55 protein-coding genes and 1 tRNA gene (2 of these 56 running past the window's edge) are annotated in these 57,671 nt (G+C 40.6%); 50 read left to right on the top strand and 6 right to left on the bottom strand.

All coding sequences use genetic code 11. The annotated features are described in order from the left end of the window. From KJR31_RS05645 to KJR31_RS05530, 22 genes are all read left to right on the top strand, one after another. On the top strand, positions 1-921 hold the 3' portion of the coding sequence (locus KJR31_RS05645) for a hypothetical protein (RefSeq protein ID WP_214262452.1). The gene continues 279 nt to the left of window position 1, outside the view; 921 of the gene's 1,200 nt are visible here — the last part of the coding sequence; its start codon lies off the left edge, out of view; its stop codon occupies positions 919-921. After that, positions 890-1,093, top strand: coding sequence for a CPCC family cysteine-rich protein (locus KJR31_RS05640; RefSeq protein WP_117303994.1), 204 nt, complete (start codon positions 890-892; stop codon positions 1,091-1,093). The genes KJR31_RS05645 and KJR31_RS05640 overlap by 32 nt, the downstream gene beginning before the upstream one ends. A gap of 113 nt (positions 1,094-1,206) precedes the next feature. After that, positions 1,207-2,622 carry a terminase gene (locus KJR31_RS05635; protein WP_214262451.1) on the top strand — a complete coding sequence of 472 codons (1,416 nt, stop codon included), beginning with the start codon at positions 1,207-1,209 and terminating at the stop codon, positions 2,620-2,622. Positions 2,623-2,704: 82 nt separating this feature from the next. Next, on the top strand, positions 2,705-3,166 hold the full coding sequence (locus KJR31_RS05630) for a DUF4355 domain-containing protein (RefSeq protein WP_214262450.1): 462 nt from the start codon (positions 2,705-2,707) through the stop codon (positions 3,164-3,166). Positions 3,167-3,178: 12 nt separating this feature from the next. After that, a complete protein-coding gene (locus tag KJR31_RS05625; RefSeq protein WP_214262449.1) occupies positions 3,179-4,075 on the top strand; it encodes a phage major capsid family protein in 897 nt (298 codons plus the stop codon). A gap of 3 nt (positions 4,076-4,078) precedes the next feature. Continuing rightward, positions 4,079-4,297: a HeH/LEM domain-containing protein gene (locus KJR31_RS05620; protein ID WP_214262448.1), complete on the top strand. Its 219-nt coding sequence runs from the start codon at positions 4,079-4,081 to the stop codon at positions 4,295-4,297. Positions 4,298-4,317: 20 nt separating this feature from the next. Then, the gene (locus tag KJR31_RS05615; protein WP_214262447.1) at positions 4,318-4,713 is read left to right on the top strand and encodes a phage Gp19/Gp15/Gp42 family protein; all 396 of its coding nucleotides are present in this window, start codon (positions 4,318-4,320) and stop codon (positions 4,711-4,713) included. Next, on the top strand, positions 4,700-5,038 hold the full coding sequence (locus KJR31_RS05610) for a hypothetical protein (protein ID WP_214262446.1): 339 nt from the start codon (positions 4,700-4,702) through the stop codon (positions 5,036-5,038). Before KJR31_RS05615 ends, KJR31_RS05610 begins: the two co-directional genes overlap by 14 nt. Beyond that, entirely contained in the window at positions 5,031-5,267 is a 237-nt protein-coding gene (locus KJR31_RS05605) for a hypothetical protein (protein ID WP_117304011.1), read from the top strand. The genes KJR31_RS05610 and KJR31_RS05605 overlap by 8 nt, the downstream gene beginning before the upstream one ends. After that, positions 5,268-5,603: a hypothetical protein gene (locus KJR31_RS05600; RefSeq protein WP_214262445.1), complete on the top strand. Its 336-nt coding sequence runs from the start codon at positions 5,268-5,270 to the stop codon at positions 5,601-5,603. A 13-nt stretch (positions 5,604-5,616) separates the two neighbouring features. Next, positions 5,617-6,168, top strand: a complete 552-nt coding sequence (locus tag KJR31_RS05595; RefSeq protein WP_214262444.1) for a phage tail protein — start codon at positions 5,617-5,619, stop codon at positions 6,166-6,168. 2 nt (positions 6,169-6,170) lie between these two features. After that, positions 6,171-6,482 carry a hypothetical protein gene (locus tag KJR31_RS05590; RefSeq protein WP_250319680.1) on the top strand — a complete coding sequence of 104 codons (312 nt, stop codon included), beginning with the start codon at positions 6,171-6,173 and terminating at the stop codon, positions 6,480-6,482. 14 nt (positions 6,483-6,496) lie between these two features. Continuing rightward, positions 6,497-6,877 (top strand): DUF5361 domain-containing protein, encoded by a 381-nt coding sequence (locus KJR31_RS05585; RefSeq protein WP_214262443.1) that lies wholly within the window; start codon positions 6,497-6,499, stop codon positions 6,875-6,877. Then, positions 6,877-9,900 (top strand): PblA, encoded by a 3,024-nt coding sequence (locus tag KJR31_RS05580; RefSeq protein WP_214262442.1) that lies wholly within the window; start codon positions 6,877-6,879, stop codon positions 9,898-9,900. Before KJR31_RS05585 ends, KJR31_RS05580 begins: the two co-directional genes overlap by 1 nt. Next, positions 9,900-10,595 (top strand): phage tail protein, encoded by a 696-nt coding sequence (locus KJR31_RS05575; RefSeq protein ID WP_214262441.1) that lies wholly within the window; start codon positions 9,900-9,902, stop codon positions 10,593-10,595. Before KJR31_RS05580 ends, KJR31_RS05575 begins: the two co-directional genes overlap by 1 nt. Next, positions 10,592-14,434 carry a phage tail spike protein gene (locus KJR31_RS08560; protein ID WP_250319679.1) on the top strand — a complete coding sequence of 1,281 codons (3,843 nt, stop codon included), beginning with the start codon at positions 10,592-10,594 and terminating at the stop codon, positions 14,432-14,434. Before KJR31_RS05575 ends, KJR31_RS08560 begins: the two co-directional genes overlap by 4 nt. After that, complete coding sequence (locus KJR31_RS05555) at positions 14,431-14,637, top strand: hypothetical protein (RefSeq protein WP_214262440.1); 207 nt, start codon at positions 14,431-14,433, stop codon at positions 14,635-14,637. Before KJR31_RS08560 ends, KJR31_RS05555 begins: the two co-directional genes overlap by 4 nt. After that, a complete protein-coding gene (locus KJR31_RS05550) occupies positions 14,637-15,287 on the top strand; it encodes a hypothetical protein (protein WP_214262439.1) in 651 nt (216 codons plus the stop codon). The genes KJR31_RS05555 and KJR31_RS05550 overlap by 1 nt, the downstream gene beginning before the upstream one ends. Positions 15,288-15,317: 30 nt before the next feature. Further along, positions 15,318-15,719, top strand: coding sequence for a hypothetical protein (locus tag KJR31_RS05545; protein WP_214262438.1), 402 nt, complete (start codon positions 15,318-15,320; stop codon positions 15,717-15,719). Position 15,720: 1 nt separating this feature from the next. Next, positions 15,721-16,053 (top strand): phage holin, encoded by a 333-nt coding sequence (locus KJR31_RS05540; RefSeq protein WP_214262437.1) that lies wholly within the window; start codon positions 15,721-15,723, stop codon positions 16,051-16,053. Positions 16,054-16,107: 54 nt separating this feature from the next. Continuing rightward, the gene (locus KJR31_RS05535; protein ID WP_250319678.1) at positions 16,108-17,736 is read left to right on the top strand and encodes a collagen-like protein; all 1,629 of its coding nucleotides are present in this window, start codon (positions 16,108-16,110) and stop codon (positions 17,734-17,736) included. Positions 17,737-17,750: 14 nt separating this feature from the next. Continuing rightward, the gene (locus KJR31_RS05530) at positions 17,751-18,716 is read left to right on the top strand and encodes an N-acetylmuramoyl-L-alanine amidase family protein (protein ID WP_214262436.1); all 966 of its coding nucleotides are present in this window, start codon (positions 17,751-17,753) and stop codon (positions 18,714-18,716) included. Between the two features lie 323 nt (positions 18,717-19,039). Here KJR31_RS05530 and KJR31_RS05525 read toward each other — a convergent pair. Further along, positions 19,040-19,110, bottom strand: a tRNA-Cys gene (locus KJR31_RS05525). A gap of 178 nt (positions 19,111-19,288) precedes the next feature. Here KJR31_RS05525 and KJR31_RS05520 point away from each other — a divergent pair. The 6 genes from KJR31_RS05520 to KJR31_RS05495 all read left to right on the top strand — a co-directional run bounded on the left by KJR31_RS05520 (position 19,289) and on the right by KJR31_RS05495 (position 26,124). After that, complete coding sequence (locus tag KJR31_RS05520) at positions 19,289-21,268, top strand: peptide ABC transporter substrate-binding protein (protein ID WP_214262435.1); 1,980 nt, start codon at positions 19,289-19,291, stop codon at positions 21,266-21,268. A 65-nt stretch (positions 21,269-21,333) separates the two neighbouring features. Continuing rightward, entirely contained in the window at positions 21,334-22,830 is a 1,497-nt protein-coding gene (locus tag KJR31_RS05515) for an ABC transporter permease (RefSeq protein WP_214262434.1), read from the top strand. After that, on the top strand, positions 22,830-23,756 hold the full coding sequence (gene oppC / locus KJR31_RS05510) for an oligopeptide ABC transporter permease OppC (protein WP_006150281.1): 927 nt from the start codon (positions 22,830-22,832) through the stop codon (positions 23,754-23,756). The genes KJR31_RS05515 and oppC overlap by 1 nt, the downstream gene beginning before the upstream one ends. A gap of 8 nt (positions 23,757-23,764) precedes the next feature. Then, a complete protein-coding gene (locus KJR31_RS05505; protein ID WP_006150205.1) occupies positions 23,765-24,832 on the top strand; it encodes an ABC transporter ATP-binding protein in 1,068 nt (355 codons plus the stop codon). A gap of 10 nt (positions 24,833-24,842) precedes the next feature. Continuing rightward, a complete protein-coding gene (locus KJR31_RS05500) occupies positions 24,843-25,769 on the top strand; it encodes an ATP-binding cassette domain-containing protein (RefSeq protein ID WP_006150242.1) in 927 nt (308 codons plus the stop codon). A 154-nt stretch (positions 25,770-25,923) separates the two neighbouring features. Continuing rightward, entirely contained in the window at positions 25,924-26,124 is a 201-nt protein-coding gene (locus tag KJR31_RS05495) for a mechanosensitive ion channel protein MscL (protein ID WP_214262433.1), read from the top strand. Between the two features lie 242 nt (positions 26,125-26,366). On the opposite strand, the gene KJR31_RS05490 is transcribed toward KJR31_RS05495, so the two are convergent. Beyond that, positions 26,367-31,583: an SIALI-17 repeat-containing surface protein gene (locus KJR31_RS05490; RefSeq protein ID WP_214262432.1), complete on the bottom strand. Its 5,217-nt coding sequence runs from the start codon at positions 31,581-31,583 to the stop codon at positions 26,367-26,369. 312 nt (positions 31,584-31,895) lie between these two features. Here KJR31_RS05490 and KJR31_RS05485 point away from each other — a divergent pair, with 312 nt between their 5' ends. The 12 genes from KJR31_RS05485 (at position 31,896) to KJR31_RS05430 (ending at position 39,568) form a co-directional block, all read left to right on the top strand. Continuing rightward, positions 31,896-32,141, top strand: a complete 246-nt coding sequence (locus KJR31_RS05485) for a YneF family protein (protein WP_004251708.1) — start codon at positions 31,896-31,898, stop codon at positions 32,139-32,141. 208 nt (positions 32,142-32,349) lie between these two features. Further along, complete coding sequence (gene racE, locus KJR31_RS05480) at positions 32,350-33,144, top strand: glutamate racemase (RefSeq protein ID WP_214262431.1); 795 nt, start codon at positions 32,350-32,352, stop codon at positions 33,142-33,144. Beyond that, positions 33,102-34,112 carry a nucleoside-triphosphate diphosphatase gene (locus KJR31_RS05475; RefSeq protein WP_434223047.1) on the top strand — a complete coding sequence of 337 codons (1,011 nt, stop codon included), beginning with the start codon at positions 33,102-33,104 and terminating at the stop codon, positions 34,110-34,112. Before racE ends, KJR31_RS05475 begins: the two co-directional genes overlap by 43 nt. Next, positions 34,088-34,609, top strand: coding sequence for a metallophosphoesterase (locus KJR31_RS05470; RefSeq protein ID WP_214262429.1), 522 nt, complete (start codon positions 34,088-34,090; stop codon positions 34,607-34,609). The genes KJR31_RS05475 and KJR31_RS05470 overlap by 25 nt, the downstream gene beginning before the upstream one ends. Further along, positions 34,606-35,067, top strand: a complete 462-nt coding sequence (gene cbpB, locus KJR31_RS05465) for a cyclic-di-AMP-binding protein CbpB (RefSeq protein WP_214262428.1) — start codon at positions 34,606-34,608, stop codon at positions 35,065-35,067. The genes KJR31_RS05470 and cbpB overlap by 4 nt, the downstream gene beginning before the upstream one ends. Continuing rightward, positions 35,064-35,798 (top strand): site-specific tyrosine recombinase XerD, encoded by a 735-nt coding sequence (gene xerD, locus KJR31_RS05460; RefSeq protein WP_214262427.1) that lies wholly within the window; start codon positions 35,064-35,066, stop codon positions 35,796-35,798. Before cbpB ends, xerD begins: the two co-directional genes overlap by 4 nt. Then, positions 35,798-36,532: a segregation/condensation protein A gene (locus KJR31_RS05455; RefSeq protein ID WP_214262426.1), complete on the top strand. Its 735-nt coding sequence runs from the start codon at positions 35,798-35,800 to the stop codon at positions 36,530-36,532. Before xerD ends, KJR31_RS05455 begins: the two co-directional genes overlap by 1 nt. Positions 36,533-36,544: 12 nt before the next feature. Then, the gene (gene scpB, locus KJR31_RS05450) at positions 36,545-37,114 is read left to right on the top strand and encodes an SMC-Scp complex subunit ScpB (protein ID WP_214262425.1); all 570 of its coding nucleotides are present in this window, start codon (positions 36,545-36,547) and stop codon (positions 37,112-37,114) included. Beyond that, entirely contained in the window at positions 37,101-37,826 is a 726-nt protein-coding gene (locus KJR31_RS05445; RefSeq protein WP_214262424.1) for a pseudouridine synthase, read from the top strand. The genes scpB and KJR31_RS05445 overlap by 14 nt, the downstream gene beginning before the upstream one ends. Further along, positions 37,826-38,062 (top strand): membrane protein insertion efficiency factor YidD, encoded by a 237-nt coding sequence (gene yidD / locus KJR31_RS05440; protein ID WP_214262423.1) that lies wholly within the window; start codon positions 37,826-37,828, stop codon positions 38,060-38,062. Before KJR31_RS05445 ends, yidD begins: the two co-directional genes overlap by 1 nt. Positions 38,063-38,182: 120 nt before the next feature. Continuing rightward, positions 38,183-39,247 carry a glutamyl aminopeptidase gene (gene pepA / locus KJR31_RS05435; protein WP_214262422.1) on the top strand — a complete coding sequence of 355 codons (1,065 nt, stop codon included), beginning with the start codon at positions 38,183-38,185 and terminating at the stop codon, positions 39,245-39,247. A 24-nt stretch (positions 39,248-39,271) separates the two neighbouring features. Next, positions 39,272-39,568, top strand: a complete 297-nt coding sequence (locus KJR31_RS05430) for a bacteriocin immunity protein (RefSeq protein WP_214262421.1) — start codon at positions 39,272-39,274, stop codon at positions 39,566-39,568. A 28-nt stretch (positions 39,569-39,596) separates the two neighbouring features. Here the strand turns inward: KJR31_RS05430 and KJR31_RS05425 are convergent, their stop codons facing one another. Continuing rightward, complete coding sequence (locus KJR31_RS05425) at positions 39,597-41,228, bottom strand: Na/Pi cotransporter family protein (RefSeq protein WP_214262420.1); 1,632 nt, start codon at positions 41,226-41,228, stop codon at positions 39,597-39,599. A 299-nt stretch (positions 41,229-41,527) separates the two neighbouring features. On the opposite strand from KJR31_RS05425, the gene KJR31_RS05420 reads away from it, so the two are divergent. The 7 genes from KJR31_RS05420 to KJR31_RS05390 all read left to right on the top strand — a co-directional run bounded on the left by KJR31_RS05420 (position 41,528) and on the right by KJR31_RS05390 (position 52,791). Further along, positions 41,528-46,261, top strand: a complete 4,734-nt coding sequence (locus KJR31_RS05420) for an endo-beta-N-acetylglucosaminidase (protein ID WP_214262419.1) — start codon at positions 41,528-41,530, stop codon at positions 46,259-46,261. Between the two features lie 235 nt (positions 46,262-46,496). Further along, on the top strand, positions 46,497-47,696 hold the full coding sequence (locus KJR31_RS05415) for a phosphoglycerate kinase (protein WP_045614609.1): 1,200 nt from the start codon (positions 46,497-46,499) through the stop codon (positions 47,694-47,696). A 150-nt stretch (positions 47,697-47,846) separates the two neighbouring features. Further along, on the top strand, positions 47,847-48,797 hold the full coding sequence (folP, locus tag KJR31_RS05410) for a dihydropteroate synthase (RefSeq protein WP_214262418.1): 951 nt from the start codon (positions 47,847-47,849) through the stop codon (positions 48,795-48,797). A 1-nt stretch (position 48,798) separates the two neighbouring features. Next, complete coding sequence (locus KJR31_RS05405; RefSeq protein ID WP_214262417.1) at positions 48,799-50,097, top strand: bifunctional folylpolyglutamate synthase/dihydrofolate synthase; 1,299 nt, start codon at positions 48,799-48,801, stop codon at positions 50,095-50,097. 3 nt (positions 50,098-50,100) lie between these two features. Continuing rightward, entirely contained in the window at positions 50,101-50,655 is a 555-nt protein-coding gene (folE, locus tag KJR31_RS05400) for a GTP cyclohydrolase I FolE (RefSeq protein WP_214262416.1), read from the top strand. Positions 50,656-50,693: 38 nt separating this feature from the next. Further along, a complete protein-coding gene (folK, locus tag KJR31_RS05395; RefSeq protein ID WP_214262415.1) occupies positions 50,694-51,515 on the top strand; it encodes a 2-amino-4-hydroxy-6-hydroxymethyldihydropteridine diphosphokinase in 822 nt (273 codons plus the stop codon). After that, the gene (locus KJR31_RS05390) at positions 51,508-52,791 is read left to right on the top strand and encodes a DUF308 domain-containing protein (protein WP_214262414.1); all 1,284 of its coding nucleotides are present in this window, start codon (positions 51,508-51,510) and stop codon (positions 52,789-52,791) included. Before folK ends, KJR31_RS05390 begins: the two co-directional genes overlap by 8 nt. A 35-nt stretch (positions 52,792-52,826) precedes the next feature. Here the strand turns inward: KJR31_RS05390 and KJR31_RS05385 are convergent, their stop codons facing one another. Continuing rightward, positions 52,827-53,144 carry a DUF960 domain-containing protein gene (locus KJR31_RS05385; RefSeq protein ID WP_004251754.1) on the bottom strand — a complete coding sequence of 106 codons (318 nt, stop codon included), beginning with the start codon at positions 53,142-53,144 and terminating at the stop codon, positions 52,827-52,829. Positions 53,145-53,347: 203 nt separating this feature from the next. On the opposite strand from KJR31_RS05385, the gene ccpA reads away from it, so the two are divergent. Continuing rightward, the gene (gene ccpA, locus KJR31_RS05380) at positions 53,348-54,355 is read left to right on the top strand and encodes a catabolite control protein A (RefSeq protein WP_178895456.1); all 1,008 of its coding nucleotides are present in this window, start codon (positions 53,348-53,350) and stop codon (positions 54,353-54,355) included. 40 nt (positions 54,356-54,395) lie between these two features. Here ccpA and KJR31_RS05375 read toward each other — a convergent pair whose 3' ends face one another. Next, on the bottom strand, positions 54,396-55,358 hold the full coding sequence (locus tag KJR31_RS05375) for an asparaginase (protein ID WP_214262413.1): 963 nt from the start codon (positions 55,356-55,358) through the stop codon (positions 54,396-54,398). 65 nt (positions 55,359-55,423) lie between these two features. Between KJR31_RS05375 and KJR31_RS05370 the strand changes: the two genes are divergently transcribed. Next, complete coding sequence (locus KJR31_RS05370) at positions 55,424-56,815, top strand: Cof-type HAD-IIB family hydrolase (RefSeq protein ID WP_214262412.1); 1,392 nt, start codon at positions 55,424-55,426, stop codon at positions 56,813-56,815. A 29-nt stretch (positions 56,816-56,844) separates the two neighbouring features. Here the strand turns inward: KJR31_RS05370 and KJR31_RS05365 are convergent, their stop codons facing one another. Further along, positions 56,845-57,297 carry a universal stress protein gene (locus tag KJR31_RS05365; RefSeq protein ID WP_214262411.1) on the bottom strand — a complete coding sequence of 151 codons (453 nt, stop codon included), beginning with the start codon at positions 57,295-57,297 and terminating at the stop codon, positions 56,845-56,847. Positions 57,298-57,439: 142 nt separating this feature from the next. Between KJR31_RS05365 and KJR31_RS05360 the strand changes: the two genes are divergently transcribed. Beyond that, positions 57,440-57,671 carry the 5' end (the start) of a metallophosphoesterase family protein gene (locus tag KJR31_RS05360; RefSeq protein ID WP_214262410.1) on the top strand. Its footprint extends 608 nt past the window's final position, so only the first 232 of its 840 coding nucleotides appear in the window; it begins with the start codon at positions 57,440-57,442; its stop codon lies off the right edge, out of view.

Raw genomic sequence — 57,671 nt, 5'->3', positions numbered from 1 at the left:
AGTGGTTATGCTAGCGATGTTCAGAAGAATTTGAATGATAAAGCGAAAATCGGTCTGAAAGTTCAAGTTCCTGAATTAAATCTAGATCGAATAGCTGGCATTGTCAATCGCTTTTCGTCTGAGGAGAACTTTGAAGATGTCAGTTGGTTGCTCGGTGAACCTATTGTGAACTTCACTCAATCAATCATTGATGATAGTATCCAGAAAAATGCAGAGTTTCATCATCGGTCTGGATTGCAACCCGAGATTGTCCGAAAATCGTATTTTCATTGTTGTGAGTGGTGTCAGGAAGTTCAAGGGAATTATAAATATCCAAGAGTTCCGAAGGATGTTTATAGAAGGCATCAGCATTGTCGTTGTATTTTAGACTATGATCCTAAAAACGGAAAAACTCAAAATGTCTGGACGAAAAAAATCAGCAATAAGAGTTCAGATGAATTAGAAAATCGTAAGAGAGTAAATATTGATGTGCGAGATAATAATCGTAAAGCAGATACTCAAGAGTACAAGAAAATAGTTGATGCTTTAGGAGCTCAAAATGCGCCTATTTCACTAGCAAAATTTCAGGATTTGAAGTATAATGATGTTAAGGGATACAAGGAACTAAAAGACCGTATAAAATGGACTAAAGCAAAGTTCCCTACTGAAAAATCTTTAAATGGTCATTTCAAAGATCATGGAAAAGAATTTGGCGATATAACCATTGAAGAATACCAAAAAATGGCGTCTGATTTGTTATCAAAACAGACATCGGACAAGATATTAGGTTATCAGACGGAACATAGACGAGTTCGTTATGATGTTGAGAACAACGTATATGTTTTAGGAAATCCTAAAGTACATAAAATAAATACGATGTTTAAACCAGACTTAGGAAAGGAGTACTATGATGGAGAATTCAAAAAAGACATGGGAGATTGATGGTTATCTATGGCTTCATTGCCCTGTTTGTGGAACTGAAGTTATGGACTATGATATCTGTGACGTCTGTCATTGGCAAAATACAGGTATTATAAATACCGATGGCGGTCCAAATAAAATGACACTTGCGGAGGCTAAAGAAGCTTTTGCTAAGGGAGAACCGATTAAATAAAAGCACTTAACTAGAGTTGAAGTTAGGTGCTTTTATTATGTTTTTGTTTAGGAGGTGATCAATATCTCCCAGCGATAGGGTTATCATGCGATGACGATTGAAAGGAAATTAGAATGGCGAGGAAGAAGAAACTTGGCAATCAGAATCCTACTCAATCGGTGATTTTAAAATACGTCAAGAAAAATTCAAAAGCTAAAGAAGCGATTGAACTTTACGAACGGACTGGCCTTTCTTGCTATGCTTGGCAGAAAAACCTGCTATTGCCTTTAATGGCAGTAGATAAAAACGGACTATGGGTGCATCAGAAGTTTGGTTATTCTATCCCTCGTCGTAACGGTAAATCTGAAATCCTATATATTAGTGAAATTTGGGGGCTACATGAAGGATTAAATATCCTTCACACGGCTCACCGAATTTCTACCTCTCATGCCTCTTTTGAGAAAGTTAAACGATACCTTGAGAAAATGGGGTATGTAGATGGTGAGGATTTTAACTCCATTCGAGCTAAGGGACAAGAAAGAATTGAGCTATATTCAACAGGTGGTGTTGTCCAATTCCGTACCAGAACATCAAATGGTGGTCTTGGTGAAGGATTTGATATGCTGATCATTGACGAGGCTCAAGAGTACACAACCGAGCAAGAATCTGCTTTGAAATATACGGTTACGGATAGTGAAAATCCTATCACAATTATGTGTGGAACACCTCCGACACCAGTTTCAAGTGGTACGGTCTTTACTAAGTACCGTGAGACTTGTCTTTTCGGGAAAGGGAAGTATTCTGGCTGGGCTGAGTGGTCGGTTTCTGATGAAAAGGAAATTGACGATGTGGAAGCCTGGTACAATTCAAATCCATCTATGGGTTACCATTTAAATGAGCGTAAGATTGAAGCAGAGCTTGGTGAGGATAAGTTGGACCATAATATCCAGCGTTTGGGATTCTGGCCAACATACAATCAGAAATCTGCTATTTCTGAAACTGAGTGGAATGAACTCAAGGTGGATGATGTCCCCGAGTTATCTGGGAAGTTATCTGTTGGTATTAAGTACGGCCAAGATGGAACGAATGTAGCGATGAGTATTGCTGCACGGACCAAAGATGGTCGTTTCTTTATTGAAACTGTCGATTGTCAATCCGTTCGTAATGGGAATGAGTGGATAGTTGCTTTCTTGCGTCAAGCCGACGTGGCTCAAATTGTCATCGATGGCGCAAGTGGTCAGAAGATCCTGGATGAAGAGTTGAAGGACTATAGAATCAAGAATGTAATTCTGCCGACGGTGAAAGAAATCATCGTGGCCAACGCTCTTTGGGAACAGGGAATTTACCAGAAGACCATCTGTCACGCTGGCCAACCATCTCTATCAAAGGTAGCTACTAACTGTGATAAGCGGAATATTGGCTCAAATGGTGGCTTTGGTTATCGATCGCACTTTGACGACATGGATATTTCTTTGATGGATAGTGCTTTGCTTGCGCACTGGGCTTGTTCTACGACTAAGCCTAAGAAAAAGCAAAAAATTAGTTATTAAAATAAGCGGTCAGGTGACTGCTTTTTTTGATGCCAAAAAAATTACCGAACTGCCGGGGAAGCAGGAGAAAGGAGACATGAGAATGTCAGAATTTAAACCAATCACTACACAAGAAGAATTTGATGCTGCTATTAAGGCTCGCTTATCTCGAGAGAAAGAGAAATATGCCGACTATGACCAGCTCAAATCTCGTGTTGAAGAGTTGGAAAAAGAAAATGGTGGCTTGAAGTCAACCATCGAAGCTAATAATCAAAGTAAGGCCGATTCAGACAAGCAACTTGAAGTTTTACAGAATCAAATCGCGGGTTATGAGACAGCTAGTCTGCGAACTCGAGTGGCTTTGCAACATGGACTGCCTTACGACCTTGCAGATCGTTTGCAGGGAACTGATGAAGAAAGCTTGAAAGCTGATGCAGAGCGCTTAGCTGGTTTTATGAAGAAAACTCAACCAGTTGCGCCTATTAGAGATTCAGAGCCTGTTTTAGAAAAAACAGAAAACACATTGTATAAAAACCTAATTCAAGGTTTAGAGATTGAAGAATAAAGGAGAAATCATATGACAGATCAACTATCAAAAGGTACATTATTTGACCCAATGCTTGTAACAGACCTTATCAACAAAGTTAAGGGTCACAGTTCACTGGCTAAATTGTCTAATCAACAAGCGATTCCTTTCAATGGATTGAAAGAATTTACATTCTCATTGGATTCTGATGTAGATATCGTGGCAGAAAATGGTAAAAAAACTCATGGCGGTGCAACTCTAGAACCAGTTACTATTGTGCCGATTAAAATCGAGTATGGCGCTCGTGTATCGGATGAATTTATTTATGCTTCAGAAGAAGCTAAAATCGATATTTTGAAGTCATTCAATGAAGGGTTTGCTAATAAAGTGGCTCGTGGTATTGACATCATGTCTTTCCATGGCGTAAATCCACGTACTAAACAAGAATCCACTGTTATTGGGGATAACTGCTTTGATAAAGCGGTCACTCAGACAGTGAACTTTACAACAAGCGATCCAGATACTAATGTCGAAGATGCAGTTAAAATGATTCAAGGAGCTGACAATATCGTTAGCGGTATGGCTATTGATACTACATTTGCAAGTGCACTAGCTAGCATGAAGAACTCAGCTAATGAACGCCTATACCCTGAATTGGCATGGGGAGCAAATCCAGGGGCCATTAATGGTCTACCTGTAGATGTGAATACTACAGTTGGTCTTAATGTTGGAACCAATAAGGATGTTGCTATTATTGGTGACTTTGCTAACATGGTTAAATGGGGATATGCTAAGCAAATTCCACTCGAAGTCATTCGATATGGTGATCCAGACAATTCTGGAAAAGACTTGAAAGGTTATAACCAAGTCTATCTTCGTGCAGAAATCTATCTTGGATGGGGAATTTTGGACAAAAACAGCTTTGCTCGTGTTGTGAAAGTGGGGTAGTATATGGAATACATTAATGTAAAAACAGGAACTACTATCGTTACTGAAAATGCAATTAGTGGAGGTGATTGGGTTTCGATTGAAGAATACAAGCCCTTTGACTCATTGACTAACGCAGCGTTGAAAGAAATCCTTGATGAAAAAGGTATTACTTATGATAACCGCGCCACAAAATCTGAATTAATTTCGCTGATTGAACAAGCTGACACTGAAGCTCAGTAGTCGCTTGGCTGGAGGTAGAAATGGAAAACTTTGCAACAGTAGAAGATGTTCAAACGTTGTGGCGAACATTGAAATTCGATGAGAAAGAACGAGCCGAAGCACTGTTGGAAGTTGTTTCTCATTCTCTTCGTGTTGAAGCTAAAAAAGTTGGCAAGGATTTAGATGGATTGGTGGCTACTGATCCATCTTTTGCCATGGTGGTCAAATCCGTAACCGTGGATGTGGTCGCTCGCACCTTGATGACCTCTACTGATCAGGAACCAATGACTCAAATGGCTGAGTCTGCTTTAGGATATTCCTTCAGTGGATCATATCTAGTCCCTGGTGGAGGTCTCTTTATCAAGGACTCGGAATTGAAACGTCTAGGTCTTAAAAAGCAAAGATATGGGGTGATTGATATCTATGGGACGGATTAAAGGAATTACTGTAACTTTGACAGGGAAAACCAAGACTGGTCGGGATGACTTTGGTCATCCTATCTATGAGAATAAAGAAATTCAAGTAGAGAATGTCCTAGTTGTCCCAGCTTCTACAGAAGATATCACGAATCAGCTCAATCTGACTGGAAAGAAGGCCTCTTATACACTAGGTATTCCAAAAGGCGATCAGAACGAGTGGAAAGACCGTGAAGTTCGTTTCTTTGGGAGAAAATGGCGTACGATTGGCATTCCTTTGGAAGGCATTGAAGCCATGATACCTTTAGAATGGAATAAGAAAGTGATGGTCGAAGCTTATGAGTAATACAAAAATCAAGCTTATCGGTGCGGGTGTAGGTGCTCTTTTGAAATCAAAAGAGATTCAGGACATCTTGAACAAAGAAGCAACGGTCATTAAAAAAAGATGTGGTCCTGGCTATGAACAAGATAGCCACGTTGGTAAGACAAGAGCCAATGCTATGATTTATCCAGCTACGCGAAAAGCGAAGAGGGATAATTTGAAAAATAACACTTTGTTGAAGGCGGTGCATTAGATGATTGAAATTATTATCAAGAAATATCTTGACGGTCATTTAGATGTACCGTCATTTTTTGAGTATGAAGCTGAAGCTCCCGATAGCTTTGTCATTATTCAAAAGACAGGTGGGAAGGAGCGAAATCATTCTGGTAGTGCGACCTTTGCTTTTCAAAGTTATGGCCCAACTATGCAGAAGGCTGCAGAGCTTAATGTGAAAGTGAAAAGTGCTGTGAAAGGATTGATTGAGTTAGATTCAATCTGTGGTGTCCACCTGAACAGTGATTACAATTTTACGGACACTGAAACCAAACAATATCGATATCAAGCCGTATTTGATATTAATTATTTTTAAAAGGAGAAATTAAATGGCTACAGAAGCAAATGTAACGACTGCAAAACCTAAAATCGGAGGTGCGGTTTATTCTGCACCTCTTGGAACAGCACTGCCAACTGATGCAACTACAAAATTAGATGATGCGTTTAAAGCACTAGGTTATATTTCAGAAGATGGTATGACCAATAGCAACTCCCCAGAATCAGAAAATATTAAGGCATGGGGTGGTGTCGTTGTAAGTTCAGTTCAAAAGGAAAAGACAGACACATTCAAATATATGCTGATTGAAGCGTTGAATGTGGAAGTTTTGAAGGAAGTTTATGGATCAGATAATGTATCTGGAGAATTGTCATCAGGAATTACCATTAAGGCAAATTCAAAAGAATTGCCACATCATTGCCTTGTAATCGAAACAGTTCTAAAAGGTGGTGTACTTAAACGTATTGTTATCCCTTCAGGAAAGGTAACTGCCATCGATGAAATCACTTATAACGATGGAAGTGTTCTTGGATATGGTACGACAGTCACTGCCTTTCCTAACTCTACTGATGACACACACTATGAATACATCAAAGGAGCTTAACCATGTCAAAACAAAATCGCAAAAAGAAAAATAAAGAAGCTGCGCCACAGATTAAAACAATCCGTGGGGTGACTTCGACCGGATTTTCTTTTGAAATCACAAAAGAGCGCTTGGAAAATTATGAGTTGCTCGAAGCAATCGCTGAAGTAGATACAAATCCGGCAGTTTTACCAAAAGTGGTCAAACTTATGCTTGGTGACAAATCAGAAGATTTGAAAAATCATGTGCGGACTGCGGATGGCATTGTTCCTTTGGATAAAATGGGAGAAGAAATTAGTGAGATTTTCACAAGTCAGAACCAGTTAAAAAAATAGCGCTCCTTGCTAGAATGATTCAAACAGATGAAGATGCTCTTATTTGTGATTTAGCTGAAACATATGGGGTTTTTGATTACAGACAGTTACCTGCTGACCAGGTAGCTGTTTTTGCTTTTGGTCTGAGAGATGATTCACGGATCAAACTAGCAATGACCAATAGCAAAGTTCCTTTTGAAACCTTTTTGCTTGCAGGCGTGCTTGATAGGCTTTCTGCTCTTGTTTGGTTTAAAACAACAGACGGTCAGAAAGGAATCAACAAACCATTAATGGTTGCAGAGGAACTAACAGGAAAAACTAAAGCTAAAGAAAGCAAGGAGATGATCTTTGATTCTGGTGAGGACTTTGAAGAATATCGTCAGAAAATTTTAGAAAAGATAGGAGGTGAGGATTAGTGGCTACAGAAATAGCACAGGCTTATGTACAATTGATACCATCAGCTAGAGGCATCACTGGTAAAATCCAATCAATCCTCAATCCTGAAGCGAGTGCAGCTGGACAAAGTGCTGGACAGTCATTGGGTTCTAGTCTTGTTGGTGTTATGACGAAAGTTATTGCAGCGGCAGGGATTGGTAAGGCATTGTCGGCAGCAATCAGTGAAGGTGCAGCGCTTCAGCAATCGCTCGGAGGTATTGAAACTCTTTTCAAAGGTTCTGCTGATAAGGTTAAGGGGTATGCTAATGAAGCCTACAAGACTACAGGTTTATCAGCTAATGCCTATATGGAAAATGTGACAGGCTTCTCAGCTAGTCTCTTGCAGTCTTTGGGCGGTGATACAAACAAAGCTGCTGAAACAGCAAACATGGCCATGATTGATATGTCAGATAATGCTAACAAGATGGGGACATCGATGGAAAGCATTCAGATGGCTTATCAAGGGTTTGCGAAGCAAAACTACACCATGTTGGATAACCTTAAGCTTGGTTACGGTGGTACAAAGCAAGAAATGCAACGTCTATTGGCTGATGCAGAGAAGTTGACTGGTGTCAAGTACGACATTAACAACCTTTCTGATGTTTATAGCGCCATTCATGCTATCCAGGAGAATTTAGACATCACTGGGACAACAGCTAAAGAGGCAGCATCTACTTTTAGCGGATCGTTTGAATCCATGAAAGCATCTGCACAGAATGTACTTGGAAAGTTAGCGCTAGGGGAGAATATTCTACCTTCTCTGCATGCTTTACTTAAAACAACATCTACCTTTCTCTTTGATAATTTTTTACCAATGGTTGGAAATATTTTTTCTGGCCTTGGCTTGGTTTTGACTGAAGGGATTAGTCAGATTGCTTCTCAGCTTTTTGGGGATGCTTTTGGAAGTGTAGTTTTTGATCAACTATCTCGTGTAACAGGAATCTTTGAGACCTTTTTTGACATGATTTTTGGGTCATTAAGTAAGCAGGATAACATTGATATTCTGAATACGATTGGTTTTAGTGAGGAAACTGCAACTCAAATTGTCAACATCGCAGATAATATTCGAGTTACTTTTGAGAATATTGGTTCTGCAATAGGTGATGTAATAGGGATTGTCGGCGATTTTGTTGGAGATCTTTTAGGAATTAAAGATGGTGAGCAAGGAATAAACCTTCTTGGAACAGCATTTGAATCCGTTACAAATTTTATTCGCAAAGCCTCTGAAAACTTTAGTAAATTCACTAAATGGCTAAAAGATTCACCTATTGCTTTAGATCTTCTAAAATCGGCAGTTGTCGGAATTACAAGTGCATGGGCTGGATACAAAGCAGTAATGACTGTAATAAAAGGAATAGAAGCAATCAGAAATGCGACATTATCCATCACGAATGGTCTTATGTTGGCTCAGTTCGTAAGAACAGGAGCACTCACTACCGCGGAGGCAGCGAATGCAGCTGCTACCATGGGGGCAAGTGGAGCATTTGGTATTTTCAATGCAGTATTAGCAGCAAACCCGATTGGCTTAATTGTAACTGCAGTGGCAGCATTGACTGCTGCTCTTGTATGGTTCTTCACACAAACAGAAACTGGTCAAAAGATTTGGTCCTCTTTTGTGGATTGGATCAAACAGGCTTGGCAGGGGATTGCTGATTTCTTTGTCGGTCTTTGGTCTGGTATCTCTGAAGGTGCTAGCACTTTGTGGGATGGAGTTGTTACAACATGGAATGCTTACGTTGAGTCTTTAAAGGCGATGTGGAATGCTGTTGTAACATTCTTTTCTGACTTATGGGAAACAATCAAGGAGGCCGCGTCTACGGCTTGGACATTGATTACTACAGCTGTCATGATGGTTGTTCAACCGTTCATTGACGGATTCATGAATATCTGGAACAACATTTCAGATGGTCTTACTCAAGTTTGGGAAGGAATTAAAATGATCTTTGAAGGCGCTTGGGAATTTATCAAATCGATTTTCTTGGGTGCTATTTTGATTATCATTGACCTAGTGACAGGAAACTTTGATCAATTAGGTGTAGATCTTTCTCTGATTTGGGAAGGAATCAAAAATGGAATCTCTCTGATTTGGGAGGGTATTAAGACATACTTTTCTGGAGTTGTGGATGTTATCGTTGGATACGCTACTGGTGTTTTTGAGAACTTCTCTAATGTTCTTAGTACAATTTGGGAATTTATCAAAACGGCTGCGTCTATGGCCTGGGAGTGGATAAAATCTACAGTATCGAATCTAATTACTGGATTGATTCAAGGTGCTCAAAACTTATGGAATAACTTTGTAAGTTTCTTATCCAGTCTCTGGGAAAACATCAAATCAACAGCGAGCGCAGCATGGGCCGGACTAAAATCACTTGTACTTGGTTTCATCAATGGGCTTGTCAGCGGTGCTCAGACTGCATGGAATAACATGAAACAAGCTGTTAGTGATCTGGTAACCAAAATTACTAATATCTTTAATGGAATTAAAAATATTAACCTTTGGGAAGCTGGTAAGGCAATTCTTAATGGGTTCTTAGGTGGTTTGAAATCTGCCTGGGAAGGCGTTACTAATTTTGTTGGTGGAATTGCAAACTGGATTCGTGACCACAAAGGACCGATTGAATATGACAGTAAACTCTTGATTCCTGCAGGTAATGCAATCATGCAAGGTTTAGACCAAGGACTACAAGAACGGTTTAAGGGCGTCAAAGAAACAGTTGGTGGAATGGCTGGAGAAATCTCTGATGTATTTTCAGGGGATGACCTGAATCTAAACTCAACTGCCTCTGTCACGAAAAATCTTGAGGCTCGTTTGGCTATGCCTTCAGCTCAGCTTGAAGTGCAAGAGAGTAAAACAGTGTCTGAGATAGCGATTATGAGGTCAAGTTTGGAATCAATCCTTACAGCTATCTTTGAAAAATCGTCAGACATCTATCTAGACAATGAGAAAATCTCATTAAATACTTATGAACAACATGGTTCAATTTTAGCAAGGGAGGGAATCTAATGGATTATATGATCATTAATGGCTTTAATACATCGACCCTTCCAGGCTGTATCGTGACCGATTTTGGAGAAGTTGAGGCTGCCAAACCGAAAGGAGAGGTGGCCGAGCTTCATGGTGTGAATGGAAGTTATCGAGTATTAGATGGTTCTTATGATAGCTATGACAGAACTTTTACAATTCACGTTACAAAGATGATTGATATCTCGATTATCCTGGATAAATTTCAATCGAATGACAATGAGTTGGAATTTAGCTATCATCCTGAATCTATTTTTTATGCTCATTTTTTAACGGCTAGTTACAAACCTTTTGGTAATCATGCATGGCAATTGAAAATCAAGCTAAACATGCAGCCTTTTCGATATCAAAAAACGGTTAATCCTGAATCTTATAATGGACCAGGAACAATTAACAATCCAGGAACAATTTACTCTGAGCCCATCATTGAAGTTCAGGGAGATGGAGATGTTTCGATTACTATCGGCAGAGAAACAATGTATCTCAATGTAAAAACGAAAGCTACAATTGATTGTAGACAAGGTAAGCAAAATATCTACAATGCTAGTGGGGCGGTTCAGAACACTCTCAGAAAGCGTGGTGGGTTCTTTGAAATCCCAACAGGAAGAAGTGGGGTTACATTTACTGGAAATGTTCTTAGATTGATAATTCGGCCAAATTGGAGGTACAAAATTTGATTTATTTAACAAATGGGAATACTCCTCTAAATGCTGCTTATGCAGACAAGATTTCTCAAGAAGCAAATAGTACCTATCAACTGACTTTTCGCTTTCCGACCTCAGATGCTTTGTGGGAGAAGTTGAAAGAAGAAGCTTTCCTAAAAGCCGATGACCTACATGGCGAACAAGATTTCGTTATTTTCGAGGTTCAAAAGAAACATGGCTATATCCAAGTCTATGCGAATCAATCCTTTACACTGTTGAACAACTATGTCATCAATCCGATTTCTTTAGATAGAGCGACTGGTTCAACTGCTTTGAGTCGTTTTGCTGGAAGTATCACTCGTGAGAATCCGTTCTCATTCTTTTCCGACATCGACGAACGTCACACGTTCAATACTGATAGTGTCAACGCGATGGTCGCTTTTACAAAAGATAAGCACTCTATCCTTGGTCAGTGGGGTGGCGATCTTGTACGTCATGGATACCAGGTTCAACTTTTGAAAAATGGTGGTTCAGAAAATGAATCGCTATTTATGTACAAAAAGAACTTATCTAGCTATCAACAAAAGACATCAACTAAGTCTTTGAAGACTCGAATTACCTTCAACACTACCGTCAAAGGTGAGGGAGAAAAGGCACCTGATCGTAAGTTTTCTGTTGTGGTAGATAGTCCGCTTATTAACAAGTACAGTCAAATCTACGAAGATGTGATTGAGGTTAATGACCAGGACGTAAAAGATGAAGCTGGACTTCGTAAATACGGTGAGCAGTATTTCAGAACAACACTCTGCGACATGCTTGAAGACAGTTTAGAAATTCAAGTCGAAGGAAAGAGTGATGTTCCTGTTCAAATTTTTGATGTTGTTAGTCTGTTTCATGATCGATTCAAGATGGACGTTCGTAAGAAAATCACGAAGTATACTTATTCACCGATGGCTAAGAAGCTACTATCTATTGGATTTGGAAAATTTAAGTCAGGTTTGTCCAATATGCTTTCTAACGCTGTTAATGATGCGATTAAGAATGAAACTCAGCACTTGCAAGGGCAATTCGCTACACAATTAGCGAAAGAAATCAAGAATGCTGACCTTGCTTTTGAAAATCAAAAAGAAGAATTAATTAATCAATTTACAGATGAAGTGAATGCCATCAAAGCCAAAGCAGAGGAAAATAAGCGTGCTCTATCAGATGAAATCGACAATCGATTCTCAGGTTTCGATAGCAGCATGAATGAGAAGCTTGAAGACCAGCGAACCAAAATCGAAGAGATTCGCGCTATCGGTTCAACAGTTACTCGAACTGCTGAAGAAGCTTTGGAAGAAGCTAGAAACGCTCTTGAATCTGCTAGTGCTTCCAAAGGTTTGTCTGATTCCAACTTTACTAAAATCGAGCAAATCACAGACAGAATCAGAACACTTGTGACTAAGCAAGAAGTTGACCCTCTGACAGATAGGTTGAGGATTGCTGAGAACAGAATCGATGTTCAAGCTGACCAGATTATCGAGAAATTATCTCGTACTGATTTTGACAGATTGGCCAATGATAGAGGTTTTCAAAATGCGACTCAAGTGCAGAACATAGTCAGGAATTCTGTTGATGGATTTCAAAGGACTATCTCAAGAATCGAAACCAAACTGAGAGATGTTATCCGTAATGATAACCTCTTGCAGAATTCGTCTATCATCCCTTCTGGAAATGGGTTAGAAGGCACTTGGGAATTAAGTGTTTCTGGTGGTAACGGTAGAACCGAGGTTATTGATTTAAGAGATGCCCCGCATATCGCTATCAAAAAAGGTATTCGTATTGTAGGAAATACAAACGGCGGAAATAAAGACATTGCTCAAAGGTTAAATTTAACTATTGGCGAGAAATACACAATGTCCTGTTGGGCAAGGGTTTCATCGACAAGTACAAGTCAAAACGTCAATTTTTTAATACGCTCTTGGACCACAAACGAAACTAATCGTAGATTATTCAAAACTATCTCGAACAAAGATTGGGTACGATACCAATTTACGTTTACTGCAGATGCTACATTTAACAGTATCCAATTTGGTCAAAATGGTAATGGAAGCCTTGAAATTTGCGGTATGAAGCTTGAGCATTCTGACCGCATGACAGACTACGATGTTAACTCTTCTGAAATCGTGAGTGTAATAGAGTTCAATGATGTACGAGATACCGTATCATCACACACTCAAACCTTGCAACGACAAGACCAAGCGATTTCTCAAGTTATTCAGACTGCTGATGGTCTAGTTAGTCGTGTATCTAATTTCTTGGATGACTTTAACTTGGTATATGATCCAACGAATTTCAGCAAATGGGTCAAAAAACAAGCAGATGCGAATGTTATCGAAGTTCAAGCTGGCACCAAATTGCTACGGATTACGAATACTGGTAAGACCAATGCAGTCTACCACGGTTTCGCACTACCACTTAATACCTCAACCTTTACCAAAGGTGAAAAGCTCAGCTATCGCATGGAAGTGTGGGTGGATGTCTTGCCAGATGCACCGCTTGGAATCGAGCTATGGGCTTCTGACGGTGGACTTGCATCCGATAGTGTTACTCTTACGAAAACTGGAATTCAAATCATTACAGGCACGATGACCGTCCAGAAATCATCGACAAAATCAAGAGAATTTCCTCTTGAAATTTGGTTGATGAAGAACGGACAAGTCGCAATCGGTCAAGTATCTCTCATCCGTGGCGATAAACCGCCTAAGAAATTCAGCGACAATACATCCACACAGGATGTTGTCACGCAGACTCAGGTATCACTGCTACGCGATTCCTACGCTGTCCAAACATTGACTAACGCTGGGGCAATCGCTTCACAAATCAATCTGAATAGCAATAACATTCTGATTGAAGCTGCTAAAATCCGTTTAAAAGGTAGAACACTTCTAGATGAAATCACAGCTATCGATGGTTACTTTAAGCGTCTTTTTGTCGGTGATGCTAGAATAGGAACTTTGAATACTGACATTATTCGTTCAAATTCGATTGCAGCAGACAAGTTGATATTTGATACTGCTCTAGCCAAGAAGCTTGTAGCTAGTGATGTATTCACTGATACGCTTGCTGCTAAAACAGCCTTTATCAACAAGCTACGCTCAGTAGTAGTATCTGCTACTTTGCTTGAAGGGTACAAGGGTAAGATCGGTGGATTCCAAATCGGAACACACGATAAAGACCCAACTGTTTTCTGGTTGACTGGAAGCAATAGCTTCAGAGTCGGTATGTCTGACGGTGGATGGAAAACAGGACAAACTGCTCTCTGGGTGAACTGGGGGAATAACTGGGGGACACCAGGAAATTATGCGTGGTTCGTGAAAAATACTGGTGAAATGCATTGTTACAACACCGCAAGATTCTGGAACACACCTGTTGTTAACGGTGACCTTCGAGTAACAGGTAAAATCTTTTACGACAATAGAGCTTCAGGTGGTAAGTATGGTTTTTGGATGAACTCAACTAGATATACAGATATTGAAGCTAGTAACGGATATCTATATCTTTATCTAGAAAATAGGTCGTATGACTGGATTACTTTGAATAAGGACTTGTCAGACCGTAGATACAAGACAAATATCAAAGACAGTCAAGTATCTGGACTGGATGTCATCGAAAAACTTAAAACATACTCTTATCGCAAAGAATACGATGGCAAAGTTGAAGATATTTCATGCGGTATCATGGCTCAAGATGTCCAAGAAGTCGCACCAGAAGCATTCTATGAAAATCCAGACGGTGCTTATTCGTACAAGGTATTTGAATTAGTGCCTTATTTAATTAAGGCTATTCAGGAATTAAATCAAAAAGTTGAAAGGTTAGAAAAAACAACATGAACGAACAAATTGACCAACAAATTGACCAACTGGTCATTGAAGAACTTGGAAATGATGTGGCTGCTCTTTCTCACAAGGCGGCAACATACAAAGCATTGTGTCGCATTGCAGAAGCAGAACTGCAACAGCTCAAAAACATTATCAATTCAGACGAAGAATTGAAAGCTAAATTTGAAGAAGTGAAATTGAAAGGACAAAATTAATGGAAGTAAATAACTATTCATTGGCTACTAAGCCATACACTCGTGGATCAGGAAATCAAATCACTACAGTAGTTGAAATTCGATTACAGGATGGAAATCGTTACAGTACCAATCAGCGTGAGCTGGTCGGAGACCGCACTCAAGACAAGGAAGAAACACTTATTCAAGCGGTTCTTGATATTCTTAAATCTGAATTGGATCCTGGAGCAGCAATCGTCCAAGCTCAATCTAAAATCGAGCAAGCTGAACAGAAGCTTACTCAAACAGAAACCAAGCAGAATCAACTGCTTGAAATCACTGAGAGAATCAACAAAGTAGTTCGTGTTATGGCTCAAGATTCAATTATGGGTGAAAAAATTGCTTATGGTACGACCTACAAAGAACTTGTAGAACTCTTCCCACTTGTAAAAACTGGTGAGAGCTATGCACCTGGTTCTATGTTTGCAATCGAAGATCCAGAGCATGTTGAATTGAATGGCGAAGGAAAGCGCATTTTGGTTCAAACCAACCAACAATTCATCTACCAGGGCGAATCACTCAAACAGCTTGAAGGTTCGCCATCCCAAAATGGAATTCTAGCCATTTGGAAATGGGATGCTCCTAAACCAGAAAAACAATCTAGCGAGCTAGACACTCAACCTGTTCAATAGGATTACTACACTAAAAAGGGGGTGATTCAATTGGATTGGTCAGTATTTATGGAACGTATCACTACGATTCTTGTAGTGATGATTCCAAGTTATTTTTCTTACAGAAGCACTCAAACTTCAAAAGAAGCTGATAAGCGTTTGAGCGATCTATCTGATAAAATCGTGGATCTCGAGAAATCAGTTCATGCAGTTGAGGAAATCGGTAAGGATAACAATAAAAATCTGTCAATGATTGGCAAAGGATTGCAACGAATCCAACGGTTTCGATTGCAGGAAAACTTAAAAAAAGCTATTAAACGAGGGGAAACGAATCAACACGAAATTGAAGAACTCTCTAAGCTTTATGAGAGCTATGTTGAACTTGGTGGAAATGGAGCAGTTAAGGTACTGTTCGAGAAGTTTCTTGAACTAGAAATTAAAGAGGAAAATTAAAATGGATCAAATCAATGAAATCATCATCAATGCAGCAATTAGTATTCTAGTCATTTTGACTGGAATCGCAGTCAAAGCAATCAAGGAATACTTGATTAAAAAAGGCGGTGAACAATCCGTCAAGATTGTCGAAATCTTGGCCAAGAATGCCGTCAATGCAGTTGAACAGGTATCTGCTGAGACTGGATATAAGGGTGAAGAAAAGCTAGAACAAGCTCGAATCAAAATCCGTGCTGAACTTAATAAATATAATATCGGTATGACTAACAAAGATCTAGACACATTCGTTGAATCTGCTGTGAAACAGATGAATGATGCCTGGACTGAAAAATAAATCAAGAGAACCTTTTTAGGTTCTCTTTTTAATATTTAAAGAAAGGAGCATGACTTGAAGAAAACCATCGAAAAAAAGCTTGAAATCACACCAAACGATCGAGATGTAGATAGGCTTTATCAAGAATTCTTCAGCATGGATAAGAACATCGCTGGATTCAAATTCACTCTTGACAATCTAACTGCCAACAAAGTCATCTGCTTGTTCTATTTTAAGCGTTCAAAACGATACTCAACTGTCGAAGCAACAATTGAAGATAATACCTTTACTGTGAAATTCGACGCATCGTTGATCACAATGGACGAGCCTGTGGTAGGATACATCTACTTTGAAGAAGTGGAAAAATCTGCTGACGTGTATAGCTTCCAGTTCAATGTTCGAGTTAGTGAACTTGATAAGTCTAAGAATGCGCCTGTAATCGAGCAGAAGACAGGTCGCATCGTAGACATTGATAGCATTGTTACCAGAACAGAATTAGAAGAAATTCTCAAGACGGTTCATGTTGGAAGTGCTGCTTATGATGATTCTGAAATCGTACGTCGATTGGCAGCGTTAGAAGCTAAGCCTGGAATCGATACGAGCAAGTTCGCTACTAAGGAAGAACTAGCAAGCAAAGTTGAACGTAGCGAAATCAGCCATATTTCAGCCGATATTGAACTTTTGAAGGCGAAGCCAGACAATAACACTATCTATGATGATAGCGACCTAAAACAGCGAATTTCTGCCTTAGAGAGTAAACCTGATAAGGATACAATCTACAACGATTCAGAAATCAAGAACCGATTAGAAAACTTGGAAAACAAACCAAGTGTTGATACTAGCAGCTTAGTCACCAAGCAAGAATTGGAATCTAAAGGTTATCTGTCACAGCATCAAAGCTTAGATGGGTACGCTAAGAAATCTGAAATTCCTCAACCTTATAATGACACAGAAATCAAGCAGAGACTTGCTACTGTTGAACAGAAAGGGCAGGATTATGCTACAAAGGAGCAACTTGCTTCAATTCCTAAAATCCCTCAAAAATTAAGCCTTGAAGGAAGCACCTTAATCTTGTCAGACGGTGGAGGAAATGTCACTCTGCCAACTTCGACAGGACCAAACAACCAGGTAAATCAATATGAGATTCACGGAACTGGCATGCCTAATGGAAGGGTGTCCGCTCCGGTGGGTACAACCTATGTGGACACAGTAGCCACAAATGGAGCCCTTAAGTGGATTAAACGTTCAGGAACTGGCTCTCAAGGCTGGGAAGTGCTGACTGGTGACACAGGCTGGAGAACCTTAAACATCCAATCAAAACTAGGGGCTTCATTCCTCAAAATCCGAAGAAAAAACGATACTGTAATGTATCAGTTTGGAGGATTGTCATGGGGATGGTTCGGAGTGGTTCGTAGAGGTGGCCCTGGCTACGTCTTGCAACCGTCAGACCGTGAGCGAAATTGCTACATTATCGGTCAAAATGCAGTACCTCAAGGGTTTAGAACGGAATTTTCTTTAATCGGAGAAATCTATAGTGATAAAGGTAAAAGGTATGGTACCTGGTACTTGGGCGGTAATAGCGACAGCAATCATCTCAGATTCCAGTTTGATGACCCTGTGCCAACCAATGCTGACATCGGAGATATCCGAGTTAGCGCTATTTCATATTTGACTAGTGACCCATGGCCGACTAGTCTACCGTAAGAAAGGAAAAATAAATGGATATTGATAAAAGCAGATTAAGAACAGACTTACCACAGGTTGGGGAACAACCTTACAGACAGATCCATGCTCACTCAACTGGTAACCCAAACTCAACAGCTCAAAATGAAGCAGACTACCACATGCGCCGCCCTGTTGATTCAGGTTTTTTCTCACATGTCGTCGGTAACGGCCGTGTGATGCAGACCTGGTACACTGATATGGGAGCCTATGACGTAGGCGGGGGTTGGAACGTTGAAGGATACGGACAAGTAGAATTGATTGAGAGCCATTCAACTAAGGAAGAGTTCATGCGCGATTACAAGCTCTATGTTGAGCTTTTGCGCAACCTTGCTGATGAAGCAGGGATTCCGAAAACGCTGGATTCTGACAGCCTAGCAGGAATCAAGACACATCAGTATTGCACATACAATCAGCCACGAAATGCGAGCGACCATGTGGATCCATATCCTTATCTGGCAAAATGGGGAATCAGTCGTGAGCAATTCAAGAAAGACATTGAAGGTGGTCTTTCTGAAGCTGGATGGCGCCAAAATGCTTCTGGCTGGTGGTGGGAGGAGTCAGACGGCTCTTATCCTACAAAAACATGGAAGCAAATCAAGGGAGAGTGGTTCTACTTCAATGAACGTGGATATTGTCTAATCAATCGTTGGTTTAATGATGGTAAAGATTGGTTCTATCTTGATAAACGTGGCGCAATGGTTACAGGCTGGATGTTCCTTAACCATCGCTGGTATTTCTTCAAGTCAGATGGTCGTATGGCTACTGGCTGGGTTAAATATCGTGAAACCTGGTATTTCATGGAAGAAAAAGACGGCTACATGCTATCCAAACAATTCGTCAAATCAGGTGACGGCTGGTACTATTTGAAAGCTAACGGTGAACTTCACACAGATCCAGCATTCAAAACCGAACCAGATGGTCTTGTGACCGTCGTTGACAAACCAAAAGAAGAAAAATAAAAACAGAAAGAAATTCAAAATTTAATTACACTTGACCGCTGGCATTCGCTAGCGGTTTTTTTGTTTGCTCTGACAGAAAATATGGTATAACATAGGTAGATAATCGAATATCTACCACTTTCAAAAAAAGCACTAGCGCTCACTAGTGTTTTTTGTTTACCCTGAAAGCTTGGATTTAAAATCCAAGCTCTAAAAAATATCCTCGCCCCAAACTCGCCCCAAATAATTTTTAAAGTTATCCTTTTTTATCCTAAAAGAAAAACAAAAAAGCCCGTAAAATCGGGCTTTCTTTTCGGATAAATTCCTATAAAATAGTATAAAAAAGGCGGTAGACGGATTTGAACCGACGATCAAGCTTTTGCAGAGCCGTGCCTTACCACTTGGCTATACCGCCTTAACTTTTATTATTATACCTTGAAAATTCCTTTCCGTCAACAGTTTTCTTTTCTGAAAACATAAGATTCAGATGTTTAAAAAACATGCGACAAAATATTCTGAAAATTCGTTTACTTTTTAAAAAAACTGTGGTATAATCTTCAATATCCACAATTTAAAACGAGGAGTTTAAAAATATGAAAAAAAGTCGGATTCTTGCGGTAGCGGGTGTTGCGCTACTTGCTACAGGCGTTCTTGCAGCTTGCGGTTCTTCAAAATCATCAAATGCTGAAGCACCAAAGGCTTATGGCTATACTTATACTGCTGACCCAGAAACATTGGACTACCTAATTTCTGGTAAACAAAGTACAAAAGTTGCTACTTCAAATGGTATCGATGGTCTCTTTACAAATGACCAATATGGAAATCTAACTCCTGCAGTCGCTGAAGACTGGTCAGTATCTCAAGATGGATTGACATATACATACAAGATTCGTAAAGGTGTAAAATGGTTCACATCTGATGGTGAAGAATATGCAGAAGTAACTGCAAATGACTTTGTTACAGGTTTGAAACACGCAGCCGACAATAAATCAGCTGCTCTTTACCTAGCACAAAATTCTGTAAAGGGATTGGCTGACTATTTATCAGGGACTAATACAGACTTTTCTGCAGTAGGTATTAAAGCTGTTGATGATTACACTCTTCAATATACATTGAACCAACCTGAACCATACTGGAACTCTAAATTATCTTATGGAATCTTCTGGCCTTTGAATGCAGAGTTTGAAAAATCAAAAGGTAAAGACTTTGGTAAGGCAACAGATCCAACATCATTGCTTTACAATGGTCCATTCTTGCTTAAGGGATTGACAGCTAAGTCTTCTATCGAATTTGCAAAGAATGATCAGTATTGGGATAAAGACAATGTTCACATCGATACTGTAACACTTTCTTACTATGATGGTTCAGACCAAGAGTCACTTGAGCGTAACTTTACAAATGGTGCATATAGTTATGCACGTCTCTTCCCTACTAGCTCAAACTATTCTAAAGTAGCAGAAACATATAAAGATAATATCTACTATACCCCACAGGGAGCTGGTATTGCTGGTTTAGGTGTTAACATTGACCGTCAAAGTTATAAATATACATCAAAAACAACTGATGAAGAAAAGACTTCTACTAAAAAAGCTCTTCTTAACAAAGACTTCCGTCAAGCTTTGAACTTTGCTTTTGACCGTACTGCTTATTCAGCTCAGCTAAATGGTAAAGATGGAGCAGCACTTGCTGTTCGTAACCTCTTTGTCAAACCTGACTTTGTTTCTGCTGGAGATAAGACATTTGGTGACTTGGTTACTGAGAAGGTTGTTTCTTATGGTGATGAATGGAAAGACGTAAACTTTGCGGATGCTCAAGATGGTCTATACAATGCTGATAAAGCTAAAGCAGAACTAGCTAAAGCTAAAAAAGCACTTGAAGCAGATGGTGTAAAATTCCCAATCCACTTGGATATTCCAGTTGACCAAACATCTAAAAACTATATCGCTCGTATCCAATCATTTAAACAATCTGTTGAGACGGCTTTGGGTACAGATAATGTAGTTATCGATATTCAACAAATCACTACAGATGAATTACAAAATGCTACATACTACGCAGCTAGTGCGGCAGCAGAAGATTGGGACCTTTCAGGTGCTGTTGGATGGAATCCAGACTATGATGATCCATCAACATACCTTGACATCTTGAAAACAACTAATAGTGAAACAACTAAGTCCTACATGGGCTATGATAATCCATCAAACCCAGCGGTTGCTCAAGTTGGTTTGAATGATTATGACAAATTAGTTGATGATGCAGCTAGTGAAACAACCGATCTTAATAAACGTTATGAGAAATATGCAGCAGCTCAAGCTTGGTTGACAGATAGCTCACTCTTCCTTCCAGCTATGTCTTCTTCAGGAGCAGCACCAATCATTTCTCGCGTAGTACCATTCTCAGCATCTTATACTCAATCTGGTGATAAAGGTTCAGATGTTTACTTCAAATATCTTAAATTGCAAGCGAACACTGTAACTGCTAAAGAGTACAAAGAAGCTCGTGAAAAATGGCTCAAAGAAAAAGCTGAATCAAACGAGAAAGCTCAAAAAGAATTAGCGAGCCACGTGAAATAAATAATGCTCATCAGAACTTTCTCTCCAAAAGGAGAAGGTTCTTTTGGGATTTTAAAGGAAATAATATGAAAAAATATGTTTTTATGCGTATCTTGCGGTCGTTAGTTTCTATCTTTTTAGTAACGACCTTGATTTACACAATCATCTATACGATGGTTCCACGGAAGTTGATCTTCAAACAAGATACTAACTACAATAAAATTGCAACTACAGCTGATAAACGCGATAACTATGAAAATACCGTTTATGAGCGTATGGGTTATATCGAATATTACGATACAAAAGAGTTGCAGGAAAAAGCTAGTAGCATTGACCCTTCTGTTACAGTAGATGCAAATGATACAAATAAAGCTATCTATGAAAAATACATCCAACAACTTGGGAACGGTTGGACTTTAGGTCAGTTCACAGAGAGCGGTCAATTCTATGCGACTCGTGAAATCCCTATTTTCGAGCGTGTGTTCAAATTCTATGCAAACTTGCTTGATATTGACCATACAAACAAGATTCAAGACCCAGAAAATCCTAATTTAGAGCGTTATTTGCGATTTGAAAATGATCCAGCGATTGGATGGTCTTTGGTAGGTTCAGGGACTAAACATAAATACCTCTTGTACTTTAACAGTCAATTCCCGTTTGTTCATCAAAACTTTGTGAACTTGAACTTAGGAGATTCTTACCCAACTTATGCCAATACTCCTGTGCTTCAAGTTATCACACAAGGGCAAGGACAAACGAAGACTTCTGAAGTTCAATTCCCAACTGGTAAGAAAATGTCATCAGTCAATATCTACTCAAGAACATATAAATCTCCAAGTCAAGCTGATGCGCGTGAAGTAGCGAACTACGGTAAAGGTGATCCATATACAGCTACTGAAAGCAACTATCAGTATCCATCTATGATTACCAGTTCTGCTATTGCTGGTTTGATTGGCCTTGCAATTTCGTACGCGATTGCGGTTCCACTTGGTTCTGCAATGGCTCGTTACAAGAATACTTGGATTGATAGTTTCTCTACAGGAGCTTTAACATTCTTACTTGCTCTTCCAACTATCGCTCTTGTCTATATCATTCGTTTGATTGGTTCTTCAATTGGACTCCCTGATTCATTCCCTATCTTGGGTGCTGGAGACTGGCGTTCATATGTACTACCTGCAGTTATTCTTGGTTTACTTGGTGCTCCTGGTTTGGCTATCTGGATTCGTCGTTACATGATTGACTTACAATCACAAGACTTTGTTCGTTTTGCACGTGCAAAAGGTCTTTCTGAGAAAGAAATTTCAAACAAACACATCTTTAAAAATGCTATGGTACCGCTCGTTTCAGGTATTCCAGGTTCTATTATCGGTGTTATTGGTGGAGCTACTCTTACTGAAACAGTCTTCGCCTTCCCAGGTATGGGTAAAATGTTGATTGACTCTGTAAAAGCGTCAAATAATAACATGGTTGTTGGTCTAGTTTTCATCTTTACTTGCGTCTCAATCTTCTCTTACTTAATTGGGGATATTTGGATGACAATTATTGACCCACGTATTAAGTTGACAGAGAAAGGAGGCAAATAATGTCTACAATTAGTAATGATAAATTTCAGTTTGTAAAACGCGATGACTTTGCCTCTGAAGCAATTGATGCTCCTGCCTACTCATATTGGGGTTCTGTTTTTAGACAATTTTTGAAAAAGAAATCAACCATCATCATGCTTGGTATTTTGATTTCAATCGTTTTGATGAGTTTCATCTACCCAATGTTTTCTGATTTCGACTTCAATGATGTAAGTAAGGTAAATGATTTTAGCGCTCGCTACATTAAACCAAATGCGGAACATTGGTTCGGTACAGATAGTAATGGTAAGTCTCTTTTTGATGGTGTCTGGTTTGGAGCCCGTAACTCTATCTTGATTTCCGTTATTGCGACCTTTATCAATATTGTAATTGGTGTTATTGTCGGCGGTATCTGGGGTATTTCAAAATCAGTTGACCGCGTCATGATGGAAGTTTATAACGTTATTTCCAACATCCCACACTTATTGATTGTTATCGTCCTAACATACTCAATCGGAGCAGGTTTCTGGAATTTGATTTTTGCCATGAGTGTAACGACTTGGATTGGGATTGCCTACTCAATTCGTATCCAAATCATGCGTTACCGTGACTTAGAGTACAACCTTGCTTCACGCACACTCGGAACTCCAACATACAAAATTGTCATTAAAAATATCATGCCACAATTGGTATCTGTTATTGTTACGACTACATCACAAATGCTTCCAGCATTTATCTCCTATGAAGCCTTTCTGTCATTCTTTGGACTTGGATTGCCTATTACAGTACCAAGTTTAGGTCGATTGATTTCAGATTATTCACAGAACGTAACAACAAATGCATACCTCTTCTGGATTCCATTGACAACTTTGGTCTTGGTATCCTTGTCACTTTTCGTAGTTGGTCAAAACCTAGCGGATGCTAGTGATCCACGTACACATAGATAGGAGTAGACATGACAAAAGAAAAAAATGTAATTTTGACTGCTCAAGATATTGTCGTGGAATTTGATGTTCGTGACAAAATTTTGACAGCTATTCGTGGAGTATCTCTGGAGTTGATTGAGGGCGAAGTGCTTGCACTCGTTGGAGAATCTGGTTCAGGGAAATCTGTTTTAACAAAAACTTTTACAGGAATGTTGGAAGATAATGGTCGTATTGCGAACGGTAGTATTCTTTACCGTGACCAAGATTTGACTGAATTTTCTTCTCATAAAGATTGGGAGCAAATTCGTGGTGCGAAGATTGCAACGATCTTCCAGGACCCGATGACCAGTCTTGACCCAATCAAAACAATCGGAAGTCAAATCACAGAAGTTATTGTTAAACACCAAGGGAAAACGGCTCAAGAAGCAAAAGACTTGGCGATTGACTATATGAATAAGGTTGGTATCCCTGACGCTGAGAGACGTTTTAATGAATATCCATTCCAGTATTCTGGAGGAATGCGTCAACGTATTGTTATTGCGATTGCCCTTGCGTGTCGTCCAGATGTCTTGATTTGTGATGAACCAACAACAGCCCTTGATGTGACCATCCAAGCTCAGATTATTGACTTGTTGAAAACACTTCAACAAGAATACCACTTTACAACTATCTTTATCACACACGACCTTGGTGTTGTAGCAAGTATTGCTGATAAAGTTGCAGTTATGTATGCTGGTGAAATCGTTGAGTATGGTACAGTTGAAGAAATCTTCTACGATCCACGTCACCCATACACATGGAGCCTCTTATCAAGTTTGCCACAGCTGGCTGACGATAAAGGAGAATTGTATTCAATTCCGGGAACACCTCCATCACTGTATACTGAATTGAAGGGAGATGCTTTTGCTCTTCGTTCAGATTATGCGATGAAGATTGATTTCGAAGAAAAAGCTCCTCAGTTTGCAGTATCTGATACTCACTGGGCTAAAACATGGTTGCTTGATGAACAAGCTCCAAAAGTTGCAAAACCAGCAGTAATTGCAGATTTACACGATAAGATTCGTGAAAAGATGGGCTTTGCTCATCTTGAGGACTAGGAGGAAGGAAATGTCTGAAAAATTAGTAGAAGTTAAAGACTTAGAGATTTCCTTCGGTGAAGGAAGCAAAAAGTTTGTAGCCGTTAAAAATGCAAACTTCTTTATCAACAAAGGTGAAACATTCTCTCTCGTTGGAGAATCTGGTAGTGGTAAGACAACAATTGGTCGTGCCATTATCGGCCTTAATGATACCAGCAAAGGGGATATCATCTTTGATGGACAAAAAATCAATGGTAAAAAATCACGTGAACAAGCAGCGGAATTAATCCGTCGCATTCAAATGATTTTCCAAGACCCAGCCGCAAGTTTGAATGAACGTGCAACAGTTGACTATATCATCTCTGAAGGTCTTTACAACCACCATTTATTTAAAGACGAAGAAGAAAGAAAAGAAAAAGTTCAAAACATCATTCGTGAAGTAGGACTTTTGGCTGAACACTTGACACGTTACCCTCATGAGTTCTCAGGTGGACAACGTCAACGTATCGGGATTGCTCGTGCCTTGGTTATGCAACCTGACTTCGTGATCGCGGATGAGCCAATTTCAGCCTTGGACGTTTCAGTGCGTGCCCAAGTTTTGAACTTGCTCAAGAAATTCCAAAAGGAATTGGGCTTGACTTATCTCTTTATCGCTCACGATTTGTCAGTAGTTCGTTTCATCTCTGATCGTATCGCGGTAATTTATAAGGGTGTCATTGTTGAAGTGGCTGAAACTGAAGAATTGTTTAACAATCCAGTTCATCCATACACACAAGCACTGCTTTCAGCTGTACCAATCCCAGATCCAATCTTGGAACGTAAAAAAGTTTTGAAAGTCTATGATCCAGATCAACATGACTACGAAACTGATAAACCTTCAATGGTAGAAATTCGTCCAGGTCATTTTGTTTGGGCTAACCAAGCAGAATTGGAACGCTATAAAAAAGAAATGAAGTAATCAATAAAGTTTCATCATCTTGCTAGGACTATTCTAGAAAGGTTATGAAACTTTTTTATTTTACAGATAAAGGCTTGATTATCTAGAAAAATTTGATATACTGAATACAATAAAAACAGAAATGTATCAGTGGAACAAACCAAAGGAGCATCACATGGACCACCAACCAAATTTTTTTACGACAATGGCTAGAACGATTGGAACATGCCTCTGGGTAAAAGGAATGGAAGTACTGACTGAGAAGAAGGAATCTGAGCCAAAAGCCTTAGAGATTGCTAAATTTCTTGCGGCTTATAAAATGATATCTGCTCTGCCTTGGATTGCGGGACTTCCTAGAAAGGAAGATAAAAAATGAAATTTATTTGGGATATTTTATTTTATATCCTAGTCAAGCCACTGATTACGATTGTAGAATTCATTTGGTATCACATTTGTTTATTTTTTTATGAATTCCTTTTAAATTTGTTATATTCGATTTTTAACTGGATTTATAACTGGCTTTTTAGTTTATTTTAAAAGACTCTGAAAGAAATCAAAAGGATGAGTAATTTACTCATCCTTTTTCTATTTATCTAAATCTTTATAGATTTATTGGGATCACCCTTTTTTACCTTTTAGCAAGAAGGCAGAAGTTAAAGCTAGACTAAGACTTGCCATGAAAAGGAGTGGGCTGGACTCTTCTCCAGTGGCAGGAAGCTGTTTGTCATTTGTAGAATTTTCACCATTGAGCTGGTTTTTATTTGCTAATGGACTAGCTTCTTCGATTTGACTTGAGCTTGGTTGTTGGACTTCTGTTTCAGTCTTGTAGACGATAGCATAAGTAGTCAAATCAATGGTGAGAAACTCAAGCATGCCATCACGAATCTCGAAATCTTGTGCTTTCATGTCTTTTTCTGAACTGAAGCGATAGAATTCTTGGACTGTGCCAGAAATTGGTAATCGAACGAGGACAGCACCTTTTGCTTGGATTAGTTGACCATTCTCATTCTTGAGTTGAATCGCGTAGGCATCATATCTCTTGCCCAAGAGTTCTTGCTTCCCTACTTTCTGGATTTCAAGATAGCTTGCTTCAGCTAACTCATTTTCTCCGCTGATGACTTTAACTCCTGTAGCCTGGTCTTTTAAGGCTTTGAGTTTAAACTCAGGAAGAGAAATGCTTGGAGCCGCCTGGTCGCTCGCAGTACCGATAGGTCCAGTGTACTCAGGGACATCCACAATAGGAGCTGCTTGATCGCTCGCAGTACCGATAGGTTCGGTGTACTCAGGGACATCCACAATAGGAGCCGCTTGGTCGCTCGCAGTACCGATAGGTCCGGTGTATTCAGGGATATCTACGATAGGAGCTTCCTGTTCCCCTGCAGTACCGATAGGCTCAGTGTATTCAGGAATATTCATGACAGGAGCTTCCTGGTCGCTCGCAGTACCGATAGGCTCAGTGTATTCAGGAATATCCACGATAGGAGCTTCCTGTTCCCCTGCAGTACCGATAGGCTCAGTGTATTCAGGGACATCCACGATAGGAGCTTCCTGTTCCCCTGCAGTTCCAATTGGGTCAGTATATTCAGGGATGGTCACTACTGGAGCGGGCTCGTCACCCTTACTTGTAACGACTTTTTCTTCCGCAGGTGTATTTTCACCCTTTGGAAAGACAGTTACAATCGTACTGCTTCTTGTTTCTCCTAGGATAGCATAAGCTTCTATTGCATTGCCAGCTTTGCCGTCCGTAGTTTCAGGGATGTCGATTTGCACCTTCTTATCCTTGATGGTTAGGACAGTTTGCTCACCAGAAGTGACAAGATGATCGTCATCGACTTTTCTAAGTAAGAGAGGGTCTTTGACACCAGGGAATGTCACAGCTACAGCATCCCAATTACCAGTTGGTAAAGTAAGGGTAACTGTTTTATCTTCTGCCTTAATTGGTTCGAGGATTGGTGTATCTAGTGATACTGATGGAGCTTTTAGAATATCAAATGAATCAAGAGAGATTTTCTTTCGACCTTCAGGAGAATCTGGGTCCACTTTCAAGGTTAGGACATGGTCACCATCTGCTAAATTAGTGAATTCTCCAATCAATGCTCCTTTTTCGGTAGCTCCGGCAGTGTAAAAGTCAAGGCTTGGCATTTCTTTTCCATCGAGTGTCACAAGTGCCTTGCCAAGGGCAGATGTTTTCAGTCCATAGATACGGATACCTGTACCGGAGAATGGAATTCTTGCAGTTGCTTCAGAAGCGAGACTCTCATCTGCATTAATATCTGCATATTTCTCTGTAGAAGCATAGAGTTCCGCATCAGTCCAGTCTTTAAATGCTGAGCCGTACTGGATACGAGAATCACGATCATCTATTTTCTCAACGGTTTCTCCTTGTCCTGGGAAGACCTTGAAGTAATCTAAGGAAATTTTTGAGCGTTCACTTCCACGTCCCTTATGTTCACGCTTAACAGTGATAGTCATGAGGTGAGGGCCTGAAGATAGATTTGTATAACGACCGATTAGGACGCCCTTTTCAGTAGCACCAGCTGTATAGAAATCAAGCTCTCCAACAGATTTGCCATCGATTGTAACCTCAGCAAGTCCTAATTGAGAAGATTTGAGTCCGTAGATTTCAATTCCAGGACCATTGAAAGGAATTGTCGCGGTTGCATCCTTATCGGAATAATTCCCATTTGAGATATCGGCGTATTTTTCGGTTCCACCAAATAGTTCTGAGTCAGACCAATCTCCAAAGGCAGCTCCGTACTGGATGCGAGAATCACGGTCGTCCATTAGCTCACTAAAGGCAGAGATTGAAGCCGTGTCAGAAATAGGTGTTGAGCGGTCTCCTAAAATAGCCTGAACTGTGTATGTATAAGCGTGGCTAGAATCAATAGAACGGTCGATAAAACGAATTTGATTGGTTGTAAACTCACGTACCGTAGAGGTTTGACTGTTTTCATCCCTACTTTCTCGATGGATGACATAATAAGTCGCCCCTTCAACAGCATTGAAATTGAGTTCTGCCGTCGTTGAATCTTTTCGTTGTGCAGTTAGACGGGTGATACGACCAGGGAAGTTTTCAAAGGTGATGACATCGCCCTTTTGAGTTGCAAGCTGGATGCGATTGTCTTTGATGCGGCTTGCTTGCACTTCCTTACCGTTAACCTTGACAAGGCTAGCTTCGATATTTGGATAGTCTACGACTAAATCCCCACCAACATTAGAAATGAAAGATAAGGTTTCAAGATTCTTTTCTTTCCATTTCATGCTGACTTCAAAGTTACCACGAGCGACTAAACCTGAGACTTGCCCATCTTTCCATGCATCTGGAAGGGCTGGTAATGGGGCAATGTAGCCAGTGTGGGATTGAAGGAGCATTTCTGCCATACCGCTGGTTGCACCAAAGTTTCCATCGATTTGGAAAGGCGCGTGCGTATCCCAGAGGTTTTCTAGAGTTGAGGATCTGAGTTGTTCTGCCAACAAACGATGGGCACGATTTCCATCTAGGAGACGAGCCCAGAGGTTGATTTTATTAGCCTTAGACCAACCGGTACCACCATCTCCACGGTGGTTTAAGGTTGCGCGTGCAGCTTCCAAATATTCAGGCTGATCCTTGCCAAATAAGGTTCCTGGGAAGAGCCCAACCAGATGAGAAACGTGACGGTGATGGTGTTCAATTCCTTCATTAGTGAATTGAGGACTATCTTCTTCGTACCATTCCTTGATTCGGCCATCTTGGTTGATATGAAGTGGTTTGAGCTTGTCAAATTTAGCCTTCACTTCTGTCACCAAATCTTGGTCGACATTGAGATGATTGGCTGCTTCCATATAGTCGTGGAATAACTGCCAAACTAGAGATTGGTCAAAGGTATTCCCAATCGTGATAGTTCCATGCTCTGGTGAGTAGGATGGAGAAGAAACCCAACGGTCACTAGCCTTGTCGTAGTGCAAGAAGGAATTCCAGAACTTGGCTGTTTCCTTGAGCATTGGATAAATCTTTTCTTTGAGATAAGTTTCATCCTTGGTGAATTTGTAGTAGTCATAGACGTTCTGCATCATCCAGGCATTGGCAGCAGGAGACCAACCCCAATAATAGTTCCAACCTGGAGTTGTCCAGCCAAATGGTGTTGCTTGGGTATGAACCAACCATCCATTTTCCTGGCCTTCTTTGGATTCGATACCGGCATATTCTTTAGCAGCGATACGACCATAGTAGCGCATGTCATCAATATAATTGACCATTGGCTTAGCCGTTTCTGCAAGATTGTTCATGTAGGCAGGCCAGTAGTTCATCTGAAGGTTGACATTGAGGTGGTAGTCTGAGTTCCAAGGTGGATTGTCTACAGCATTCCAGACTCCTTGCAAGTTGGCAGGAAGGGCATCTGTCCGGTCACGAGAAGAACTGATGAGTAGATAACGTCCGTATTGGAAGAAGAGCTCTTCTAGTTTTTGCCCTTTTTCTGGGTTGTAGGTATGTAGAGCTTCTTTTGTAGTTTGGCTAGACTTGCTACCGCCAAGATTTAGTTGAACACGATTGAAGAGACTTTGATAGTCCTTGATGTGGTTATTTTTTAGAGTTTCATAGTCTTTGGCTTTAGCAGCTTCAACGATAGATTTGACAGTCTTTTCTACGTCAATATCCTTGCGATAATTGGTTTTTGGATTTTGAGCAAAGTTGGTCTTGGCGCTGAGTAAAAGGGTCGCATAGCTAGCTCCAGTGACAGTCAAATAACCATCTTGAGCAGTGACTTGTCCGTCTGTTTTGATACCAAGATAAGAGGCAAATTTAAGACCGTTGTCTTTGACAGTTCCCTTGAGTAAAATACCATTAGAATCAACGCTAACAGTCCCTTGTTTGTATTTAGAATTCTCCCAAGAATAATCTCCATTAGCAATCAAATCTTCAGTCAAGCTATTCCAAAGTGTAAAATCAAGCGTCTTATCTCCCTTTTTAGTCAAATGTGTAACAGTGACGTCATCTGGATAACTAGAGAAGGTTTCTCGTTTGAAACTTGTCCCATCTTGAGTATAAGAGGTAGTTGTGATGGCCTCAGAAATATCTAAGCCACGATGGTAGTCGGTAACATTCTCCAAGCCTTTCTTTTGGTTGTTAAAGACCATAAAGATATCACCAAAAGATAAGTAACGACCATACTGAGAATTGTTTGGTCCTACTAGGTTACGCTCTGCTAATTGTTTGGCTTTTTGGCGGTTTCCTTCTTCTAAGGCTTTACGAATTTCTGCCAAAACCTTATAGCGGTCCTGATAGTTCCCTCCATTGTAGTCAGTGCTATCAGGTTGTGGCCCACCAGACCAGAGAGTTTTTTCATTGTATTGGATTCTTTCTTCACCGATTAATCCAAAAACCTTAGCCCCCATTTCACCGTTTCCGACAGGCAAGGCTTGTTTTTCCCAGCCGTCATAAGAAGGAGCAGTTGGTTGGTCGTAATGAAGTTGATAGTTTTCTTGCTTAGTCATAGGAAGTTCTGGCTTTTCACTCTCCTTATTTTCAGAAGGTTCAACTACAGCGTTAGTCTCTGATTGATGATGTGTTTGAGGTAATTCCTTTTCAGGTTTTACCTCTTTGTCAGCTAATTCAGTAGAAGGATGAGTGTCTGTGCTTGGCTGATTCTCCGTCTTTGCTTGACTTGGTTCCTCTACTTTGACATCTACTTTAACCGTCGTCTCACTAACATTCGTTTGATTGTCCTTCACTTCGAGGCTTTCAGCAGCTACATTCTGTGTCGCTAGAAAAACAGCTCCCAGTAGAACAGAAGCAGTTCCAACGGTCAACTTTCGGATGCTATACTTACAGGATTTTTCCCAATAGCTCTTCTCCATAAAAACTCCTTTCTCAAATCTGTAAGCGCATACATTTTCTTGTAAAAAAAATAAGCCTTGCAGAAAGATATTTCCTTTGTTTTGTATAATCTTAATATAGCAAATAAATCGGTCCAATGCAAGGTTTTTTAGGAAAAACTGAATTATTTTACCAAATTTTAGTTTTTTTTTTATTTTATTGAATTAAAAAAGATTAGAGTAGAAAAAGAATTTGAGTAATGCCCTACCCTTTTGAAAGCGTAAATCAAACTAGTCAGGCGTGGGACTTTATGGTATAATATAGAAGATTCAAAAAGAAACAGGAGAAATATTATGGACCTTATTTTAGCAATTGTCTTGATTGTTTTAGCTTTTCTTGGTGGAGCACTTGGAGGAATGTACTTGGTGCGCAAGCAAATCGAAAAAGAATTTGCTGATAACCCACGTTTGAATGCAGAAGCAGTTCGTACTCTTTTGAGTGCAAATGGTCAAAAACCAAGCGAAGCTAAGGTACAACAAGTGTACCACCAAATCATTCGCCAACAAAAAGCAGCCCTTGCTAACAATAAAAAGAAATAAATAGGAAAAGTCTGGAATGAAAATTCCAGACTTCTCACTATGTTCAACTGATATTTAAGGATAAGACTTTTTCCTTGCATTCTATTGATATTTGATTATGATTAAGAGGGAGGTAGTCTGGAACTTCACCAGACTGTCAGAATTTTCAGTAAGAAATATAATGATAATGAACTATCAATCAGAAAAATGAGACTAGAAAGAAGACTGTATGGATAATCGACCAATTGGTTTTTTGGACTCTGGTGTTGGAGGCTTGACCGTCGTACGTGAGCTCATGCGCCAGCTTCCTCATGAAGAAATCGTCTATATTGGAGATTCGGCACGAGCGCCTTACGGGCCTCGTCCTGCTGAGCAAATTCGTGAATATACTTGGCAGTTGGTCAACTTTCTTTTGACCAAGGATGTCAAGATGATTGTCATTGCTTGTAATACAGCAACAGCAGTCGTCTGGGAAGAAATTAAAGCCCAGTTAGATATTCCTGTTCTTGGAGTGATTTTACCTGGCGCTTCAGCGGCTATCAAAGCAAGTCAGGGTGGGAAAATCGGGGTGATTGGAACACCGATGACCGTACAATCAGATATCTATCGACAAAAAATCCATGATTTGGATCCAGATTTGCAGGTGGCAAGTTTGGCTTGTCCCAAGTTTGCTCCCTTGGTTGAATCTGGAGCTCTTTCAACCAGTGTGACCAAGAAAGTAGTTTATGAAACCTTGCGTCCATTAGTGGGCAAGGTAGACAGTTTGATTTTGGGTTGTACCCACTATCCGCTTCTCAGACCTATTATTCAGAATGTGATGGGGCCTGACGTAAAACTGATTGATAGTGGTGCAGAGTGCGTGCGGGATATCTCTGTCTTACTTAATTATTTCGAGATTAATCGTGGCCGCGATGCAGGGCCTCTACAACACCGTTTTTATACGACTGCAAATAGCCATAGTTTTGCCCAAATTGGAGCCGAATGGCTAGAAAAAGAGATTCATGTGGAGCATGTAACATTATGACAAACAAAATTTATGAATACAAGGATGACCAGGACTGGTATGTAGGTGTCTGGGACGTCTACGGTGGAATTTATAGTCTCATAAAAGATCCTCTTGATCTTGGTTTTATGGATTTGGCTCGCATTTTCCGTGATGAGGAAAATGGTTTTCCAATCACGATTACGGTAATGCGCTGGTCTTCCAACTTCCGCTTGCTATCTTTTATCGTTGAGATTTTAAATGCAGAAGCAGGTCGAAACTTGGAAGTCATTCAACGCCAAGGTGCCTTGCTCTTAGTTGAAAATGGACAACTCTTGCATGTTGAATTACCTAAAGAAGGAGTCGATGTGGAAGCCTTCTTTGAGACAAACAAGGTCAGAGAAACTTTGCTGATTGCGACTCGTAACGAGGGTAAAACCAAGGAATTTCGTGCTATCTTTGACAAACTTGGCTATGATGTGGAGAATCTCAATGATTATCCAGACCTGCCTGAAGTTGCTGAAACCGGTATGACCTTTGAAGAAAATGCTCGTCTTAAGGCTGAAACCATCTCCAAATTAACAGGCAAGATGGTTTTGGCAGACGACTCAGGTCTTAAAGTCGATGTCCTCGGTGGATTGCCAGGTGTCTGGTCAGCTCGTTTTGCAGGAGTGGGAGCCACTGACCAGGAAAACAATGCTAAGCTTTTGCATGAATTAGCCATGGTCTTTGAACTCAAGGACCGTTCGGCACAATTCCACACCACCTTGGTCGTGGCTAGCCCAGGTAAGGAAAGTTTGGTGGTCGAAGCTGATTGGCCGGGCTACATTAACTTTGAACCTAAGGGTGAAAATGGTTTTGGCTATGACCCTCTTTTCCTAGTAGGAGAAACTGGTAAATCATCAGCCGAATTAACCCTTGAAGAAAAAAATAGTCAATCCCACCGTGCCTTAGCCGTTAAGAAACTTTTGGAGGTATTTCCATCATGGCAAAGCAAACCATCATTGTAATGAGTGACTCCCACGGAGATAGCTTGATTGTAGAAGAAATACGTGATCGCTATCTGGGGAAAGTTGATGCCATTTTTCACGATGGTGACTCGGAGCTTCGCCCAGATTCACCACTCTGGGAAGGGATTCAGGTAGTTAGAGGAAACATGGATTTCTATTCAGATTACCCAGAACGTTTAGTAATCCAACTAGGTCCAACTAAGATTATCCAAACTCATGGCCACTTGTTTGATATTAACTTTAATTTTCAAAAATTGGATTTCTGGGCACAAGAAGAAGAGGCAGATATCTGTCTCTATGGTCACTTGCATGTTCCAAGTGCTTGGATGGCGGGTAAGACCCTCTTTCTAAATCCAGGTTCTATCAGCCAACCACGTGGAACCATCAGAGAATGTCTCTACGCTCGTGTGGAAATTGATGATAGCTATTTCAAAGTAGATTTTTTGACACGTAATCATGAGGTATATCCAGGCTTGTCTAAGGAGTTTGCTCGATGATTGCCAAGGAATTTGAACTATTTTTACTGGAGCAAGAGGAAACCTTTTTGACTCCTGCTGAAAATTTGGCTGTGCTCATTGATACTCACAATGCAGATCATGCAATTCTCCTCCTTAGCCAGATGACCTATACCAGAGTACCAGTCGTGACTGCTGAGAAAAAATTTGTTGGAACCATTGGGCTTAGAGATATTTTTGCATATCAAATGGAGCAGGGTTTGAGTCAGGAAGTCATGGCGGATATGGATATTGTTCACATGACAAAGAAGGATGTCGCGGTAGTTAATCCAGACTATACATTGACGGATGTTTTACATAAGCTAGTGGATGAGCCTTTCCTGCCAGTTGTTGATAAGGATGGAATTTTCCAAGGGATTATTACACGGAAATCAATCCTTAAGGCTGTCAATGCCCTTCTGCATGATTTTAGTAAGGAATATGAGATTCGAAGCAAATGAGAGAATGGATTTTAACATTTTTAGAAGAAAAACAAAATCTATCTAGTAATTCTAAACAGTCTTATAAGTATGACTTGGAGCAGTTTTTAGATCTTATTGGAGAACGAATTTCTGAGACAAGTTTAAAAATCTACCAAGCTCAACTATCAAATTTTAAGATTAGTGCCCAAAAGCGTAAAGTTTCTGCTTGCAATCAATTTCTTTACTTTTTATATCAGAAAGGAATGATTGGCACCTTTTATCGTTTGGAATTGCCGAAACAGGCTGAGAAGAAACAAGTCAAGTCAGAACTTTTAGACTTGAGTTCTTTCTGGCAAGAAAGTACCTATCCAGAAGGGCGTTTAATAGCTTTATTGATAGTGGAATTAGGCCTCTTGCCGAGTGAGATTCTAGCCTTAAAAACAAGTGATGTGAATCTAGACTTTCAAGTATTGAGAATCAATAAAGCCTCTCAGCAAAGAATCTTGAGTCTTCCCACAAAATTACTTGCAGAGTTAGAACCCTTGATGGGACAGACCTACATCTTTGAAAAAACTGGTAAGCCATACTCTCGTCAATGGGCCTTTCGTCAGTTAGAATCCTTTCTAAAGGAAAAAGGTTTTGCAGATTTATCGGCTCAAGGATTGAGAGAACAGTTTATACTGAGACAAATTGAAGAAAAGGTTGACTTGTACGAAATCGCTAAAAAGTTAGGATTAAAAACAGTCATGACCTTAGAAAAATATAGATAATGGATATTAAATTAAAAGATTTTGAAGGGCCTTTGGACTTGCTCTTACACTTGGTTTCAAAGTATCAGATGGATATCTATGATGTACCGATTACAGAAGTTATCGAGCAGTATCTAGCCTACATATCAACTTTACAAGCCATGCGTTTAGAAGTGGCAGGAGAGTATATGGTGATGGCTAGCCAACTGATGCTAATCAAGAGTCGCAAGCTCTTACCAAAGGTTGCAGAAGTGACGGATTTAGAAGATGACCTTGAGCAGGACCTCCTTTCTCAGATTGAAGAATACCGCAAATTTAAACTTTTGGGAGAGCAGTTGGAAGTGAAGCACCAGGAACGAGCTCAATATTACTCAAAAGCACCGACAGAGTTAATTTACGAGGATGCAGAACTTGTGCATGATAAGACGACGATTGATCTTTTCTTAGCCTTCTCAACTTTATTGACCAAGAAAAAGGAAGAATTCTCGAAAAATCATACAACTATTTTACGAGATGAGTATAAGATTGAGGATATGATGGTTATCGTCCGAGAAGCCATGGTTGAAGGTCAACAATTATGCTTGCAGGATTTGTTTAAAGAAACCAAGGATTTGCAAGAGGTTATTACACTCTTTTTAGCTACCCTGGAGTTGATTAAAACCCAAGAAATTCTCTTGATTCAAAAAGAGAGTTTTGGAGATATCTATCTCATGAATAAGAAAGACGAAAATCAAGTAGAGCAAAGTCAGGCTTGATAGAGAGGAAGTATGAGTACTTTAGCAAAAATAGAAGCGCTCCTGTTTGTAGCGGGGGAGGATGGCATTAGAGCCCGCCAGCTGGCGGAGGTTCTATCGCTTCCACCGACTGGGATTCAGCAAAGTTTAGAAAAATTAGCCAAAAAGTATGAAAAAGACCAGGATTCTAGTTTAGCACTGATTGAGACCGGTGGTGCCTACAGATTGGTGACCAAGCCTCAATTTGCAGCCGTTTTGAAAGAATACTCTAAGGCACCTATCAATCAGAGCCTGTCTCGGGCTGCCCTTGAAACCTTGTCCATCATTGCTTACAAGCAACCCATCACACGTATAGAAATCGATGCTATTCGTGGGGTTAATTCGAGTGGGGCCTTAGCTAAGTTACAGGCCTTTGACTTGATACGAGAAGACGGGAAAAAAGAAGTTCTTGGGCGCCCTAATCTCTATGTAACGACGGATTATTTCTTAGATTACATGGGGATTAATCACTTGGAAGAGTTGCCTGTGATTGATGAGCTTGATATTCAGGCACAAGAAAGCCAATTATTTGGTGAAAGGATAGAAGAAGATGAGAATCAATAAATATATTGCCCACGCAGGTGTGGCCAGTAGGAGAAAAGCAGAAGAGTTGATCAAACAAGGCTTGGTGACTGTTAACGGTCAGGTAGTACGTGAATTAGCGACAACCATTAAGTCTGGCGATAAGGTTGAGGTTGAAGGTCAACCCATCTATAACGAAGAAAAGGTTTACTATCTGCTCAATAAACCACGTGGAGTGATTTCCAGTGTGACAGATGACAAGGGACGTAAAACTGTTGTTGATCTCTTGCCTAATGTGAAAGAACGGATTTACCCTGTAGGTCGCTTGGACTGGGATACATCTGGAGTCTTGATTTTGACCAACGATGGTGACTTTACAGACGAGATGATTCACCCTCGTAATGAGATTGATAAGGTCTACGTGGCGCGTGTAAAAGGAATTGCCAATAAAGAAAATCTCCGTCCCTTGACTCGTGGTCTTGAGATTGATGGCAAGAAAACTAAGCCAGCTGTTTACGAAATTCTCAAAGTAGATCCGGTTAAAAATCGCTCTGTGGTACAGTTGACCATCCATGAAGGGCGCAATCACCAGGTTAAAAAGATGTTTGAAGCTGTTGGCCTTCAAGTGGATAAACTCTCTCGAACTCGTTTTGGACATCTAGACTTAACGGGTCTTCGTCCAGGAGAATCACGTCGTCTTAATAAAAAAGAAATCAGTCAATTACACACCATGGCTGTAACCAATAATAAATAATGAAAAAAATTTTAATTGCGCCAGTGCACTTTTACCAACGATTTATCTCGCCTGCTTTCCCGCCATCTTGCCGCTTTGAACCGACTTGTTCGAACTACATGATACAAGCTATCGAAAAGCATGGTGCCAAGGGAGTTCTGATGGGCTTAGCACGGATATTGCGATGTCATCCTTGGTCCAAAGAGGGTAAGGATTCCGTACCAGATCACTTTTCTTTAAAGAGAAATTCAAAATAAAAAGAATCACAGTCGTGATTCTTTTTATTGCAGGAAATAAGTTAGATGGTAAAATGTTGATTTCTACTACCTTTCTCCTATAAAAAGTGGTAAAATGGTTGAAAGAAAGAAGGGATAGAAATGACAACATTATTTTCTAAAATCAAAGAAGTAACAGAACTTTCTGCTATCTCAGGTCATGAAGCACCTGTTCGCGCTTATCTTCGTGAAAAATTAACACCTCACGTGGATGAAGTTGTGACTGATGGCTTGGGTGGTATTTTTGGGGTTAAGCACTCAGAAGCAGCCAATGCACCTCGTGTTTTGGTAGCCTCTCACATGGATGAAGTTGGTTTCATGGTAAGTGAAATCAAAGCAGACGGGACCTTCCGAGTAGTCAGCATTGGTGGTTGGAACCCTATGGTTGTTAGTAGCCAGCGTTTCAAACTCTTTACACGCGAAGGACGTGAAATCCCAGTAATTTCAGGTTCAGTTCCTCCACATTTGACTCGTGGCACAGGTGGACCAACTATGCCAGCTATTTCAGATATCGTTTTTGACGGTGGTTTTGCGGATAAGGCAGAAGCTGAAAGTTTCGGTATCCGTCCTGGAGACACAATCGTTCCAGATAGTAGTGCTATCCTAACTGCTAATGAAAAAAATATCATCTCAAAAGCTTGGGATAACCGTTATGGTGTTCTCATGGTTAGTGAGTTGGCTGAAAACTTGTCAGGTCAAAAACTAGGAAATGAACTTTACCTTGGGGCTAACGTCCAAGAAGAAGTTGGACTTCGTGGTGCCCACGCATCTACAACAAAATTTGATCCAGAAGTATTCCTTGCTGTAGACTGTTCACCAGCAGGTGATGTCTATGGTGGCCAAGGCAAGATTGGTGACGGAACCTTGATTCGTTTCTACGACCCAGGTCACTTGCTTCTCCCAGGCATGAAGGACTTCCTTTTGACAACTGCTGAAGAAGCTGGTATCAAATACCAATACTATTGTGGAAAAGGTGGTACAGATGCAGGAGCAGCTCATCTGAAAAATGCTGGTGTTCCATCTACAACAATCGGTGTCTGCGCTCGTTATATCCACTCTCACCAAACCCTTTATGCAATGGATGACTTCCTTGAAGCTCAGTCCTTCCTACAAGCCTTGGTTAAAAAATTAGATCGCTCTACTGTAGATTTGATCAAAAATTATTAAACTGAAAAGATGGAAGTGATGGGTATGGAAGAACCAAACCTAGAAACCTTGATACGGGACCTTTACAATCATGCCCGTCAAAACTTGAGTGAAGATTTAGTGGCTGAACTCCTAGAAACTGCTAAGCAGTTTCCCAGCACTAATGAGCGATTGCTAGCAGTCCGACTTTCAGGGTTAGTCACACTTGAACTACTCAAGAATCCTAGAACACCTGCGCCAGAGTTAGTCAATCTGGCCCGCTATATCAAAAAGGAAGAAGCTAGGTACAAGGGTGCAGCTGCCTCTTCCTTTATGATTGGAGAGTTATTTAAAATGCTTTGATTCGAAAGAATCAAAGCATTTTTTTATCTTAGATTTGTTCAGCCAAAACCTTTTCAGCAAGGTTCATAGCGTGGTCTGACACGCGAGTATAGTGTGAAATAATATCGATAAAGTTGACACCTGCTTGGGTAGAACATTCTCCGTTATTTAGACGTTTGATATGAGTCTTACGAAGGACACGTTCCATCTTATTGATAGCTTCATGACGTTCAATAAGAGTTTCTGCTTTCTCGAGGTCGTTATTTTCTACACTTTCAAGAGCATCTTTGACGAATTCGCTAGTTTTAAGATAAATCTCTGCTAGTTCTTCTAATGCAGCCTCAGAGAACTGAACATTCTTGCGTTGCAAGTAATCGTTAAGATTGAGCAGGGCTTCTGCGTGGTCTCCGATACGTTCCAAGTCTCGTGAAGAGTCAAGGATATTTGTTAAGACTTCACTCTCTTTTTGGCTCAAAGCTTCACCAGATAAACTAATGAGGTAACGAGTCAATTTTTCATCAATGGTATTGATAGCTTCTTCAGTCTTATGTCCCTTTTCTGCAACTTTTTCATTAGAGTTGATGATATAGTCGTAAGAGAGGTCAAAGGCTTTCGCAGCATAATTACCTAAGTGTAGAAGTTCTTTTTTAGCATTTCCAAGAGCGATAGATGGAGCTTGTTTGATCAGTTGCTCATCAAGGTAAAGTGGCTCATATTTGACAACTTCGTCTTCTCCAGGGATAAGCTTGGTTACCAAGAAGGCAAGAGCTCCGATGAATGGAAACTGAATGATTGTATTGGTAATGTTGAAGGTTCCGTGGGCGAAGGCGATGGTCATTTCTGGAGCTAGATTTAAGAAACTCTCAAACCATTGGATTAAGCCTGTAAATGGAACGAGGAAGATAATACAGATAACAGTTCCGATAACGTTAAAGGCTACATGGGCTGCGGCTACACGTTTGGCTGCAATATTAGCACCCAAGGAAGCGATAATAGCAGTGATGGTTGTTCCGATGTTATCTCCAAAGAGAACTGGTAGGGCACCCTGAAGGTCAATCAGATTGCTAGCGTAGAGATTTTGTAGGATCCCGATGGTTGCGGAGGAGGCTTGAATCAGAAGGGTTAAACCTGTTCCGACAAGAACACCCAAGATTGGATTTTTACTAAGTTCTACCATGTAGTCTTTAAAGACTTGTAAATCCTTAAGGGGTTCCATAGCGCCACTCATAAGATTGAGGGCAAAGAAGATACCACCGACACCAAAGAGGATTCGTCCAACATTATTTATCGAGCGATTTTTTGTAAAGAAGAGGCAGACAGCTCCGATAAAGAGCATCGGTAAAGCGTAGTCTCCCAATTTAAAACCGATGATAAAGGATGTGACGGTTGTTCCAATATTGGCTCCCATAACAATCCCAATAGCCTGACGCAGGGTCAATAGTCCGGCACTAACCAGACCAACTGTAATAACCGTAACACCTGAACTCGATTGAATCAGGGCAGTCATCCCAATTCCAACTAAAATTCCAAAGAAAGGATTGCTAGTATATTTGTCAATGTAATATCGAAGACGATCTCCAGCTGCTTGTTGCAAACCGTCTCCCATGGTCTTGATACTATATAAGAATAGTCCCAGACCACCTAAAAAGTGAAATGCAATTTCCTGCCAATTAATGGACATTTTCTTTTTCCTCCGAAAACTAATCGCGGAATTTCTCCCATTCTATTTTAAAGGATTCTAAGCAATCTAACAAGTAGTAAATACAGTTTTTTAGAAAAATATCATTAAAATGTAGGAAAAAGGCGGTTGATTGTCTAATTTATATCATTTATTCACCCCTTTATAGATATTTTAGGATGACTGTTGACTCTACTTATAAATATCGTAAAATGAAAATGAACAGTTCTGCTATTTTAAGGGCAGTTACTTTTTTTAAATAAAAATAAAGCGCTTACTTTTTGGAAGTGAAAGGAGAAAAAATGAAGAATCCATTTTTTGAGAAACGTTGCCGCTATAGTATTCGAAAATTATCAGTTGGTGCCTGCTCTTTGATGATTGGTTCGGTTTTATTTGCCAACCAAGCTCTAGCAGAAGAAGTTGCAATCCCAGCGAATGAAACAACGACTACTGCCGTGGCTACAGAGCAAGCATCGCCAACCACATCAGAGCAACCAACTACAGCTTCACCTGAGGTAATAAAGCAGTTGGAAGAGACAGAAAACAAGGTTAGTGAACAACCTATTTCAGAAGAAAAACCAACCTTGGACCAATTGACTGCAGCTGATAAGGAAGTAGCTAGTCCGGTTGCTGAAGCGCCTAAGGCTGAAGAGGCACCTGTAGCTACAGAAAATAAGGCTGAAGAGAAAGCAACTGTCTCAGATGTTCCTAAGAAAGAAGAAAAAAGTCTTCGACCAAAAGAAATTAAGTTTGACACTTGGGAAGATTTGTTGAAATGGGAACCGGGTGCCCGTGAAGACGACGCTATTAATCGTTCCTCAGTTGAATTGGCTAAACGTTACCGTGGGCATGTAGTCAACGAAAAAGCCAATAAGGATGCCAAGGTTGAAGCTCTTGCCAATACTAACTCTAAGGCTAAAGATCATGCTTCTGTAGGTGGTGAAGAGTTTAAAGCCTATGCTTTTGACTACTGGCAATACTTGAATTCAATGGTCTTCTGGGAAGGACTCGTTCCAACTCCGGACGTGATTGATGCTGGTCACCGTAATGGTGTTCCAGTATTGGGTACTCTCTTCTTCAACTGGTCTAATAGTATTGCAGACCAAGAAAAATTTGCTGCAGCCCTTCAACAAGACGAAGACGGTACTTTCCCTATCGCTCGCAAGTTGGTTGATTTGGCTAAATATTATGGATTTGATGGCTATTTTATTAACCAAGAAACAACAGGAGATATCGTAACGCCTCTTGGTAAGAAAATGCGTGACTTCATGCTCTATACCAAGGAATATGCGGCTCAAGTTAATCATCCAGTGAAATATTCTTGGTATGATGCCATGACTTATGAATATGGTCGTTATCACGAAGACGGACTCGGTGAATACAATTATCCATTCATGCAAAAAGAGGGAGACAAGGTTCCTGCGGATCACTTCTTTGCCAACTTTAACTGGACCAAAGAGAAAAATGATTACTCTGTAGCTATGGCAAAATGGCTAGAGCGTAGCCAGTACGATGTCTTTGCTGGTTTGGAATTGCAACAGGGTGGTTCTTATAAGACAAAAGTGAAATGGGATGCCCTTTTTGATGAAAATGGCAAACTTCGCTTATCACTTGGTCTCTTTGCCCCTGATACTATCACTAGTCTTGGGAAGACAGGAGAAGACTATCACAAGAATGAAAATATCTTCTTTACAGGTTACCAAGGAGATCCAACTGGTCAAAAACCAGATGACAAGGACTGGTACGGAATTGCTAACCTAGTAGCTGACCGTACACCAGCAGTGGGACGTACCTTTACAACATCCTTTAACACAGGACATGGTAAAAAATGGTTTGTAGACGGTAAAGTTTCTAAGGATTCGGAATGGAACTATCGTTCAGTATCAGGTATCTTGCCTACATGGCGCTGGTGGCAAACTTCATCAGGTGCTAAACTTCAAGCTGACTATGACTTTGAAGATGCCTACAATGGTGGTAACTCACTTAAGTTTGCGGGTGATTTAGCTGAAAATACCAACCAAGATGTTCGCCTTTACTCTACTAAACTGGAAGTAACAGATAAAACAAAACTTCGTGTTGCTCATAAAGGTGGTAAGGGAAGCAAGGTCTATGTAGAGTTTGCGACTCAGAAAAACTATACCTATGGTGGCGAGAATACTCGTAAAGAGCTGACTTTATCTGACGATTGGACAAAAGACGAATTTGACTTGAGTGCTTTGGCAGGTCAGACTATTTACGGTATCAAGCTCACTTTTGAAAATACTGTTGCCCTTAAGGGTTATCAATTTAACTTGGGTGAGTTGACTGTAACAGATAATCAAGAGGCTCCTCAAGCACCAACAGCTCTTAAAGTAGCTAAACAATCTCTGAAAAATGCTCAAGAAGCAGAAGCCATTGTCCAATTTACTGGAAATAAAGATGCTGATTTCTATGAAGTTTATGAGAAGGATGGCGATGCTTGGCGTCTATTGACAGGATCATCAGCTACTACTATCTACCTACCAAAAGTTAGCCGTTCAGCTAGTGCAACTGGTACTAGTCAAGAGTTGAAGGTTGTCGCAGTTGGTAAGAATGGCCTTCGTTCTGAAGCAGCAACTACAAACTTTGAGTGGGGAATGACTGTCCAAGACACAAGTCTTCCAAGACCATTAGCAGAAAATATCGTTCCAGGAGCGACTGTTATCGGAAGTACCTTCCCAGAAACAGAAGGCGGCGAAGGTATCGAAGGTATGTTGAATGGAACTATCACTAGCTTATCTGATAAATGGTCTTCTGCTCAGTTAAGCGGTAGTGTTGATATCCGTTTGACACAACCACGCCGTGTCGTTAGATGGGTCATGGACCATGCCGGTGCTGGCGGAGAGTCTGTCAACGATGGTTTGATGAATACTAAGGACTTTGACCTCTACTATAAGGATGAAGCTGGAGAATGGAAACTAGCCAAGGCTGTTCGTGGCAATAGAGCTCACGTTTCAGACATTACCCTTGATAGCCCAATTACGGCGCAAGACTGGCGTTTGAACGTTATTACATCTGACAATGGAACACCATGGAAAGCCATTCGTATCTATAACTGGAAGATGTATGAAGCTCTTGACACTGAGAGTCAAAACATCCCAATGGCTAAAGTCGCAGCGCGTGTTCTAACGGACAATAAGATTCAACTTGGATTCTCAGAAGTTCCTGCTGGAGCTACCATCACAGTTTATGACAAGGCAGATTCAAAAACTCCAATCGCTACCTTGAATACAGTAGTTGGAGGGGATTTGGCAACAGACCCATTAAACTTTGAAAAACGTCCGAGTCTTCTTTACTATCGTACACAATTGCCAGGGAAAGAAATCAGTAATACTCTTGCTGTGACGATTCCTCAGGATGAGAGAAAGATTAAGGCTGTCAGTCTAGAAGTAGCACCTAAAAAAGCAACTTATCAAGATGGTGAGGAATTGAATCTCAAAGGTGGTCTTCTTCGCGTCAAATATGAGGGTGAAGAAGCAGACGAAGTCATCAATCTCAGTCATGCAGGTGTAGTTGTTAACGGCTACGATGCTCACCATCATGGTGAACAAGAGTTAACGGTAACCTATCTTGGTCTTCCAGTTGCAGGAAGCTTCAAGGTTCAAGTGACTGGTGAAGAAGCTGGTCCAAAAGAAGTCGCAGCCTTGTATATTAGCAAGCAACCGAAAATTGATTACTTTGTAGGCGATACTCTTGACTTATCAGAGGGACGCTTCAAGGTCTTGTATGATGATGAAACGGAGACAGAACATAGCTTTACAGACCAAGGAGTCGAAATTACAGGTTATGATGCTCAAAAAACAGGCCGTCAAAAACTTCAATTGCACTATCAAGGACAAACTGTCGAATTTGATGTTCTAGTATCACCTAAGGCAGCCATTAACGACGAATATCTGAAACAAGAAATCACATCTGCTCAAGGTCGCAAAGAAACAGTAGCATATACATTTGCTGATGCAGCAAAACAAGCAGCTCTTGTTGAGAAGATTGATGCAGCAAAAGCGATTTTAGAAAACCACGATGCTAGTCAAGAAGCAGTCAACCAAGCCTTGAATGACTTGAAACAAGCTGGTGCTGACTTGAATGGTGTACAGGTTTATCAAGCAGCTAAGGAAGAACTTGAAACTCTTCTAGGGAAAGTTCGTGAGAAAAATGCAGACGATCCAATCATCGCTCAAACAGAAACTCTCGTTGGCTCAACAAATCCTACTCCAGAAGCCTTTGCGGACATGAAAGAAAAGCTGAATAAAAAACTAACTCCTGCAGAAGAAAGCCATCATGTAGGTAGTTTAGAAGATGAAACTGCTCCAACAGTTGAAACTCTACCTGAGTTAGTGATTGAAACAGAAACTCAAGCCTTCGAACGCCAAGAACGTCCGTCAGGAGACCTCTTGGTGGGAGAACGTCGTATTGTTCAGGTAGGTGTAGAAGGTCAGACTCGTCGTCTGATTGAAGTTGATGCCAAAGGTAACCGTACTCTTCTTCAAACAGAAGTTGTCAAGGAAGCCGTAGCAGAAATTACTGAAGTTGGTACGAAGGTAGAAAGTCGTGTTCAGCCAGTAGACGGAGTCAAAGATTTGACAATCAGCAATCCAGCATTGGTTGTTGAAGAAGAAAAGATTGCATATGGACATGAAGAACGAGTAAATCCTAGCCTTCAAGCAGGAGAACGTCAAATTGTTCAGGCCGGAGTTGAAGGGCTTCGTAGAAATCTTGTAGAAGTTGACACAGAAGGCAACCGCAGTCTTAAGGGGACAGAAGTAGTCAAAGAAACTGTAACTGAGATTGTTGAGATTGGGCCAAAAGTTGATGTCCAAACTGACAAACCTCTTGTCCCTGCTCCAGTAGCACAAGCAGCGAAGCAAGAACCAGCAAAAGCAGAAGCACAAGCTGAGAAACCTGAAGGAAAACAACTTCCGAATACAGGTGAAGAAGTAGATGCGAATCTCCTTGCCCTTGGATTGGTTGGAGTTCTAGGTGGTTTCGGATTACTTGCCCAAAAGAAAAAAGAAGATTAAGTTAGATAGTGTATCTAAAATTGACTTCATATCAATAAAAAAGATTTGACTATTCATGGTCAAATCTTTTTTTAGACTTGCTGAGGTGAAAAACGGGAGTATCTGTTGTTGCTTGATAGATTCTCTATATTTACCGGCGAGAAATGGTTCAGGGCAAAAGTTTAAGGTTTTGCTATCTCTTTTATTGATTTTGTGATATAATTAACACGTAAAAAAAAAGAAGGAGTCATATATAATGGCAAAATTGACTGTTAAAGACGTTGACTTGAAAGGGAAAAAAGTTCTCGTTCGTGTTGACTTCAACGTACCTGTAAAAGATGGCGTGATTACTAACGACAACCGTATCACTGCAGCTCTTCCAACTATTAAGTATATCCTTGAACAAGGTGGACGTGCAATCCTCTTCTCTCACCTTGGACGTGTAAAAGAAGAAGCAGATAAAGAAGGTAAATCACTTGCTCCTGTAGCTGCTGACTTGGCTGCTAAATTGGGTCAAGAAGTTAAATTTATCCCAGGTGTTACTCGTGGTGCTGAATTGGAAGCAGCTGTTAACGCTCTTGAAGATGGACAAGTTCTCTTGGTTGAAAACACTCGTTACGAAGATGTTGACGGCAAGAAAGAATCTAAAAACGATCCTGAACTTGGTAAATACTGGGCATCACTTGGAGATGGTATCTTCGTAAACGATGCATTTGGTACAGCTCACCGTGCACACGCATCGAACGTTGGTATCTCAGCAAACGTTGAAAAAGCTGTTGCTGGTTTCCTTCTTGAAAACGAAATTGCTTACATCAAAGAAGCAGTTGAAGCTCCAGAACGTCCATTCGTAGCCATCCTTGGTGGTTCAAAAGTTTCAGACAAGATCGGTGTTATCGAAAACTTGCTTGAAAAAGCTGATAAAGTTCTTATCGGTGGTGGTATGACTTACACATTCTACAAAGCACAAGGTATCGAAATCGGTAACTCACTTGTAGAAGAAGACAAATTGGATGTTGCTAAATCTCTTCTTGAAAAATCAAACGGTAAATTGATCTTGCCAGTTGACTCAAAAGAAGCGAACGCATTTGCTGACTACACTGAAGTGAAAGATACTGAAGGTGAAGCAGTAGACCCAGGATTCCTTGGTCTTGATATCGGTCCTAAATCAATCGCTAAATTCGACCAAGAATTGACTGGTGCGAAAACAGTTGTATGGAACGGACCAATGGGTGTATTTGAAAACCCTGACTTCCAAGCTGGTACAATCGGTGTGATGGACGCTATCGTGAAACAACCAGGCGTTAAATCAATCATCGGTGGTGGTGACTCAGCTGCTGCAGCGATCAACCTTGGACGTGCAGACAAATTCTCATGGATCTCTACTGGTGGTGGTGCTTCAATGGAACTCCTCGAAGGTAAAGAACTTCCAGGTCTTGCAGCTTTGACTGAAAAATAAGAAAACCTAAAAAGGAGGACTCAGGTTCTCCTTTTTTTGCGCCCTTATATAGTTCAAGAGATATTTAGTTACTGAGGGATAATTGGACAGAATCCAAAAAAAACAGTAAAATAGAGAAATACCAATATAAATGAAATTTGAGTAATAATCGTGGAAAAAAGAGACAATCATACAAAAACAGCTATTTGCGGTATTATCAATGTCACCCCAGATTCTTTCTCTGATGGGGGCCAATTTTTTGCTTTTGAAGAAGCCTTAAAACAAGCTCGAAAATTGATTGCTGAAGGTGCCACTATTTTAGATATCGGTGGAGAGTCTACTCGACCTCGACCTGGAAGTAGCTATGTTGAGATTGAAGAGGAAATCCAGCGTGTGGTTCCAGTCATTAAGGCTATCCGTCAAGAAAGTGATGTTCTGATTTCGGTAGACACTTGGAAAAGTCAAGTTGCAGAAGCAGCTCTAAAAGCTGGTGCCCATATAGTCAATGACATTACTGGTCTCATGGGTGATGAGAAGATGGCTGATGTGGTTGCTAAAGCTGGAGCTCAGGTAGTCATCATGTTTAATCCAGTCATGGCACGCCCTCAGCACCCTAGTTCACTTATCTTCCCTCATTTTGGCTTTGGAGAGCCTTTTACAAAGGAAGACTTAGATGAGTTTGAAAAACTACCAGTAGAAGAATTGATGACAGCTTTCTTTAACCGTGCTCTAGAAAGAGCGGAAAAAGCAGGAGTTTCGAAAGAAAACATCATGCTGGATCTAGGGATTGGCTTTGGCTTGACCAAAAAGGAAAACCTCATACTTCTACGTGACCTTGATAAATTACACGAGATGGGCTATCCTATCTTTTTAGGAGTCTCTCGCAAGCGCTTTGTCATCAATATTCTGGAAGAAAATGGTTTTGAAGTAAACCCGGAAACTGAAGAAGGCTTCCGCAATCGTGATACTGCTTCAGCTCATGTGACTAGTATCGCTGCTAGGCAGGGTGTAGAAGTGGTGCGTGTACACGATGTAGCCAGCCACAAGATGGCAGTTGAAATCGCATCAGCCATTCGTCTGGCAGATGATGCGGAAAATTTAAACCTGAAACAGTATAAATAAGATGAATAAAAACGAAACGAATCAGTGGATAGCTAACTATCGGACAGACCAACCGCATTTTGGTTTGGAGAGGATGGTGAAGCTATTAGCCTTACGTGGCAATCCCCATCTGAAACTCAAGGTTATCCATATCGGAGGAACCAATGGGAAGGGATCTACTATAGCCTTTTTGAAGAATATGTTGGGAGAGATGGGGATAAGAGTTGGAGTCTTTAGCTCACCCTATCTGATTCATTACACGGATCAGATTGCCATTAATGAGGAATCTATCCCAGAAGCAAGATTAGAGACCTTGATGGTAGACTATCGCTCACTACTTGAGGGGGAGCATGCTCATGATTTGCAGGGAACGACAGAGTTTGAGATTATCACTGCTATAGCCTATGACTATTTTGCTTCTGAGCAAGTGGATGTAGCTATTATGGAAGTTGGTATGGGCGGACTTTTGGATAGTACCAATGTTTGTCAGCCTATCCTAACAGGTATTACGACTATTGGCCTAGATCACGTAGCTTTACTAGGGGATAGCTTGGAAGCCATAGCAGAGCAGAAAGCAGGGATTATCAAACAAGGAATTCCTCTAGTGACTGGTCACATTGTCCCAGAAGCATTGGCTGTGATAGACCAAATTGCAGAGGAAAAACAGGCTGCTAGAATTTTTTATGGAAGAGATTATCAGGTTAGCCATCGTGAAAGTATTATCACTGGAGAGGTATTTGACTATACAAGTTCTGTTAGACAAGGTCGCTTTCAAACAGGTCTGCTGGGTTTGCACCAGATAGAGAATGCTGGGATGGCTCTAACTTTGTTGGATGCCTATTGTCAGGAGACTGGTCGAGAATTGCCAGAAAATGATTTAGTGGCTCAAGCCGTAGAAGAAACAAGTTGGCCTGGACGCTTTGAAGTTGTTTCTAGAAGTCCCTTGATGATTTTAGATGGGGCCCACAACCCACATGCAATCAAAGCTTTATTAGCTACCCTGAAAGAACGATTTGCTGATTATCACAAGGAAATACTTTTTACATGCATCAAAACCAAGGCCTTGGAGGACATGTTAGATTTATTAGAAACCTTGCCAGATACTGAGCTTACACTTACTCACTTTGATGATGGTCGAGCAACAGACGAAGAGGTGCTCAGACAAGCAGCTCATTCTAGAAATCTCAATTATCAAAGTTGGCAGGCATTTCTAGATCAGAAAAAACCAGAAAATGAAGAGGAAAAAACAGTTAGGATCATCACGGGCTCCTTGTATTTCTTGAGCCAGGTGAGAGCCTATCTGATGGAGAGGAAAAACTAGCGAATGGATACACAAAAAATTGAGACGGCTGTCAAAATGATTATCGAGGCAGTAGGTGAAGATGTCAACCGCGAAGGCTTGCAGGAAACTCCTGCCCGTGTAGCTCGCATGTACCAAGAGATTTTTTCAGGACTTGGTCAAACTGCAGAGGAACATTTGTCAAAATCCTTTGAGATTATTGATGACAATATGGTAGTGGAAAAGGATATTTTTTTCCATACCATGTGTGAACACCACTTCTTACCGTTTTATGGGAAAGCCCATATCGCCTACATTCCAGATGGACGCGTGGCAGGTTTGTCAAAGCTAGCACGTACAGTTGAAGTTTATGCTAAAAAGCCACAGATTCAAGAACGCTTGAATATCGAAGTGGCCGATGCTTTGATGGAATATCTAGGTGCTAAGGGAGCATTTGTTGTGATTGAAGCAGAGCATATGTGTATGAGCATGCGAGGTGTTCGAAAACCAGGAACTGCAACCTTGACAACAGTAGCTCGTGGAGTATTTGAGACAGACAAAGATCTTCGAGATCAAGCATACCGTCTCATGGGGTTATAAAAATCGCTTCAAACGATTTTTTCTAGAAAGGACTAGTTATGGATCAATTGCGCATTAAGGATCTGGAAGTTTTCGCCTTTCATGGACTCTTCCCTAGTGAGAAGGAATTAGGGCAAAAGTTTGTCATTTCAGCTAGCTTATCCTATGATATGACCAAGGCTGCGACGGAGTTGGACTTGGAGTCTTCTATCCATTATGGAGAACTTTGTCAGCAATGGACGACTTGGTTCCAGGAAACCACTGAAGACCTGATTGAAACAGTAGCTTATAAACTAGTAGAACGAACTTTTGATACTTACCCTATCGTTCAAGAAATTGAGCTAGAACTTAAAAAACCATGGGCACCTGTCCATTTACCACTAGATACCTGTTCAGTAACCATCCATCGTCGTAAACAACGAGCTTTTATCGCTCTAGGAAGTAATATGGGTGATAAGACAGCTAATCTTGAGCAAGCGATTGATAAAATGCGAGCTCGTGGCATCCATGTTCTCAAGGAGTCTAGCGTAATTACGACTGAACCTTGGGGCGGGGTAGAGCAAGCTAGCTTTGCCAATCAAGTCATTGAAGTGGAAACCTGGTTGCCAGCTCCAATCTTGTTAGAAACCTTGTTGGCGATTGAGTCAGAAATGGGACGAGTTAGAGAGGTACATTGGGGACCACGCTTGATTGACTTGGATTTGCTCTTTGTAGAGGACCAAGTGATCTATACTGACGCCCTCATCTTGCCGCATCCCTATATTCCCGAGCGCCTTTTTGTCCTAGAATCCCTTCAAGAAATAGCTCCGCATTTTATTCATCCAGTGCTAGGACAACCGATTCGTCACTTATATAGTCAATTGGAGAAAGAAAATGCCTAAGTTTTCCGAAACTTATAGTAAATGGAGAAGTCTAGGGGAGGGTGCAGTAGCCATAACCCTAGGCCTTCTCTTGATTTGTTTTGGGCAGCTGGTACCGATGTTAGGTTACCAGCTATTAATGGGTTATTTTTCTTTGTCTGCCGTTTGGCAACTATTGACGCGATGGTTTCAGGAAAAGTCTCGCAGAGAAAATATTTTTGTAACTCTAGCCAAACTCTTTCTTGCAGTCATTCTATTTGACTCTGTCATCTTGCAGGGGATTGCCCTCTATGTCTTGGTTATTTCTATTGGTAGTTATCAATTGTTTACAGGTCTGATTAGCCTGATTACCTGGTTGATTTATCGGAAGAATCATATTCGCCCAAGGGTCAATTACTTATTCGATGCTTTGTGGATGATGGGATTTGGTCTCTATAGTATCTCCCCTTTTCATGATGCAACAAATTTTGAGTTGCTCCTGCTTGGTTTTTACTTAATCATGTTGGGAGCGAGTAGTGTCAGGGATGGATTCTTTTTTGAAAAAGGGAGAAGTAATCCAAAGCTCAAGCGCAGAATGAGAATGACACTGCCTATATTTGTGACGGCTTTAATTCCTATTAGTACCTTACGAAGATGGAATGAAACCTTAGCTACCCATCAGACGGAAGAAAACGAAGTGCATTTGGAGAGAAAAAATGAAAAATCTGTTGACTTAGAAATTTTCATCCATACTTCAGAATCATCCTTCTTCTTGGCCATGGGCCATGTAGATATTTGCTACCAAGGTCAGGTTATTTCCTACGGTTCTTATGACCCTCACTCAGAGCGCTTGTTTGGGGCAATCGGTGACGGAGTATTATTTAAGGCTAATCGTGAAAAATATATTGAACTTTGTAAGAGAGAAAGCCAGAAAACCCTATTCGCCTATGGTTTAAGCCTTTCTGAACAACAGAAAAAAGCCATCGAAGAACGATTGAGAGAGATAGAAAGCCTCTTGATACCTTGGGAGCCAAGTTCACAACTGCTGAAAAGAAGGGAAGGAGAGGTCAAACATACCTACTCTTATCAGCTGAAATACGAGGCTGATGCGACACTCTATAAGTTCACATCATCTAAATTTAAAACCTACTTTGTTCTCAGTACCAACTGTGTTCTATTGGCCGACTCTATTGTTGGAGAGGCTGGAACTGATATCCTGAGTCCCCAAGGTTTTATCGTTCCTGGGACTTATCAGGACTATCTTGATTTAGAATTTAAAAAACCGAGTGGCATCGTAGTCAGTCGTTCTGTTTATTAAAAAAAAATAAAACTCTAGTCAGAAGGCTAGAGTTTTTAAAATAGGTCATTTTCTTCAGGGAGGAGGATAGTTTCCTTGCCGTCCATATCCATAACAAGTACTTTCGGTGGATACAATGGGTCAAAGGGATGATTAAAATCGAAGTCAATCGTTGTAGGTAGATGCTCGCTTGAAAAACGGAAGGTGATGGAACCGTTACTGTTTAAAAGTTGAAATTCTAACTCATCTTCTAGTTCAAATACATGCTTTAAAAAATGATCGATAATATACCAGATTGAGTCGATGACATCGTCTGGGAGATTGGTTACCACACCAAAGCTGGCACAACGTCTATGTGAATCCGTAAAAGCCATTGATACCTCCTACTTAATTTTTTATTATCATACTGCAAACTGGCCTAAAAATCAAGAAAAGTAAACTGATTACAAAAATATGATTATCGGTGAAATTTTTTCAAAGAAACTTTATATATCCCTTGAAAATGCTTACAATTAGTGGTAAACTAGTAATGGTGTAAACATGAAAACAAAATTTTCAACATTAGAAAGGAAACGGTATGAACACAGATGATACAGTAACAATTTATGACGTTGCCCGAGAAGCAGGAGTTTCAATGGCAACAGTCAGTCGTGTAGTCAATGGTAATAAGAATGTCAAAGAGAACACTCGTAAGAAAGTTCTAGAGGTTATTGAACGCCTAGACTATCGTCCCAATGCAGTAGCTCGTGGCTTGGCAAGCAAACGAACAACAACTGTTGGTGTTGTCATTCCAGATATCACAAATACTTATTTCGCTGCTCTGGCAAAAGGGATTGATGATATTGCCGAAATGTACAAATACAACATCGTCCTTGCTAATAGCGATGAAGATGATGAAAAAGAAGTAGCAGTAGTTAATACACTCTTTTCAAAACAAGTCGATGGTATTATCTTTATGGGCTACCATTTGACAGAAAAGATTCGTTCAGAGTTTTCACGCTCACGCACCCCTGTAGTTCTTGCAGGAACAGTGGACGTAGAACACCAGCTTCCAAGTGTCAATATTGACTATAAGAATGCTACTGCGGATGCTGTTCGCCATTTGTTGAAACGTAACAAAAAGATTGCTTTTGTGAGTGGTCCCTTAGTTGATGATATCAATGGTAAGGTTCGCTTGGTTGGATATAAGGAAGCTTTGAAAGAAGCTGGAGTCAACTATAGTGAAGGTCTTGTATTCGAATCAAAATATCGCTATGACGATGGTTATGCCTTGGCAGAACGCTTGATTTCTTCTAAAGCAACAGCAGCTATTGTGACGGGTGATGAATTAGCGGCAGGTCTCTTGAATGGTTTGGCTGACCATGGCATTTCAGTACCAGAAGACTTTGAAATCATTACAAGTGATGATTCTCAAATCGCACGCTATACTCGACCAAATTTGACAACTATCGCACAACCCTTGTATGACCTTGGTGCGATCAGTATGCGTATGTTGACGAAGATTATGCATAAGGAAGAATTGGAGGAACGTGAAGTTCTTCTCCCTCACGGTTTGACAGAACGCAAATCAACTCGCAAAAAGTAATAAAAATCCCCAGGAATCTAACTGATTTCCTGGGTTTTTCTTATCCTTCCATATATGCTCGGAGCTCGTCACCTTTAAGTCCTGCATTAACTGCAATGAGGAGCTTTAGCCGCGCTTTCTGAGCGTTTAGTTCTTTTACAAAATATACACCATCATTCTGAAGACAAACACCACCGCCTTCGTAGGCGTAAACAGGTTCTGCAATCCCATTGAAACAACGTGAGACTAGTGCAATAGGAAGTCCTGCTTGACTGAGAGATTTTAATTTTTCAGCTGTTTCCTTTGGTACATTTCCAGCGCCAAAAGCCTGAATAATCAATCCATCTAGTTGGTTAACAGGAAGTAAATCGAGAAGTTCATCGGTCATGCCCGCATAAACAGGGATAATAGGGACCAACCCTTGAATGCTCTCAAGGTCAAAACGAACACGAGGTTCAGCCGTTTTGAAGTAGAGAATTTCCTGCTTCATAATGAGCCCAAGAGGGCCATGGGTCGGTGTTTGAAAGGTGCTAACATTCGTCGTATGCGTCTTGGTCACATACTTAGCAGCGTGAATTTCGTCATTCATCACGACCAAGACACCCTTGTCAGCAGCTTTATCGTCACTCGCGACGCGTAGGGCACTGAGATAATTGTAGACGCCATCGCTTCCTAGTTCATTGGAGCTTCTCATAGCGCCTGTCAGGACGATAGGCATATGAGGGACTTCCATGGTATCGAGGAAATAAGCCGTTTCTTCTAGGGTATCTGTCCCATGTGTAATCACAACACCATCATAGGACGATGCCTCTTCTTTTATCTTTTTGTAAAGAGCTAACATATGCTTGGGCTTGATGTGTGGGCTAGGTAAATTTAAAAAATCCAAGGAATGGACTTCGACACCTTCTAGAGGATTAGAGATATGGTTCATAGGGTTATCAACACTAGTCCTTACAGCTCCAGATTCATCTGCCTGCATGGAGATAGTGCCACCAGTATGTAAAACAAGGATTTTCTTAGTCATGATTCACTCACTTTTTCTGAAATGTGGTATAATCATTGTATCATAAAAGAAAGGAATGAGATAGAATGGAAGTCAAAGCTGTTTTTTTTGATATTGATGGAACGCTTGTAAATGACAGTAAGAGTGTTTTGAAGTCCACTAAGGAAGCTATCAAGATTGTGAAAGAACAAGGGGTGCTTGTTGGGGTAGCAACAGGGCGAGGACCTTTTTTTGTTAAGGATTTGATGGATGATTTGGATCTGGATTTTGCAGTGACCTACAATGGCCAATATATCTTTAACAAAGATCGTGTTCTTTTTGCTAGCCCTATTGATAAGAGAAGTCTCAGACAAATCATCTCTTATGCTAAGAAAAATCGAAAAGAGATTGCCATGGGAACGCGACAAGACGTTGTCGGTTCTCGGATTATGTCCTTTGGGCTCAGTCCTCTGTCACAATTAGTTAGTCGTTTTGTGCCTAAGTTCTTAACGCGTACTGTAAGTCATTCCTTTAATCGGATGATCAGCAAGGCCCTTCCTCAGAAGGAAGATGATTTGTTGGACTTAATCAACCAACCAATCTATCAGGTCCTCATGCTGATGACACCTGAGGAGACAAACCATGCTGCTGAAGAACTAAACCATCTGAAGTTTACCAGAAGTAATCCTTTCGCGGCCGATATTATCAATCAAGGAAATTCTAAGTTAGAGGGGATCCGTCGTGTCGGGAAAGAGTATGGTTTTGATCTCAATCAAGTCATGGCTTTTGGAGACTCGGATAATGATTTGGAAATGTTGGCTGGTGTTGGGATGTCTGTTGCCATGGGAAATGGTAGTAGCAGCGTAAAAGAAGTTGCCAAGCATATTACTGCCAGCAACCAAAACGATGGGATTCACAAGGCTTTGGAATATTTTGGAGTTCTGTCTTCTGAAAAAGTCTTTGTCAGTCGTGACTATCATTTCAACAAGGTTAAGACCTTCCATCGTATGATGGATGAGCGAACTCAAGAAGAACCTATAGCTTGGGATTTAGAAGGGGCGACCCACCGTGCTGGCTTTAAGATTGAAGAGTTAGTTGAATTTGTCCGTGCTGCAAGCAATTCTGAAGAGGAATTCCAACAAGCTGTGCAGGATTTACACCAAGCACTTGATATAGCTGCCGAAAAAGTATCTCAGTCAACACCAGCTGAGAAAACCCTCGTTGGTCAAGTGGATGCTTTGATTGACACGCTCTACTTTACTTATGGAAGTTTCGTTTTAATGGGGGTAGACCCAGAGAGAATCTTTGAGATTGTCCATCAAGCAAACATGGGTAAAATCTTCCCAGATGGTAAGGCTCATTTTGATCCAGTAACCCACAAAATCTTGAAACCAGATAACTGGAAAGAAAAATACGCCCCAGAACCTGCGATCAAAAAGGAGATAGAGCGCCAAATCAAGGCTTATGAACGTCATAAGGAAAGAGAAAACCAAAAATAAAAGGAGCATCTGCTCCTTTTATTTTTGGTTTATAAAGTTTTATCCTTGTCTCGAACGACGAGAAGGTCAACACTTGTATGGCGTAGGATATATTCTGATGAAGATCCGACAAGCAAACGTTCGAAGGCGTTAAGCCCTGTTGCTCCAACCAAAATCAAATCAACGTGTTCTTGATCAGGGATTGTTTTAGCCAAAAGAGTTTTAGGATTTCCCATTTCGATGACAACTTGAATATCATTCAGACCAGCGTCTCTTGCACGCTTTTCATATTCTGCCATCAAGTCTTGTGCCTCGACTTGTAGCTCTTCGTAAACTTCTGCATCGAATGTTGAAATGCTTTGAAGAGCACGAGTATCAATTACATGGGCGATGGTTAATTTAGCCTGGTTACGTAATGCTGACTGAACTCCTTTGATAAAAGCCAAATCAGCTTCTTTAGAACCGTCGACTGCTACCATGATGTTTTCGTAACGTTGTGTCATAGCAAAAACCTCCTCATTTCTTATCACCTTCATTGTAATCCTTTTCACTAAAAAAGTAAAGTAAAACATGATAGCAAAATTGCTTTTTGACTTTAATTTTGAGAGTGTTATAATTAAAGGAGAGAAGGCAAGAGGGGATCATATGACAAAAATTGCGGTACTTTCAGATATCCATGGAAATACAAAAGCACTGGAAGCTGTTTTAGCGGATGCAGAGAAGGCAGGCGCTGAGGAATATTGGCTCTTGGGAGATATTCTCATGCCTGGAACAGGACGAAAAAATATTCTCAGACGATTAGAGGACTTGCCGATTACGATTCGAGTTCTGGGAAATTGGGAAGAGAGTTTATGGCGAGCTGCTCATCGAAAATTAG

Source organism: Streptococcus infantis (assembly GCF_018499575.1).
Classification (GTDB): Bacteria; Bacillota; Bacilli; order Lactobacillales; family Streptococcaceae; genus Streptococcus; species Streptococcus infantis_K.
Note: the sequence above shows the minus strand (reverse complement) of the source record. Positions and strands in the feature narration are given on the sequence as shown.

What these genes read in the sequence shown, in the direction of transcription:
- KJR31_RS05640 (WP_117303994.1), top strand. Translation starts at nt 890, where the DNA reads ATGGAGAATTCAAAAAAGACATGGGAGATTGATGGTTATCTATGGCTT.
- KJR31_RS05635 (WP_214262451.1), top strand. Translation starts at nt 1,207, where the DNA reads ATGGCGAGGAAGAAGAAACTTGGCAATCAGAATCCTACTCAATCGGTG.
- KJR31_RS05630 (WP_214262450.1), top strand. Translation starts at nt 2,705, where the DNA reads ATGTCAGAATTTAAACCAATCACTACACAAGAAGAATTTGATGCTGCT.
- KJR31_RS05625 (WP_214262449.1), top strand. Translation starts at nt 3,179, where the DNA reads ATGACAGATCAACTATCAAAAGGTACATTATTTGACCCAATGCTTGTA.
- KJR31_RS05620 (WP_214262448.1), top strand. Translation starts at nt 4,079, where the DNA reads ATGGAATACATTAATGTAAAAACAGGAACTACTATCGTTACTGAAAAT.
- KJR31_RS05615 (WP_214262447.1), top strand. Translation starts at nt 4,318, where the DNA reads ATGGAAAACTTTGCAACAGTAGAAGATGTTCAAACGTTGTGGCGAACA.
- KJR31_RS05610 (WP_214262446.1), top strand. Translation starts at nt 4,700, where the DNA reads ATGGGACGGATTAAAGGAATTACTGTAACTTTGACAGGGAAAACCAAG.
- KJR31_RS05605 (WP_117304011.1), top strand. Translation starts at nt 5,031, where the DNA reads ATGAGTAATACAAAAATCAAGCTTATCGGTGCGGGTGTAGGTGCTCTT.
- KJR31_RS05600 (WP_214262445.1), top strand. Translation starts at nt 5,268, where the DNA reads ATGATTGAAATTATTATCAAGAAATATCTTGACGGTCATTTAGATGTA.
- KJR31_RS05595 (WP_214262444.1), top strand. Translation starts at nt 5,617, where the DNA reads ATGGCTACAGAAGCAAATGTAACGACTGCAAAACCTAAAATCGGAGGT.
- KJR31_RS05590 (WP_250319680.1), top strand. Translation starts at nt 6,171, where the DNA reads ATGTCAAAACAAAATCGCAAAAAGAAAAATAAAGAAGCTGCGCCACAG.
- KJR31_RS05585 (WP_214262443.1), top strand. Translation starts at nt 6,497, where the DNA reads ATGATTCAAACAGATGAAGATGCTCTTATTTGTGATTTAGCTGAAACA.
- KJR31_RS05575 (WP_214262441.1), top strand. Translation starts at nt 9,900, where the DNA reads ATGGATTATATGATCATTAATGGCTTTAATACATCGACCCTTCCAGGC.
- KJR31_RS05555 (WP_214262440.1), top strand. Translation starts at nt 14,431, where the DNA reads ATGAACGAACAAATTGACCAACAAATTGACCAACTGGTCATTGAAGAA.
- KJR31_RS05550 (WP_214262439.1), top strand. Translation starts at nt 14,637, where the DNA reads ATGGAAGTAAATAACTATTCATTGGCTACTAAGCCATACACTCGTGGA.
- KJR31_RS05540 (WP_214262437.1), top strand. Translation starts at nt 15,721, where the DNA reads ATGGATCAAATCAATGAAATCATCATCAATGCAGCAATTAGTATTCTA.
- KJR31_RS05530 (WP_214262436.1), top strand. Translation starts at nt 17,751, where the DNA reads ATGGATATTGATAAAAGCAGATTAAGAACAGACTTACCACAGGTTGGG.
- KJR31_RS05520 (WP_214262435.1), top strand. Translation starts at nt 19,289, where the DNA reads ATGAAAAAAAGTCGGATTCTTGCGGTAGCGGGTGTTGCGCTACTTGCT.
- KJR31_RS05515 (WP_214262434.1), top strand. Translation starts at nt 21,334, where the DNA reads ATGAAAAAATATGTTTTTATGCGTATCTTGCGGTCGTTAGTTTCTATC.
- oppC (WP_006150281.1), top strand. Translation starts at nt 22,830, where the DNA reads ATGTCTACAATTAGTAATGATAAATTTCAGTTTGTAAAACGCGATGAC.
- KJR31_RS05505 (WP_006150205.1), top strand. Translation starts at nt 23,765, where the DNA reads ATGACAAAAGAAAAAAATGTAATTTTGACTGCTCAAGATATTGTCGTG.
- KJR31_RS05500 (WP_006150242.1), top strand. Translation starts at nt 24,843, where the DNA reads ATGTCTGAAAAATTAGTAGAAGTTAAAGACTTAGAGATTTCCTTCGGT.
- KJR31_RS05495 (WP_214262433.1), top strand. Translation starts at nt 25,924, where the DNA reads ATGGACCACCAACCAAATTTTTTTACGACAATGGCTAGAACGATTGGA.
- KJR31_RS05490 (WP_214262432.1), bottom strand. Translation starts at nt 31,583, where the DNA reads ATGGAGAAGAGCTATTGGGAAAAATCCTGTAAGTATAGCATCCGAAAG.
- KJR31_RS05485 (WP_004251708.1), top strand. Translation starts at nt 31,896, where the DNA reads ATGGACCTTATTTTAGCAATTGTCTTGATTGTTTTAGCTTTTCTTGGT.
- racE (WP_214262431.1), top strand. Translation starts at nt 32,350, where the DNA reads ATGGATAATCGACCAATTGGTTTTTTGGACTCTGGTGTTGGAGGCTTG.
- KJR31_RS05475 (WP_434223047.1), top strand. Translation starts at nt 33,102, where the DNA reads ATGGCTAGAAAAAGAGATTCATGTGGAGCATGTAACATTATGACAAAC.
- KJR31_RS05470 (WP_214262429.1), top strand. Translation starts at nt 34,088, where the DNA reads ATGGCAAAGCAAACCATCATTGTAATGAGTGACTCCCACGGAGATAGC.
- cbpB (WP_214262428.1), top strand. Translation starts at nt 34,606, where the DNA reads ATGATTGCCAAGGAATTTGAACTATTTTTACTGGAGCAAGAGGAAACC.
- xerD (WP_214262427.1), top strand. Translation starts at nt 35,064, where the DNA reads ATGAGAGAATGGATTTTAACATTTTTAGAAGAAAAACAAAATCTATCT.
- KJR31_RS05455 (WP_214262426.1), top strand. Translation starts at nt 35,798, where the DNA reads ATGGATATTAAATTAAAAGATTTTGAAGGGCCTTTGGACTTGCTCTTA.
- scpB (WP_214262425.1), top strand. Translation starts at nt 36,545, where the DNA reads ATGAGTACTTTAGCAAAAATAGAAGCGCTCCTGTTTGTAGCGGGGGAG.
- KJR31_RS05445 (WP_214262424.1), top strand. Translation starts at nt 37,101, where the DNA reads ATGAGAATCAATAAATATATTGCCCACGCAGGTGTGGCCAGTAGGAGA.
- yidD (WP_214262423.1), top strand. Translation starts at nt 37,826, where the DNA reads ATGAAAAAAATTTTAATTGCGCCAGTGCACTTTTACCAACGATTTATC.
- pepA (WP_214262422.1), top strand. Translation starts at nt 38,183, where the DNA reads ATGACAACATTATTTTCTAAAATCAAAGAAGTAACAGAACTTTCTGCT.
- KJR31_RS05430 (WP_214262421.1), top strand. Translation starts at nt 39,272, where the DNA reads ATGGAAGAACCAAACCTAGAAACCTTGATACGGGACCTTTACAATCAT.
- KJR31_RS05425 (WP_214262420.1), bottom strand. Translation starts at nt 41,228, where the DNA reads ATGTCCATTAATTGGCAGGAAATTGCATTTCACTTTTTAGGTGGTCTG.
- KJR31_RS05420 (WP_214262419.1), top strand. Translation starts at nt 41,528, where the DNA reads ATGAAGAATCCATTTTTTGAGAAACGTTGCCGCTATAGTATTCGAAAA.
- KJR31_RS05415 (WP_045614609.1), top strand. Translation starts at nt 46,497, where the DNA reads ATGGCAAAATTGACTGTTAAAGACGTTGACTTGAAAGGGAAAAAAGTT.
- KJR31_RS05405 (WP_214262417.1), top strand. Translation starts at nt 48,799, where the DNA reads ATGAATAAAAACGAAACGAATCAGTGGATAGCTAACTATCGGACAGAC.
- folE (WP_214262416.1), top strand. Translation starts at nt 50,101, where the DNA reads ATGGATACACAAAAAATTGAGACGGCTGTCAAAATGATTATCGAGGCA.
- folK (WP_214262415.1), top strand. Translation starts at nt 50,694, where the DNA reads ATGGATCAATTGCGCATTAAGGATCTGGAAGTTTTCGCCTTTCATGGA.
- KJR31_RS05390 (WP_214262414.1), top strand. Translation starts at nt 51,508, where the DNA reads ATGCCTAAGTTTTCCGAAACTTATAGTAAATGGAGAAGTCTAGGGGAG.
- KJR31_RS05385 (WP_004251754.1), bottom strand. Translation starts at nt 53,144, where the DNA reads ATGGCTTTTACGGATTCACATAGACGTTGTGCCAGCTTTGGTGTGGTA.
- ccpA (WP_178895456.1), top strand. Translation starts at nt 53,348, where the DNA reads ATGAACACAGATGATACAGTAACAATTTATGACGTTGCCCGAGAAGCA.
- KJR31_RS05375 (WP_214262413.1), bottom strand. Translation starts at nt 55,358, where the DNA reads ATGACTAAGAAAATCCTTGTTTTACATACTGGTGGCACTATCTCCATG.
- KJR31_RS05370 (WP_214262412.1), top strand. Translation starts at nt 55,424, where the DNA reads ATGGAAGTCAAAGCTGTTTTTTTTGATATTGATGGAACGCTTGTAAAT.
- KJR31_RS05365 (WP_214262411.1), bottom strand. Translation starts at nt 57,297, where the DNA reads ATGACACAACGTTACGAAAACATCATGGTAGCAGTCGACGGTTCTAAA.